Source organism: Salinithrix halophila (assembly GCF_042650125.1).
Classification (GTDB): Bacteria; Bacillota; Bacilli; order Thermoactinomycetales; family DSM-45169; genus Salinithrix; species Salinithrix halophila.
The window spans coordinates 288358-345353 of record NZ_JBHSAP010000007.1 but is presented as its reverse complement, the minus strand read 5'-3'; the positions used below and the strand labels follow the sequence as shown (position 1 = coordinate 345353).

General features: G+C 52.7%; 55 protein-coding genes, 1 tRNA gene and 1 pseudogene (2 of these 57 only partly in view). 36 read left to right on the top strand and 21 right to left on the bottom strand.

Annotated features, from left to right (window positions below; genetic code table 11):
- The 3 genes in view from menD to menB are tightly spaced (at most 30 nt apart) and all read left to right on the top strand, a layout consistent with a single transcriptional unit that may run on beyond the window.
- Window positions 1–1670, top strand: partial view of a 2-succinyl-5-enolpyruvyl-6-hydroxy-3-cyclohexene-1-carboxylic-acid synthase gene (menD, locus tag ACFOUO_RS03775; RefSeq protein WP_380702293.1) — the 3' portion only. Its footprint begins 139 nt before the window's first position; 1670 of the gene's 1809 nt are visible here — the last part of the coding sequence; its start codon lies off the left edge, out of view; its stop codon occupies window positions 1668–1670.
- Window positions 1646–2458, top strand: a complete 813-nt coding sequence (menH, locus tag ACFOUO_RS03770) for a 2-succinyl-6-hydroxy-2,4-cyclohexadiene-1-carboxylate synthase (RefSeq protein ID WP_380702291.1) — start codon at window positions 1646–1648, stop codon at window positions 2456–2458. Before menD ends, menH begins: the two co-directional genes overlap by 25 nt.
- Window positions 2459–2488: 30 nt before the next feature.
- A complete protein-coding gene (menB, locus tag ACFOUO_RS03765; protein ID WP_380702289.1) occupies window positions 2489–3307 on the top strand; it encodes a 1,4-dihydroxy-2-naphthoyl-CoA synthase in 819 nt (272 codons plus the stop codon).
- A 31-nt stretch (window positions 3308–3338) separates the two neighbouring features.
- Here the strand turns inward: menB and ACFOUO_RS03760 are convergent, their stop codons facing one another.
- Window positions 3339–3815: a DUF1259 domain-containing protein gene (locus ACFOUO_RS03760; RefSeq protein ID WP_380702287.1), complete on the bottom strand. Its 477-nt coding sequence runs from the start codon at window positions 3813–3815 to the stop codon at window positions 3339–3341.
- 179 nt (window positions 3816–3994) lie between these two features.
- Between ACFOUO_RS03760 and ACFOUO_RS03755 the strand changes: the two genes are divergently transcribed.
- From ACFOUO_RS03755 to chrA, 6 genes are all read left to right on the top strand, one after another.
- Window positions 3995–5488, top strand: a complete 1494-nt coding sequence (locus ACFOUO_RS03755) for an o-succinylbenzoate--CoA ligase (RefSeq protein WP_380702285.1) — start codon at window positions 3995–3997, stop codon at window positions 5486–5488.
- A gap of 32 nt (window positions 5489–5520) precedes the next feature.
- A complete protein-coding gene (menC, locus tag ACFOUO_RS03750; RefSeq protein ID WP_380703243.1) occupies window positions 5521–6594 on the top strand; it encodes an o-succinylbenzoate synthase in 1074 nt (357 codons plus the stop codon).
- A gap of 124 nt (window positions 6595–6718) precedes the next feature.
- Window positions 6719–7135 (top strand): hypothetical protein, encoded by a 417-nt coding sequence (locus ACFOUO_RS03745; protein ID WP_380702283.1) that lies wholly within the window; start codon window positions 6719–6721, stop codon window positions 7133–7135.
- A 128-nt stretch (window positions 7136–7263) separates the two neighbouring features.
- Window positions 7264–8280, top strand: coding sequence for an NADP-dependent oxidoreductase (locus ACFOUO_RS03740; protein WP_380702281.1), 1017 nt, complete (start codon window positions 7264–7266; stop codon window positions 8278–8280).
- A gap of 103 nt (window positions 8281–8383) precedes the next feature.
- Entirely contained in the window at window positions 8384–8791 is a 408-nt protein-coding gene (locus ACFOUO_RS03735) for a VOC family protein (RefSeq protein WP_380702279.1), read from the top strand.
- Between the two features lie 152 nt (window positions 8792–8943).
- Window positions 8944–10164: a chromate efflux transporter gene (gene chrA / locus ACFOUO_RS03730; RefSeq protein ID WP_380702277.1), complete on the top strand. Its 1221-nt coding sequence runs from the start codon at window positions 8944–8946 to the stop codon at window positions 10162–10164.
- Between the two features lie 455 nt (window positions 10165–10619).
- On the opposite strand, the gene ACFOUO_RS03725 is transcribed toward chrA, so the two are convergent.
- The 4 genes from ACFOUO_RS03725 to ACFOUO_RS03710 form a co-directional block, all read right to left on the bottom strand.
- Complete coding sequence (locus ACFOUO_RS03725; RefSeq protein ID WP_380702275.1) at window positions 10620–11843, bottom strand: MFS transporter; 1224 nt, start codon at window positions 11841–11843, stop codon at window positions 10620–10622.
- A gap of 82 nt (window positions 11844–11925) precedes the next feature.
- On the bottom strand, window positions 11926–12843 hold the full coding sequence (locus ACFOUO_RS03720) for an NAD(P)/FAD-dependent oxidoreductase (protein ID WP_380702273.1): 918 nt from the start codon (window positions 12841–12843) through the stop codon (window positions 11926–11928).
- A gap of 242 nt (window positions 12844–13085) precedes the next feature.
- The gene (typA, locus tag ACFOUO_RS03715; RefSeq protein WP_380702271.1) at window positions 13086–14915 is read right to left on the bottom strand and encodes a translational GTPase TypA; all 1830 of its coding nucleotides are present in this window, start codon (window positions 14913–14915) and stop codon (window positions 13086–13088) included.
- Between the two features lie 179 nt (window positions 14916–15094).
- Window positions 15095–15457 (bottom strand): group I truncated hemoglobin, encoded by a 363-nt coding sequence (locus tag ACFOUO_RS03710; protein WP_380702269.1) that lies wholly within the window; start codon window positions 15455–15457, stop codon window positions 15095–15097.
- Between the two features lie 240 nt (window positions 15458–15697).
- On the opposite strand from ACFOUO_RS03710, the gene ACFOUO_RS03705 reads away from it, so the two are divergent.
- Complete coding sequence (locus tag ACFOUO_RS03705) at window positions 15698–16432, top strand: pyridoxamine 5'-phosphate oxidase family protein (protein ID WP_380702267.1); 735 nt, start codon at window positions 15698–15700, stop codon at window positions 16430–16432.
- 218 nt (window positions 16433–16650) lie between these two features.
- On the opposite strand, the gene ACFOUO_RS03700 is transcribed toward ACFOUO_RS03705, so the two are convergent.
- The 4 genes from ACFOUO_RS03700 to ACFOUO_RS03685 all read right to left on the bottom strand — a co-directional run bounded on the left by ACFOUO_RS03700 (window position 16651) and on the right by ACFOUO_RS03685 (window position 19633).
- Window positions 16651–17091 carry a peptidylprolyl isomerase gene (locus ACFOUO_RS03700; RefSeq protein ID WP_380702265.1) on the bottom strand — a complete coding sequence of 147 codons (441 nt, stop codon included), beginning with the start codon at window positions 17089–17091 and terminating at the stop codon, window positions 16651–16653.
- A 99-nt stretch (window positions 17092–17190) separates the two neighbouring features.
- Complete coding sequence (locus tag ACFOUO_RS03695) at window positions 17191–17739, bottom strand: GNAT family N-acetyltransferase (protein WP_380702263.1); 549 nt, start codon at window positions 17737–17739, stop codon at window positions 17191–17193.
- 266 nt (window positions 17740–18005) lie between these two features.
- On the bottom strand, window positions 18006–19049 hold the full coding sequence (locus tag ACFOUO_RS03690; protein ID WP_380703241.1) for an anthranilate phosphoribosyltransferase: 1044 nt from the start codon (window positions 19047–19049) through the stop codon (window positions 18006–18008).
- 20 nt (window positions 19050–19069) lie between these two features.
- Window positions 19070–19633 (bottom strand): ANTAR domain-containing response regulator, encoded by a 564-nt coding sequence (locus ACFOUO_RS03685; protein WP_380702261.1) that lies wholly within the window; start codon window positions 19631–19633, stop codon window positions 19070–19072.
- Between the two features lie 374 nt (window positions 19634–20007).
- On the opposite strand from ACFOUO_RS03685, the gene ACFOUO_RS03680 reads away from it, so the two are divergent.
- The 8 genes and pseudogenes from ACFOUO_RS03680 (at window position 20008) to ACFOUO_RS03645 (ending at window position 29158) form a co-directional block, all read left to right on the top strand.
- Complete coding sequence (locus ACFOUO_RS03680) at window positions 20008–21225, top strand: nitrate/nitrite transporter (RefSeq protein ID WP_380702259.1); 1218 nt, start codon at window positions 20008–20010, stop codon at window positions 21223–21225.
- Window positions 21182–23350, top strand: a pseudogene (gene nasC, locus ACFOUO_RS03675) (assimilatory nitrate reductase catalytic subunit NasC); the annotation flags it as partial. The gene ACFOUO_RS03680 and the pseudogene nasC, both read left to right, overlap by 44 nt.
- Window positions 23351–23407: 57 nt before the next feature.
- Entirely contained in the window at window positions 23408–25828 is a 2421-nt protein-coding gene (nirB, locus tag ACFOUO_RS03670) for a nitrite reductase large subunit NirB (protein ID WP_380703239.1), read from the top strand.
- Between the two features lie 20 nt (window positions 25829–25848).
- Window positions 25849–26181 carry a nitrite reductase small subunit NirD gene (gene nirD, locus ACFOUO_RS03665; protein ID WP_380702257.1) on the top strand — a complete coding sequence of 111 codons (333 nt, stop codon included), beginning with the start codon at window positions 25849–25851 and terminating at the stop codon, window positions 26179–26181.
- Window positions 26182–26289: 108 nt separating this feature from the next.
- Window positions 26290–27078, top strand: coding sequence for a uroporphyrinogen-III C-methyltransferase (gene cobA / locus ACFOUO_RS03660; RefSeq protein WP_380702255.1), 789 nt, complete (start codon window positions 26290–26292; stop codon window positions 27076–27078).
- 14 nt (window positions 27079–27092) lie between these two features.
- Entirely contained in the window at window positions 27093–27854 is a 762-nt protein-coding gene (locus ACFOUO_RS03655) for a sirohydrochlorin chelatase (protein WP_380702253.1), read from the top strand.
- 169 nt (window positions 27855–28023) lie between these two features.
- Complete coding sequence (locus tag ACFOUO_RS03650; protein WP_380702251.1) at window positions 28024–28965, top strand: hypothetical protein; 942 nt, start codon at window positions 28024–28026, stop codon at window positions 28963–28965.
- Between the two features lie 25 nt (window positions 28966–28990).
- Window positions 28991–29158, top strand: a complete 168-nt coding sequence (locus ACFOUO_RS03645; RefSeq protein WP_380702249.1) for a hypothetical protein — start codon at window positions 28991–28993, stop codon at window positions 29156–29158.
- A gap of 134 nt (window positions 29159–29292) precedes the next feature.
- Here ACFOUO_RS03645 and ACFOUO_RS03640 read toward each other — a convergent pair whose 3' ends face one another.
- The 9 genes from ACFOUO_RS03640 to ACFOUO_RS03600 all read right to left on the bottom strand — a co-directional run bounded on the left by ACFOUO_RS03640 (window position 29293) and on the right by ACFOUO_RS03600 (window position 40104).
- Complete coding sequence (locus ACFOUO_RS03640; protein WP_380702247.1) at window positions 29293–31413, bottom strand: JmjC domain-containing protein; 2121 nt, start codon at window positions 31411–31413, stop codon at window positions 29293–29295.
- Between the two features lie 18 nt (window positions 31414–31431).
- Window positions 31432–32823 (bottom strand): MFS transporter, encoded by a 1392-nt coding sequence (locus tag ACFOUO_RS03635; RefSeq protein ID WP_380702245.1) that lies wholly within the window; start codon window positions 32821–32823, stop codon window positions 31432–31434.
- Window positions 32824–32854: 31 nt separating this feature from the next.
- The gene (locus ACFOUO_RS03630) at window positions 32855–33892 is read right to left on the bottom strand and encodes a M42 family metallopeptidase (RefSeq protein WP_380702243.1); all 1038 of its coding nucleotides are present in this window, start codon (window positions 33890–33892) and stop codon (window positions 32855–32857) included.
- A gap of 21 nt (window positions 33893–33913) precedes the next feature.
- Window positions 33914–35176, bottom strand: coding sequence for a tetratricopeptide repeat protein (locus tag ACFOUO_RS03625; RefSeq protein WP_380702241.1), 1263 nt, complete (start codon window positions 35174–35176; stop codon window positions 33914–33916).
- Window positions 35173–35988: a hypothetical protein gene (locus ACFOUO_RS03620; protein ID WP_380702239.1), complete on the bottom strand. Its 816-nt coding sequence runs from the start codon at window positions 35986–35988 to the stop codon at window positions 35173–35175. The genes ACFOUO_RS03625 and ACFOUO_RS03620 overlap by 4 nt, the downstream gene beginning before the upstream one ends.
- The gene (locus ACFOUO_RS03615) at window positions 35973–36938 is read right to left on the bottom strand and encodes a multinuclear nonheme iron-dependent oxidase (RefSeq protein WP_380702237.1); all 966 of its coding nucleotides are present in this window, start codon (window positions 36936–36938) and stop codon (window positions 35973–35975) included. Before ACFOUO_RS03615 ends, ACFOUO_RS03620 begins: the two co-directional genes overlap by 16 nt.
- Window positions 36935–38875, bottom strand: coding sequence for a B12-binding domain-containing radical SAM protein (locus tag ACFOUO_RS03610; protein ID WP_380702235.1), 1941 nt, complete (start codon window positions 38873–38875; stop codon window positions 36935–36937). The genes ACFOUO_RS03615 and ACFOUO_RS03610 overlap by 4 nt, the downstream gene beginning before the upstream one ends.
- A gap of 336 nt (window positions 38876–39211) precedes the next feature.
- Window positions 39212–39679: a protease complex subunit PrcB family protein gene (locus ACFOUO_RS03605; protein WP_380702233.1), complete on the bottom strand. Its 468-nt coding sequence runs from the start codon at window positions 39677–39679 to the stop codon at window positions 39212–39214.
- A gap of 224 nt (window positions 39680–39903) precedes the next feature.
- A complete protein-coding gene (locus ACFOUO_RS03600) occupies window positions 39904–40104 on the bottom strand; it encodes a hypothetical protein (protein WP_380702231.1) in 201 nt (66 codons plus the stop codon).
- A gap of 204 nt (window positions 40105–40308) precedes the next feature.
- On the opposite strand from ACFOUO_RS03600, the gene ACFOUO_RS03595 reads away from it, so the two are divergent.
- The 12 genes from ACFOUO_RS03595 to ACFOUO_RS03540 all read left to right on the top strand — a co-directional run bounded on the left by ACFOUO_RS03595 (window position 40309) and on the right by ACFOUO_RS03540 (window position 50063).
- Window positions 40309–40920: a TetR/AcrR family transcriptional regulator gene (locus ACFOUO_RS03595; protein ID WP_380702229.1), complete on the top strand. Its 612-nt coding sequence runs from the start codon at window positions 40309–40311 to the stop codon at window positions 40918–40920.
- Window positions 40898–41845, top strand: a complete 948-nt coding sequence (paaA, locus tag ACFOUO_RS03590; protein WP_380702227.1) for a 1,2-phenylacetyl-CoA epoxidase subunit PaaA — start codon at window positions 40898–40900, stop codon at window positions 41843–41845. Before ACFOUO_RS03595 ends, paaA begins: the two co-directional genes overlap by 23 nt.
- Window positions 41846–41865: 20 nt before the next feature.
- The gene (locus ACFOUO_RS03585) at window positions 41866–42231 is read left to right on the top strand and encodes a phenylacetic acid degradation protein (protein ID WP_380702225.1); all 366 of its coding nucleotides are present in this window, start codon (window positions 41866–41868) and stop codon (window positions 42229–42231) included.
- 32 nt (window positions 42232–42263) lie between these two features.
- Entirely contained in the window at window positions 42264–43061 is a 798-nt protein-coding gene (gene paaC, locus ACFOUO_RS03580; protein WP_380702223.1) for a 1,2-phenylacetyl-CoA epoxidase subunit PaaC, read from the top strand.
- A gap of 13 nt (window positions 43062–43074) precedes the next feature.
- Entirely contained in the window at window positions 43075–43554 is a 480-nt protein-coding gene (gene paaD, locus ACFOUO_RS03575; protein WP_380702221.1) for a 1,2-phenylacetyl-CoA epoxidase subunit PaaD, read from the top strand.
- Between the two features lie 51 nt (window positions 43555–43605).
- Complete coding sequence (locus ACFOUO_RS03570) at window positions 43606–44946, top strand: phenylacetate--CoA ligase family protein (RefSeq protein ID WP_380702219.1); 1341 nt, start codon at window positions 43606–43608, stop codon at window positions 44944–44946.
- 37 nt (window positions 44947–44983) lie between these two features.
- Window positions 44984–45295, top strand: a complete 312-nt coding sequence (locus ACFOUO_RS03565; RefSeq protein WP_380702217.1) for an EthD family reductase — start codon at window positions 44984–44986, stop codon at window positions 45293–45295.
- 2 nt (window positions 45296–45297) lie between these two features.
- Window positions 45298–46155, top strand: coding sequence for a 3-hydroxyacyl-CoA dehydrogenase NAD-binding domain-containing protein (locus tag ACFOUO_RS03560; protein ID WP_380702215.1), 858 nt, complete (start codon window positions 45298–45300; stop codon window positions 46153–46155).
- A complete protein-coding gene (locus ACFOUO_RS03555; protein ID WP_380702213.1) occupies window positions 46145–46900 on the top strand; it encodes a 3-hydroxyacyl-CoA dehydrogenase family protein in 756 nt (251 codons plus the stop codon). The genes ACFOUO_RS03560 and ACFOUO_RS03555 overlap by 11 nt, the downstream gene beginning before the upstream one ends.
- Window positions 46893–48101, top strand: a complete 1209-nt coding sequence (locus tag ACFOUO_RS03550) for a thiolase family protein (RefSeq protein WP_380703237.1) — start codon at window positions 46893–46895, stop codon at window positions 48099–48101. Before ACFOUO_RS03555 ends, ACFOUO_RS03550 begins: the two co-directional genes overlap by 8 nt.
- 61 nt (window positions 48102–48162) lie before the next feature.
- The gene (locus ACFOUO_RS03545; RefSeq protein WP_380702211.1) at window positions 48163–49668 is read left to right on the top strand and encodes an aldehyde dehydrogenase family protein; all 1506 of its coding nucleotides are present in this window, start codon (window positions 48163–48165) and stop codon (window positions 49666–49668) included.
- Between the two features lie 2 nt (window positions 49669–49670).
- Window positions 49671–50063: a thioesterase family protein gene (locus ACFOUO_RS03540; RefSeq protein WP_380702209.1), complete on the top strand. Its 393-nt coding sequence runs from the start codon at window positions 49671–49673 to the stop codon at window positions 50061–50063.
- A 71-nt stretch (window positions 50064–50134) separates the two neighbouring features.
- Here the strand turns inward: ACFOUO_RS03540 and ACFOUO_RS03535 are convergent, their stop codons facing one another.
- Window positions 50135–50767 carry an NAD(P)-dependent oxidoreductase gene (locus tag ACFOUO_RS03535; RefSeq protein WP_380702207.1) on the bottom strand — a complete coding sequence of 211 codons (633 nt, stop codon included), beginning with the start codon at window positions 50765–50767 and terminating at the stop codon, window positions 50135–50137.
- Between the two features lie 206 nt (window positions 50768–50973).
- On the opposite strand from ACFOUO_RS03535, the gene ACFOUO_RS03530 reads away from it, so the two are divergent.
- Entirely contained in the window at window positions 50974–51474 is a 501-nt protein-coding gene (locus tag ACFOUO_RS03530; protein WP_380702205.1) for a BsuPI-related putative proteinase inhibitor, read from the top strand.
- 157 nt (window positions 51475–51631) lie between these two features.
- Here the strand turns inward: ACFOUO_RS03530 and ACFOUO_RS03525 are convergent, their stop codons facing one another.
- Window positions 51632–51994 (bottom strand): hydrolase, encoded by a 363-nt coding sequence (locus ACFOUO_RS03525; RefSeq protein WP_380702203.1) that lies wholly within the window; start codon window positions 51992–51994, stop codon window positions 51632–51634.
- 420 nt (window positions 51995–52414) lie between these two features.
- Here ACFOUO_RS03525 and ACFOUO_RS03520 point away from each other — a divergent pair.
- The 5 genes from ACFOUO_RS03520 (at window position 52415) to ACFOUO_RS03500 (ending at window position 55560) form a co-directional block, all read left to right on the top strand.
- Window positions 52415–52499: transfer RNA gene (locus tag ACFOUO_RS03520), tRNA-Leu, on the top strand.
- A gap of 71 nt (window positions 52500–52570) precedes the next feature.
- Complete coding sequence (locus ACFOUO_RS16610; protein WP_449329107.1) at window positions 52571–52753, top strand: putative immunity protein; 183 nt, start codon at window positions 52571–52573, stop codon at window positions 52751–52753.
- Between the two features lie 409 nt (window positions 52754–53162).
- On the top strand, window positions 53163–54602 hold the full coding sequence (locus ACFOUO_RS03510; RefSeq protein WP_380702201.1) for an HNH/ENDO VII family nuclease: 1440 nt from the start codon (window positions 53163–53165) through the stop codon (window positions 54600–54602).
- 18 nt (window positions 54603–54620) lie between these two features.
- Window positions 54621–55058 carry an SMI1/KNR4 family protein gene (locus ACFOUO_RS03505; protein WP_380703235.1) on the top strand — a complete coding sequence of 146 codons (438 nt, stop codon included), beginning with the start codon at window positions 54621–54623 and terminating at the stop codon, window positions 55056–55058.
- Window positions 55059–55374: 316 nt separating this feature from the next.
- Window positions 55375–55560, top strand: coding sequence for an SMI1/KNR4 family protein (locus ACFOUO_RS03500; RefSeq protein ID WP_380703233.1), 186 nt, complete (start codon window positions 55375–55377; stop codon window positions 55558–55560).
- Window positions 55561–56466: 906 nt separating this feature from the next.
- Here the strand turns inward: ACFOUO_RS03500 and ACFOUO_RS03495 are convergent.
- Window positions 56467–56996: the 3' portion of a hypothetical protein gene (locus ACFOUO_RS03495; RefSeq protein WP_380702199.1), read on the bottom strand. The gene runs 373 nt beyond the window's last position; the window shows 530 of its 903 coding nt (coding positions 374–903); the start codon falls outside the window, past its right edge — the gene reads right to left on this strand; its stop codon occupies window positions 56467–56469.

Genomic DNA, 56996 nt, shown 5'->3' with positions numbered 1-56996 from the left:
ACCTTACGGTTCGGATGCATGTGGATGAACGTTCCGCCGGTTTCTTTGCCTTAGGACTTGCCAAAACGACGGGCAAGCCGACAGCGTTGCTGTGTACGTCAGGAACGGCGGCGGCCAATTATGCCCCCGCAGTAGTGGAAGCCCGTCTTGCCCGGGTACCTCTGGTGGTTCTCACCTCGGATCGGCCCCATGAGCTGCGAGATGTCGGAGCGCCCCAAGCGATTGACCAGCTGGGTATGTACGGCTCCCATGCGAAGTGGTTTGCCGAAATGGCCCTTCCGGAGTCCTCGGAGCCGATGCTCCGTTACGTGCGGACAATGGCTGCTCGAGCGGTAGGTACTGCTTCCGTCGGCCCTAAGGGGCCTGTCCACCTCAATTTTCCCTTTCGAGAGCCCTTGGTGCCGGATCTACAAACGCCATCTCTTTTCAAAGGGGGAAGGCGTTCCGGAGAAACGGGTCCTTATGTGACAGTCTCCGAAGGCCGTAGGAAACCCGATGGGGCAGAGGTGGATCGGCTGGCCGCCGCCTTCGCCGGGGTAGAACGGGGGTTGATCGTGTGTGGCCCCCAGGAGGATCCTTCGCTGGGCGGAGCATTGCACCGGTTAGCGGAGTCTTTATCCTGGCCGGTGTTGGCCGATCCCCTTTCTCAACTCCGTAGAGGTCCACACGCCGCAGATTGGATACTGGACAGTTATGATGCCTTTCTAAGACATCCCATTGTAAAGGAAAAGGCGGCTCCGGAAGCGGTGATTCGCTTTGGAGCGATGCCGGTTTCTAAACCCTGGATGCTGTTTATGAAAGAAAGGCCTGATTGCCGTCAGGTGGTGGTGGATCCCGATGGCGGGTGGCGGGAGCCGACGCTGTCGGCTACGGAGATGATCTATGCCGACCCCGCTCTTTTCGCCGAAGAGCTGGCGGGGCGCGTTGAATCCCTTGCACCGATACGAACCGGTCGGTGGGCAAATGCGTGGCGGGAGCTGGATGCCCGGACGCGGAAGGAGATGGACGCGGCCAGCCGGAAGGTCCAAGGGCTCTTCGAAGGGCGGGTGTTTACGGAACTGGCGGAAACCATGCCGGAAGGTAGCCTTCTCTTTGCCGGCAATAGTATGCCTATACGGGATATGGACAGCTTTTTTCTGAAGGGAAGGCAATCCGTGCGCACGATGGCCAATCGCGGGGCCAATGGTATCGATGGGGTGGTGTCCACCGCTTTGGGGGCAGCTGCTCATCATCCTCGCACGGTTCTGGTGCTGGGGGACCTTTCTTTCTATCACGACCTGAATGGATTGCTCGCCGCTAAAATGCACCGACTTGACCTCACGATCATTGTCGTCAACAATGACGGAGGGGGGATCTTTTCTTTCTTACCCCAGGCTGCAGAACTCGACAAGGAGAACTTTGAAACCCTTTTCGGTACGCCTGTCGACTTGGACTACGCCCATGCCGTGCACATGTACGGAGGGGCCTTTACCCGGGTTGCCTCCTGGGAAGCGTTCCGTTCCGCATTCCGCGAAGGCATGGAAGGAGAGGGGCTTCATGTGATCGAAGTACCCACTTCTAGGAATGAAAACGCAGCTCTTCATCGACAGATTTGGTCCGAGGTCCATCGCTCCCTTGATTCGTGGCTGGCGGAGGTGGATTTCGGATGGATTGGAAGGTCGGCGGAGTGAAGTATCGGGTGGAAGAGCAAGGGAGCGGCCCCCCGCTTCTCCTTCTTCACGGTTTTACAGGTGGAGCCGTAAATTGGGAGCCGTTTGTCCCGGCGTGGAGCCTCCGCTTCCGGGTGATTCGAGTCGATCTGATCGGCCATGGGGAGACGGATTCACCGGGAGATCCCGCTCGCTATTCCATGGAAAGCGTTGTGGCTGACCTGGTTGGCATCTTGGATTCCCTCGGGGTGAAAAAAACGGATCTCTTGGGCTATTCCATGGGGGGGCGGCTCGCTCTCTCCTTGGCCACGACCCACCCAGAGCGGGTTCAGCGTCTGATGTTAGAAAGTAGCTCACCGGGCCTGAAAACCCGGGAGGAGAGGGAAGAGCGCATCCGTCGGGATGAAGCTTTAGCTGACCGGATTGAGACGGATGGCATCCGGGCTTTTGTCGATGCCTGGGAACAAATCCCCCTCTTTGCGAGTCAACGCTTCCTCCCGGAGGAGGTGCGCCGGAAGCTCCGGGAACAACGACTCGCTAACCATCCCCGAGGGTTGGCCAACAGCCTGCGCGGGATGGGCACGGGGGCTCAGCCTTCCTGGTGGGCGAGTTTGGACCGCCTCACTCTCCCTGTGCTGTTGATCAAGGGAGAGTGGGATGCCAAGTTTTGCCGGATTGCCGAGGAGATGAAAGACAAGCTAGCCGATGCGCGCATGGAAACGGTTAAAGGTGCAGGACATGCCGTTCATGTGGAACAGCCCCGACGCTTTGAAAGGATTGTGCTGGATTTTTTGACTTCCAAAATCTGAGTAGGCTAAATAGGTAAGGAGGATCAACCAATGGCTGTGGAATGGAAATCGGTTCGTCCATATGAGGATATTCTTTTTGAGACCTACAACCATATCGCGAAGATTACGATTAACCGGCCGGAGGTACATAACGCCTTCCGTCCGCAGACGGTAATGGAACTGATCGATGCCTTTGCCCGTGCCCGGGATGATTCCGACATTGGCGTCATCATCCTGGCCGGTGCTGGAGAGAAGGCATTCTGCTCAGGCGGTGACCAGAAAGTACGGGGCCATGGCGGCTATGTCGGGGAGGATCAAATCCCCCGTCTCAATGTGCTGGATCTGCAGCGGCTGATTCGGGTGATCCCGAAACCCGTCATCGCTATGGTTTCGGGTTATGCTATCGGCGGCGGCCATGTGCTACATGTTGTTTGTGACCTGACCATCGCTGCCGATAACGCGGTTTTCGGTCAGACAGGGCCTAAAGTGGGGAGCTTTGACGCTGGCTATGGTGCTGGTTACCTCGCTCGAATCGTCGGCCACAAAAAGGCGCGTGAGATCTGGTACCTCTGCCGTCAGTACAGCGCACAGGAAGCTTTGGACATGGGACTGGTCAACACGGTGGTTCCGCTGGAGAAGCTGGAAGAAGAGACCCTCCAGTGGTGCGAGGAAATCCTGGAGAAATCCTCGACCGCTCTCCGTTTCTTGAAAGCCTCTTTCAATGCCGACACCGACGGCTTGGCTGGTCTGCAGCAACTGGGCGGAGATGCGACACTTCTCTACTACACCACGGATGAAGCCAAGGAAGGGCGCGATGCCTTCAAGGAGAAACGCAAGCCTGACTTTGGCAAATTCCCCCGGTTTCCGTAAAAAAACATCCCGGCGTTCGCCGGGATGTTTTTTATCGGGAGGAGCGGTACGAGGTAGCCTGGACCGCTTGCCGTACGCCTTTAGCTAAAGCTTCGGGGCTGCCTTCTCCCTGGAAATGAACATATAGAATTCGGGGGCGCTCAAATAACATATGGTTATGGACCGCCGTCACGTCCAATCCGGCTCGGCGCAGACGGTCGATCACCGGGTTGACTTCCCGCTCCAAGAGGGCGAATTCACCCATCACGGCCGTTGTCTTGCCTGTTTTCTCGAAGGTGGCCATCAATTCCAGCTCCATCGTTTCTGGAGAGAGCTTTCTCCCCATATGAGTGGCGTCCAGTCCTTTCCGGATCAGTTCCATCCTGCAAACACCCTTCTCTTTCTCGACAGGATAACCGAGGGCTTTCTCGATGGGTTGGCAGTTTTTACCTTGGGCCTGAGCCGGAGAGAGAAGGGAGAGGAGTACCAGGCAAACCAACAAGCCCATCCAACTTCCTTTTCGTAACATCCGCGATACCTCCTTGGATAGGGGTGCGGATATTTTTTCCGTGAATCACCGATTCCATGCGGAACAGATGGTTTGTCGGGACGTGCTAGCAGGAAATGAGAACCCCTGCATGACCGGATGGACACCACCGGGTTATAATGGAAAGGACGATTGGACTTAACAGGAGGGTTTGGCAAACGATGCGAGATGGAACCGACATCCAGATGCCGCTGTGGCTGACGAAACGGGCGGCGTTGACACCGGAGAGAACAGCACTCGCCTCGGGAGGCGGGAATATGACATGGGAAGATTTAGAGAGTCAGGCGAAGGTAACAGCGCGTCGGCTGGCCAAGTTGGGAATCGGCGAGGGGGACCGGGTCGCCCTCCTGATGCAAAATGGTCCCGACATGGCAGTGGTGATTCATGCCCTTCCCTTTCTCGGGGCCGTCTTTGTTCCGATCAATTCTCGGCTAGTTCCGTCGGAGATCCGATGGCAGCTTGCCGATGCGGGAGCAAAATTACTTCTATACGATCTTCCCCACCGGGAAACGGCGGAAACGGCGGCAGAGACCGAAGTCCTCTCATGGGATCGATTAGCATCTCTGAAACCAGCTGAAGGACCGCTCCGGTCCCACCTCCATCTCGGTGAGCTACATACCATTATGTATACCTCAGGCACTACCGGTCGCCCTAAAGGAGTGATGCTCTCCTATGGCAATCATTGGTGGAGCGCTACTTCCTCCGTTTTCAATCTGGGGTTGGATATGAATGACCGGTGGCTTGTCTGTACTCCGTTTTTTCATATGAGCGGCCTCTCAATCTTGATGCGTTCGGTTTTGTACGGGATCACTGCGGTCATCCATCCTTCTTTCGACCCAGCAGCGGCCAATCGGGCCATTCGGGAGGATGGGGTGACGATCATTTCCGTCGTCAGTACGATGCTGGCGCAGATGGTGGAAGAACAGGGGGGCCGCGGGTACCCGGACCATTTCCGCTGTATGTTGCTGGGCGGGGGGCCGGTACCAAAGCCCCTCTTGGAACGGTGCCGAGATCAGGGCATTCCCGTTTTCCAGACTTACGGTTTGACGGAGACGGCTTCCCAGATCGTGACGCTCGCTCCCGAGGACAGCCTGCGGAAACTGGGTTCTGCTGGAAAACCTCTCTTTCCCTCAGAGCTTCGCATCATGGATGGAGAAGAGGAGGCATCCCCCGGCCAACCGGGGGAGATCGTTGTTAGGGGCCCCAATGTAACCTTGGGATACTGGAAGCGTTCGGACGTAACCCGAGAAGTGCTCCGGGACGGTTGGTTCCGAACGGGGGATATCGGCTGTGTGGACCGGGAAGGATTTTTGTTTGTCCTGGATCGACGGAGCGACCTGATTATCTCCGGCGGTGAAAACGTTTATCCGGCTGAAGTGGAAGCTGCTCTCCTCGCTCACCCGGTGGTAGTGGAAGCCGGGGTGACGGGCGTAGCGGACAAACGGTGGGGAGCGGTACCCGTCGGTTTTGTCCGGGTAAAGCCGGGAGAGGTTGTTACGGAAAAAGAATTGGTCCGATTCTGCGGAGAGCGCCTGGCTCGTTATAAAATTCCCCGTCGAATCCATTTTGTCAGGGAACTTCCGAAAAATGCCTCAAACAAGCTGGTTCGGCGGCGGCTTCCGGAACTGCTCGAGGAAAAGGAGGAGAAACGTTGAAGATCTGCGGCATCCAGTTTCATCAGATCCGCATGGGCTTGAAAACCCCTTTCTCCAACAGCCTAACTACTCTCCGTAGTAGGGATCTGATCCTTGTGGAGGTGTGGGATCAAGACGGTCGGACGGGGTGGGGGGAATGCGTGGCTTTCTCCTCTCCTTGGTATACCGAGGAGACAGTGGGCACAGCTTGGCACGTGATGGAATCCTTTCTGGTTCCCCGCCTCCTCGGGGAGACAATCGATCATCCGGAGGAAATCCGAGAGCGGTTCGCTGCTATCCGCCGGAACCCTATGGCCAAGGCTGCCCTGGAAGGGGCTGTTTGGGACTTGTGGTGCAAGGAAAGCGACCGCTCCCTCTCCCAAAGCCTGGGTGGGACGCGGGAGCGAGTGGAGGCGGGAGTGGCTGTTGGTGTTCAGGGATCCCCGGCGGAGATGATCGATCAAGTTCGGAGACGGGTGGAGGAAGGATATCGCCGTATCAAAGTAAAGATCCGCCCTGGGGCGGATATCGAGGTGATCGCCCCCATTCGGGAAGCCTTCCCGGACTTACCCCTGATGGCTGACGCGAATTCAGCCTATACCCTGGAGGACCTTGACTATCTTCGTAGACTCGATGAATTCCGTCTCCTGATGGTGGAACAACCTCTCGACGCCGATGATCTTGTCGATCATGCCCGTCTGCAGGAACGGATGGAAACGGCCATTTGTTTGGATGAAAGCATCACCTCCTTCGACGATGCTCGGCGGGCGGCTGATTTGGGCAGTTGCCAAGTCATCAATGTCAAACCTGGACGGGTGGGTGGTCTGGCGGAAGCGAAACGAATTCATGATCTCTGTGTAGAACGCGGCATCCGCCTCTGGTGCGGAGGGATGCTGGAATCCGGCATCTCCCGTGCCCACAACCTCGCTTTAGCCTCACTACCGGGGTTCACCCTGCCAGGGGATCTGTCCGCCTCTTCCCGCCATTGGGACCGGGATGTGATCATTCCTGAAGCCACCGTCGACCAGGGGTGGATCCACGTCCCTAGAGATCCTGGAATCGGGGTAAAGGTGGATAGGGAACGGATCGCGGAAGTAAGGGTACAATCCCGGCGATTTCCAGGGTAACACCGAAAAAGAGCGACGACTCGGATAGTCGCTCTTTTTCATGGATAAATTGGAAGCTGAACCCTTCCCCTTCTGGTAAAATAGGAAAAAGGAACTAGGTTCGATGCGGAAAGAGGGTTGTCCCATGATGAAGCGGATCATACCCATCTCCCTTTGGTCTTTTAGTGTGGGTCTCGTGGTTCAATTCTTGTTTTGCTGTCTCTACATTTCTTCGTTGATAAAAGGGTTGGACCTTTCGCTGTTGTTTATTCTCTCCCTGTATCTGATCTCGGAAACCCTATTGATCGGGCTGTTTCTTTTCTTTGCGGTCACGGTCCCCGCCGGAAGTCTCCTCCTTCGCTGGTTGAAGAAGGAGGATCCTCGCTATTATCCATTGTCGGTGCTTTTCCTCTGCCTGTTGCTAACCGGTGTTGTCAGCGGTTGGACCGGTTATTTTGACTGGCTTTTGTCAGCTTTTCTCTTTCCCGCCGCCTTCATATTCGGGGGCCTGTGGTGGAACCGGATCGAGTTGGAAGGCTATATACCAGCTTCGGCGGCCTAACGTCTGGCTTTCTTCTTTTTTCTAGGCACAAGCAATGATGGGGCAGGTTTATTCTGTTGCCTTCCGGGGTAGAAGTTTTGGGTATCGAAATAAAAGCAGGGTACCCTCGCTAAAGGAGAGGTTCATCGATGGCAACGGAAGCTAACCGTCAGATTTATTTCGTGCAACGGCCCAAGGGGATGCCTGATCAACATACCTTTGAATTGAGAAAGTCAGCAGTTCCTAAGCCGGGCCCAGGAGAAGTGCTGGTACGAACCGTCTACCTATCCGTCGACCCCTATATGCGGGGACGGATGAATGATACGAAATCTTATATCGAGCCATTCCCTCTAAATGAAGTCCTGCAGGGCGGAGTGGTTGGGCAGGTGGAAGTTTCCAAGGACGACCGCTTCCAAGAGGGAGATCTGGTGGTCGGGATGCTGGGTTGGCAGGATTATTCCGTGGCAAAAGGAGAGGAATTGAGCCGGGTGGACCCCCAGCTTGCCCCCCCTTCGACAGCTCTCGGTGTTCTCGGGATGCCTGGACTCACCGCCTATTTTGGCTTGATGGATATCGGGCAGCCGAAGAAAAGGGAGACCGTTGTCGTTTCAGGCGCGGCGGGCGCTGTCGGAAGCGTGGTTGGCCAGATTGCTAAGCTTCACGGGGCTCGTGTGGTCGGAATTGCTGGTTCTGAGGAGAAGATCCGTTTCCTGAAAGAAGAGCTTGGTTTTGATGCGGTCGTTAATTATATGGCGGAGAACCTTAAGGATAAGCTGAAACAAGCCTGCCCGGACGGGGTGGATGTCTACTTTGACAATGTAGGCGGCGAAGTATCTGATGCTGTCATCCGTTTGCTCAACAAACATGCCCGTATTCCGCTCTGTGGCCAGATTTCTCTTTATAACCTGGAAAAGCCGGATGATGGGCCCCGGGTTCAGCCTTCCCTCCTCATCAACAGCGCCCTGATGAAAGGATTTATCGTCAGTGATTATCAACCCCGTTTTAAAGAAGGCCTGCAGCGACTTGCCGAGTGGGTGGCCCAAGGGCAAATCGTTTATCAGGAAAACATCATCGATGGGCTGGAAAATGCGCCTCAGGCTTTCCTCGGCCTGTTCAAGGGGGAGAATCTGGGGAAACAACTGGTCAAAGTCTCAGACATTCAATAAGCATCCATTGTTGAAGCCTCCGGTTGGTGACGGGGGCCTTTTTCGTGTACAATAAAGCGGGTTTCAAACAAGACAGGATGGTCACTGAAAGGAGTACCTATCGATGATTAATAAACTGGCACATGTCTGTATCGTCGTTCGGGATTATGACGAAGCGATTGCGTGGTATACAGAAAAGTTGGGGTTGGAACTGAGAAGTGATGCCCCCTTCGGCCCGGGATACCGGTGGGTCACCCTGGGAGCAAAAGGAAACGATACCCGGTTTGACACCGAAATCGTCCTCTATCAACCGGGCCCTGGTGAGAAAGACAGCCGTATGGCCAAACTAGGGCAAGTATCCAAGTGGGTGTTTGGGACGGACGATTGCCGCGGCGATGTAGAAGCTTTGCGAACCCGAGGGGTCAAGATTCTGGACGGCCCCTCGGATATGCCTTGGGGGGTTCAGGCCATTTTCGAAGATTTGTACGGCAACACCTTTGTTATGGTAGAACAAAAGCCTATGCAGCAGTAAGCTGAGACCTTTAGCGCTTCAAGGTGATTGGCCCCCCTCCCTCCTTGCGATATATTTCCCAGGCTGAAGCAAGAGATTAACGGTGCAAGTATATACTCTCTTAATATTATGGGTGTAGGATTTTGGGGAATAAGGAAAGGAGGACGATAACGTTGGAAACGCCTCGAACATCGGAGGGAGCGAAGGGAAGGAAAGGTCCCGCTTCCCCCGGTTCCGCCTGGGAAGTGCTTCGGGTGGCTACAGGCCTGGGGCTGACTTCTTTCGGGGGACCGATAGCCCACCTCGGGTACTTCCGGGAGGAATATGTAAAGAAGCGAAAATGGTTGGATGAGAAAACGTATGCCGATCTAGTTGCCCTTTGCCAGTTCCTCCCTGGCCCAGCCAGCAGCCAGGTGGGGATTGCCATCGGCTTGCTGCGGGCAGGACTGCCTGGGGCGGTTGCCTCCTGGTTCGGGTTTACGATACCTTCCGTTCTGGCGTTACTAGGGTTTGCATGGTGGATCCATGGAGCCGACATTGGGGAGGCGGGGTGGCTTCACGGGCTGATGGTGGTAGCGGTTGCCGTCGTGGCTCAGGCGGTGTGGGGAATGGCTAAAGCCCTTGCCCCTGATCGGCCGAGGGGCACCCTCGCCTTACTGGCTGCCGGGGCCGCTCTTGCCTGGCCGACAGCGGGAACTCAGGTGGCTATCATCATCGCCGCCGGTCTATTCGGGTGGGGATTCCTCCCGAAAAAAGAGTTGGAGGAGCCTGTCTCGATCGCCATCCCGATCCAACGTCGAACAGCCATCGGTTGTTGGGTTCTATTGGTCATTCTTCTTTTGGGGCTACCGTTCGTGGCACAGATCACCCACTCCTATTGGGCCGCACTCGCGGAGGGCTTCTTCCGAACCGGCTCCCTCGTCTTTGGCGGCGGTCACGTCGTTCTACCCCTTCTGGAATCTGTCGTCGTTCCTCCGGGATGGGTAACCAGTGAGACTTTCCTTGCCGGATACGGGGCCGCTCAAGCCATCCCAGGGCCCCTGTTTACCTTTGCGTCTTATTTGGGAGCTATTGCAGCCGGTCTGCCGGGAGCTCTCCTAGCCACTCTGTCTATTTTCCTTCCGTCATTCCTATTGGTGACAGGCACCCTTCCTTTTTGGAGCCAGATCCGCCGTTATCCTGCTTTCCGGGCGGCCTTTGCTGGCGTCAATGCTGCTGTTGTCGGGATTCTGCTCGCCGCCTTGTACGACCCTGTCTTTACTAAGGCCATTCAAGGCCCCCTGGATTTTGCTCTCGCCCTCATCGCCTTTGGTCTCCTGATGATATGGAAACTGCCACCCTGGGTAGTCGTCATCGTGACAGCAGTAGGGGGAGTGTTGTTGAGCGGGATATGATCGAAAAAAACCGACACTCCTTGTTGAGTGTCGGTTTGTTAATTTAACTGGCACTTCTACTGATCATTCTTTTAACGTAGAAGTAGATGTTACCTAAAACAAACGCTAATGCTGCTGTAATCAATACACTCGGGAGAAAGGAAAGTTTCAGATAGGTTGATATAACTCTTTCAATTCCCAAGACAACTATCCCGAATATTAATAACTCGATGGAACCTTTGATATTCAAAATTACCACCACCTATTATCGTATTAAGAGCACTTCCAGGAATAATAGGCAATCTTAGCTGCTAATACGGCAACACTAAGCCTAGCCCCAGCTTTAGCCGCACCTTTTACTATGATTTTAGCGGCTTTTTTATAGGCCCCATCTTGGATCATATCAAATACAGAACCAGTAATAAAAGCCTTGATTACTGTACCAAATGAGTCAAATAACGCTTGAATTTGTCCCCTCAGTTTGTCTCTCGCAAGGGAGTCTTTCCCCCTACTAAAGCGATCAGACATATCAAGCTTCCCGCTGCGAGAAAAGCGACGGTGTTACTGAGATAATCCCCCAAGGCTCCCCATAACCCATAGCCCAAGGGCATAAACGCTCCGCTTACCGTCACAATGCCCATGACACGACTGCGATATGCTCGCTGGGTGAATTCCTGTGTGAAGGTAATGCTTATGGCCCCCGTTAATCCAAAAGCGACCCCCATCATGAACAGCAATCCGCCTAATTGCCAAGCAGCATGAACCAAAGGAAACCATAAAAACATCGTTCCGCCGGTAAACAAGGTGATCAAATACAACAGTCCCCGCCGCCTCTTTAAGGAGTAGAGGGAAAGGAACAAAAAAGCGAGTGCTGTTCCCAGCCCATAGCAGGACACCACCATCCCATAGGCCTGAGGAGTCCAGTGAAGATCCACTTGGATGAATTGAGGCAGATTCACTTGAATGGTGACAGCGGACAGATTGGCGAAAGTAATCAAAATCACGGACCAGAAAACAGCGGGTTCTTGAAGAAAATACCGGATTCCTGATTGGATATGGCGAAGTGGAGATCCTTTTTCCGCTTTTTGTGGAAAAAGATAGGGTAGGAAGAAATTACATCCGTAAGCGAGACCAAACGTCAGGGCATTGACCAGCACAACCATTCCAAACGAGGTATAGGCGATTAACATGCCCCCGAAAACGGGGCCGAGAATATCTGCGCTTCGCATAATGAGCTGGTTGATCCCCACGGCTCGTGAAATCTGGCTTTTTTTAATCAAATCAGGGATCAGGGCGGAGTATGTAGGTTTAAAAAAAGCCTGGGTAACCCCGAAAAAGATCGAAAAGACGGTCAATTCACTGAGGATCGGGTCTCTTCCGAATAGCGTAAAAGCCCAAATCATTGACACGACCCATCGGAGAAAATCGACAAAAATCAGAATCCTTCGTTTAGGGAGACGATCGCCTAACGCCCCACCCCAAAAAGAGAGGAGGATGACGGGGATTGTAGAAGCGATGAGGATGGAACCCATCGCAAGCGTGGAACCCGTAATCTGTACCACTTCCCAAGCCAGCCCTGCTTGATAAATGCCTGTTCCGATGGATGAAAGTCCTTGGCCGGTCCATAAAGCACGTAAGGATCGATTCCTCCCAAGAGTAGGGTGTGGATTATTTGAACCGTTACGGATTGGGATGTTCAAGGAGTTTACACCTCCTTAATTCATCATAACACCATTTTCCAATAGGCAAGCGGTTCCTCTGTACCCTTTGTGAACCCCCCGATCACAGACGTTTCCACTCTTCTTCCACCAGTTCATGGTTGATGACAGTGCCGATCTCATAGCCTTCGCCAGCCGCACAGATTAAGCCGGTAAAATTGTTCTTGGCATCGCCAATAATCGCGAGACCGTCGATGTCGGTCTGCCCGTGTTGATTGGTTTTGTAGCCGCCCTTCTCGTGTTGGGGTACGCCTAGTTTTTCGGGGATGTTGCAGGCTTGTGACTCGTTTAACTCGATGAACCCGCCTCGTCGGTGGATGGACTCCCCGCTATCCAACACGATCGCTTCCAAAAATCCATCGGTCGATTGGAGCTTTGCGATGGGGGATTCAATCAGCGGAATGTTTCGTTGGGCCAACTCCTTTTTTTCGCTTTCGTCGATGGTGGCCGGTCCGTTGGTGAACACCATTAGAGCGCGGCTCCACTGATAAACCAACTTCGTAAAGGGAAATATGCCGTCTCCATTTCCAAACAAGGCCAGAGGCTCGTCTCTCCATTCCCAGCCGTCACAATAGGGACAAAGAAAAACGGATGTGCCATATACCTCCTTGAAGCCGGGGATGGCAGGCAGTTCATCCTTCACCCCTGTAGCAAAGAGGATCTTTTTGCTGTAAAGAAGCTGTCCGCCTCGTGTCGTGGTTTTAAATCGGCCCGCTTCTTTTTCCACATCCTCCACGACATCCGCCATTACCGTGACGTTTTCATATTTCGCCAGTTGTCCTTTGGCGATGCGTCGAAGTTCCATCGGAGGGGTGCCGTCTCTGGTGAGAAAGCCATGGGCCTCCCGTGTAACGATATTTCTCGGCTGGTCGCCATCCACGATGATAACCTTTCTGCGTGAACGGCCTAAAACCAGGCCTGCGCTTAATCCTCCCGGGCCTCCCCCTACGATGACCACATCCCAGGTTTTTTGATCGATCATGCTTCCCTATCCCCTTCCCATGTCCGATCCTTGCTCTTAGGCTCCATCCATAACCCTTCCTTTTAAAGCGGATAATTATGAGGCGAAAATGAAAAAAGGCTGTTGAAAGGCATTCAAGGCAGATGGGGAGGCTTCGGTTCATTGGCGGGGTTCCTGGCGCAGGAGGGAAAGTTTCTCCCTTGTTCGAGATGGTTCCGTCTATAAAAAAACACCCCCTCGCACTTGCGAGGGGGTGTGGATCATTATCCGTTGACTTTGCCGCCGTACTTCTGGTATTTGCGCCGTTCATTCTTGGGCAGGATCCGTTTGCGGATGCGGAAATCCTTTGGTGTCACTTCCAGGAGTTCATCCTCGGAGAGGTACTCCAGGGCATCGTCCAGGGAGAGGTTTTTCGGCGGCTCCAGGCGCAGGGCTTCATCAGAGCCGGAGGCACGGAAGTTGGTGAGTTGTTTCTTTTTGCAGACGTTGACGTCCAGATCACCTTCACGAATGTGCTGGCCGACAACCATGCCTTCGTAGACGTCGATGTTGGCGCCGATGAATAGGGTACCCCGCTCCTGCGCGGCGTGGAGGCCATAGGTGGTGGCGGTGCCCGGTTCCCAGGCGACCAGCGATCCGTGGTCTCGAGTCTGGATGTCTCCCGCGTGGGGCTGGAAGCCGGCGAAGAGGGTGTTGATCAGGCCTTCGCCCCGAGTGGCGGTTAGGAATTGCTGGCGGAAACCGATCAGGCCGCGGGTGGGTACCAAATAGGTGTAGTGGATGCTGCCGTCATCCCGGAGCTGCATATCCGTCATCTGCCCCTTGCGCTGGCCGAGAAGCTCCACGACAGCGCCTTGGTACTCGGATGAAACTTCCACTTCGACGGTCTCAATCGGTTCATGCCACTTGTCATCCACTTTCTTCAGGATGACCTCAGGTTTGGAGACTTCAAACTCATACCCTTCCCGGCGCATGTTTTCGATCAGAATGCCCAGATGGAGCTCCCCTCGTCCGGCGACGAGGAAGGTATCGGGGGAGTCGGTCTCTTCCACTTTGAGGGCGACGTCCTTTTCCGCTTCGATAAAGAGCCGCTCCCGGAGTTTGCGGGAAGTGACGAAGTCGCCCTCACGACCGGCGAAGGGGCTGGTATTGACGCCGAAGGTGATGCGCAGGGTCGGCTCCTCCACTTTGATAGGAGGAAGAGGACGCGGATCTTCCGGGTCGGTGATCGTGTCGCCGATTCCCACATTGCCCAGACCCGTCAGGGCGATGATGTCTCCGGCAGTCGCCCGTTCCACTTCCACACGTCCCAACCCCTGGTGGGTGAAAACCTGGGCCACTTTTAGAGGTTTTTGCGTTCCGTCGGATAGGATGTGAAGGACGTTCTGATTTTTTTCGATGCTGCCACTGTTGAGGCGACCGATGACGATTTTCCCTTTGTAATCGTCATAGCCCATCAAAGTGGCTTGCATCTGGGTGGGCCCTTCGGTTTCGACATCGGGAGAGGGCAGGGTGTCCAGGATCTGTTCGAAGAGAGGTTCCAGATTGTCCGTCATTTCTCCCGGTTCCAGGCCGGATTGACCGGTGAGAGCGTTGGTATAGATGACGGGGAAATCCGCCTGTTCCTCATCGGCACCGAGGTCGACGAACAGGTCGAAGGTGGTATCCACCACGAAGTCGGGGCGAGCGTTGGGGCGGTCGATCTTGTTTACGACCACGATCGCTTTCAGCCCTCGTTCCAAGGCTTGACGCAGCACGAATTTAGTCTGGGGCATCGGCCCCTCGACGGAGTCCACCAACAGCAGTACCCCGTCGACCATGTTCATCACCCGTTCCACTTCGCCGCCGAAGTCGGCGTGGCCTGGGGTGTCGACGATATTGATCTTGACACCTTTATATGTGATAGATGTATTCTTGGATAGGATCGTGATGCCGCGTTCCCGTTCCAGATCGTTAGAGTCCATCACCCGATCAGCGACCTGTTGGTTTTCCCGAAAGATCCGGGCTTGTTTCAACATGGCGTCGACAAGTGTGGTCTTCCCATGGTCGACGTGGGCGATGATGGCGATATTGCGGATATTTTGAGGGTTCATGTGACCGGACGCGAATACGCGTCCCTGGCCTCCTTCATATAATTGATGCCATAAAAAAGCACCCGGCGCACGGTGGGCCGGGGAACTTGTGATTGGCCGAAAAGATGCTTCCAAAAGGGAATTATATCACAGCAGGTACAAGATATCTATGCCCATCCATTTCTGGGGCAGGGGTTCGTTTATTTTTTTATAATATGGGGCTTTATACCGCGAAGAAAGGCTTCCACTTTTACTTGGATATCGGGGGAAACATTGAATTTACGCAATGAGGCATTCATATGCTTGATCGCTACTTCATACGCTTCGTTGGTAATGTTCAGCCCGTTGTGGGCGGTTCGCAGATTAATCCCGTCATATTGACGGGGCCCGCCTAAAACATGGCTGATGAAATATTGGATCTGATGTTCACGGAGCCGGTCCGTATCGGCATGGATAAAATAATGGCTGACCCGCTTGTCCATGATCATTCGATCATAAAATTCATTGACTACGGCTATGATCCCCTCTTCGCCCAACTGATCGTAGAGTGTAGGTTTAGCCAAAGTGATCCCTCCAAACACAACAAATTCCGAATTTCGGTTCATGAATGTATGAAAAAAGCCAAAGGAACTGTGGGAGTAACAGACGTTCATGGGATGGAAACACGCGATCTTTTAACTGAATTTTCAATATGAAGGAGTGCAAGAAAGAATTGTCTGTTGCAGTGGTAGACTGCGCGGGAATAAAGTAATAGGGGCAGGTCCTCCCGCGGTCCAGTTCTGTATCGAAAGGATGACGTAAATGTGATTTGGACGAGTCTCTATCGTCGATTGGTACGCAAGGTAAAACATCGAACAGTCGATTCCACTCAGCCAGAGAAGCCGGACTTTGAAAAAGATCTACCTGGATCCACTGGAGAACACCATCTTCAGGAAAAGTACGGGACACGAAAACGTGCCTTGAGTTTTTATCACAACCAGATGCTGGACCGCCTCAATGAAACGATGATCCACTTTATCGCCCGACAAGAGATGATGTTTATCGCCACGGCAGACGGTCAGGGAGAATGTGACAATTCATTTCGGGCTGGTTTGCCTGGCTTTGTACAGGTATTAGACGAGAAACATCTCCTTTATCCCGAATACCGGGGAAACGGAGTGATGGCCAGCTTGGGGAACATCAGGGAAAACCCGCATATGGGTATCCTATTCATCGATTTTTTTGATACGGCAGTCGGCCTGCATGTTAACGGCAAGGCACATATCGTGGAAAAAGAAGAACTATTGGCCCATTTTTCCCATCTATCTTCCGCTATTCAACAATATATTTTCAGCCAAGGGAAGAAGCTGGAACGCTGGGTGCTGATCGAAGTGGAGGAGGCTTATATCCACTGTTCCAAGCATATTCCCCGATTAAGTAAACTCCCAAAGGAAATGGATTGGGGGACTGACGACCCCGTGAAAAAAGGAGGAGATTATTTCCAGGCAAAGAACGAAAGCCGACCTTGGGTGAGAAAGCGTTCCCAAAACGGCAAGTAAGGTTCAGATATACATACATTTATCGGAGAGAAACGAACCCATACTAGAAGGGTCATCCTATACAGAAAGCTGCTATGGGCAGGCTCCAACAGTAGAGAATTGCCATTATTATCTATTTCCTATAAATAACCATCGCTCAAGGCCCAGAGGCGGGCCTTTTTATCTGCCGAAATGAAAAACACCGGGTGCCTTCCTAAGCGCCCGGTGACGTTTTTCCCTTAGTCCTCTTCCCAGACCCGCACTTGCTGCATTCGGTCGCCGGTACGCATCTTTCGGACTGTTTCCAATCCGTCGGTTACTCGACCGAAGACGGTGTGGACCCCATCGAGATGGGGCTGGGGATCGTGGACGATAAAGAACTGGCTGGAGCCGGTATCTTTGCCGGCATGGGCCATGGAGAGGGTGCCAGGCTCATGTTTATAAGGGTTACCCGTGGTTTCACACTTGATGGTGTAGCCGGCGCCTCCGGTTCCGTTACCGATCGGGCAACCTCCTTGACTGACAAAGCCAGGGATGACACGGTGGAAAGTGAGGCCGTCGTAAAAGCCTTCATCGGCTAGTTTTTTAAAGTTTTCCACGGTGCCGGGAGCGGCTTCAGGGAAGAATTCCAGCAGGATTGTCTCGCCGTTGTCCATTTCGATACTGCCTTTGGTAGCCATCCAGGTCCCTCCTTAGTTCTGAAAATCTTTTTCCATCTTACCACAAAAAAAGAAACCCCGCCGTTGTCATCAGGCAGGGTTTCATCTTCTGTTTTTATGTTAATTCATGGCTGGCTCTTTCAGTTCAAGCACTTCTTCAGGATCGGCTTGAATACGTCCATAGTGGCGCATGGAACGGAAATTGTGTACTTCTTCGCAGGCTTTGGCCATCCGATCCATCACTTCTTGTTGGGTCAGCGGAACGGGGCTCCAGTAGTAAATGTCCAGCTTTAGGGTGCCGCCGTCGTCTGTTTCCCGGACGTATTCGATTTGGTCCGCTATTTGGAAGCCGTTCTTTTCGTAGAAGTGGATTCGCTTCTTCGTATCAGGCTGAGCGGGATCCGGTTCTTCCACTTCCAAGATAATCGCCTTTCCTTTTTTCTTCAGCTTTTCGATGACTTGACTGCCGACACCTTTGCCCCGGGTTTTTCCGCTGACGAGAAGGTAATCGACAAAGATGAAGTTGCGGAATTCCCCGTAGAGGAGAAGGTAATCTTCGGTCTCCTCTTTGTGGTAGATTTCCTGATCATCGAGCAGGTCCCGAAGATGGGCGTATTTTTTCAGCTCTTCTTCAGGGAAATAATCCTTCAAACGGTCATAATAATCCACTGATTGTCCTCCCGATTTGTTTTATCTGCAGGAAAAACGCTTCCGCAGAGGGTGACAACATTATTACTTTAACATAGCTATGGGAAATCGCAGAAAAAAATCCGAAAAACCGGATAATGCTTAGGGGTTTCGGGTCTTGACAGAATTGAGCAGGATGTTGCTGAACCCCGGGCCAGGCAAGGTTTTCCTTTATCATCTGCAAGGAAAAGCCCTCCTATACCTCAAAAAAAACCCGCTGAGAGTTCAGCGGGTTCTGTGTGGGCTCTTCAGGATTGGATGGGACGGTTATGGGATAACAAGATCTTTTGGAAGGTGCGAAAACGCTCCAAGGCCAATCCTTGATCCAGTGCTTCTTGTGCCCGAATGATTCCTTCCTGAGGGGAAGAGGTTAGTCCCGCCGCCCACAGGCGGAGGCCGCTGTTTAAGAGTGCCATATTCCGGCAGGCGGAAGGAGCGTCGCCCTCAAGAACATCATGGAGGGTTTTTGCCTGAAGGCGGGCATCGGTCCAATCTTCCTCAGGTACTTCGTCTTTAAGGCCGAATTCTCCGGGGTCGATGACCCGATCCTCCCAGTGTCCCCCTTGGAAACGGGCCACCCGGGAGCGGCGATGGATAGGGACGTCCTCGGAGCCGTCCACTCCTTGGACAACCAAACCTCGCTCCGCTCCCAAGCGTTCCAGAAGGGCCATCGCTTTATCGAAAGCCGACTTGTGGAAGACGCCGACAGCGATTGTAGCGGCATCGGAGAATCGAATCAGTTTCTCGGCGGTATTGATCACGGTACGAAGCCCCAGCTGTTCACGGATCGGCCGTAGTCGTGCTAGCGGAGGGCACCATCTCTCGGCTGGGACAAAGAGCACCCCTGACTCACGCGCAGCTGCGATGCTGGTTTCCCGGGGCAGATGCCGGGCGGAAATGCCTGCCGCCTCTAGGGTTTCGGAAGGGGTAGCACCCCGTTTGGGTGGGAGAGAGGGACAGGAGTGCAGGGTTACAGGGAGGCCACAGGCACTAAGAATAAATGCGGCGGGAATTGTCGCTAAGAAAGATTTTTTCCGGCCATCGTAGGGGCCTGCACAGTCGATTCCGTTTTTGACAGGGAAAGGGTCGCAACGATCACGGAGGGCTTCGGTAAAGGCGAGGATTTCATCGGTGGATTCAGTCTTGATCCGCTCCGCTAGGAAAAAGGCCCCGATTTGTGCCGGTTCGGCCTCGAAGTCCAGGATTGTTTCAGCCGCATAGCGGGCCTCCTCGTATTGAAGATCCCGAGCGCCCTTTTTTCCCCGGCCTACTTCTTTCAGAATATCAATCATCGGCAAAGTAGGTTTCCTCCTCATTTCTTGTCGTCCAGCAATTGATAAACATTGACAATGGAAGCGGCGACATCGGCGATTCGGCGCCGTTCGTTCATCGCATGTTTGCGTAGCAACTGATAAGCCTCGGGCTCTGAGAGGGATTTGGCTTGACATAGGATTCCCTTGGCCTGGTCAATCCATTTTCGTTCCTCTAGTTTGCGGGTGAGTCGTTCATTTTCCCGTGCAAGTCGCAGCCGTCGCTGGTGCCGTTCAGCACTAAAGCGCAGAGCCCAGTGAATCTGGTTTGCATCCATCCCAGGAAACAGTAAACCGTCAGGAGGAGAAAAGTGTTTGACCGAAAGTTGATGAGGATCCCTTCCGTCACAGCACCAGAGAAGGGGAAGGTCTTTGGAGGGATGATATTCCGTTAGGCGGTCAACAGGGATTGCTAAAACGATGGCGTCTGCCTCGCCCTTTGGCTGGATTTCTTCTGAGGCCAGCTTTTTCAAAACGTGCAACCCGGCTCTGGTGAGCATGTGATGAAAGGTATCTGGAAACTGTCCCGACGGTTTCTCTGATAGTAATATAAGACGTTGAATCATGGAACCCTCTCCCTGAAACCGAGATGAATATTTTTCCTCATTTTATAATACACGGCTCGTTATGTAAACTAACTTGACAACATTTGATTGTTAAGGTGACTTGGCATTTCTTTATGTCAATTTACTTGACATCAAAACGGAAGCCCTCTATAATGACCTTATCCTGAAAGTTGTGATAACCGGAGCAAGGGCACAATGGCGTGTCCAGCAAGGATGAGTGAAACCGGCAATGAAGTCTGACGTTTCCGTCCGAATTATCCGGTGAAGAGGAAATGGTGGCAACGAGGCCGCCTCCGATCCATTGGTTGAATGGTGTGGAGGTGGACTTTTGTGATTGGAAAAACCATGATTATTAGAAACAGGAGGTTTACGGGATGGTTTCTTCATTTGCGGATTTTCGAAAAAGCGGCCACTGGCCCAGCCTGTTGGCCTCCTTCCTCTATTTTGATCTCAGTTTTATGGTGTGGGTGTTGCTGGGATCTGTTTCGGTTTTCGTGTCCAGTGACCTTCAACTTACTCCCGGACAAAAAGGACTGTTGGTAGCCCTACCGATCCTGGGGGGATCCTTTTTCCGTCTGATCTTGGGGGTTCTAACGGATCGGATCGGTGCGAAGAGGACATCGGTACTGGGGATGATTCTCACGCTGTTGCCTCTGTTCCTCCTCTGGGTATCCGGGCGGACCCTCCCGGAAGTGTATGCATACGGATTTTTGCTTGGAATCGCAGGAGCCAGTTTTGCAGCCGCCTTGCCCTTGGCCAGTCGGTGGTACCCTCCCCGATACCAAGGTTTGGCCATGGGAATCGCCGGGGCAGGGAACAGCGGTACCCTCCTTGCAACCCTATTTGCTCCACGGCTGGCTGAACATTTTGGAGATTGGCATGCTGTCTTCGGAATGACCATGATTCCGATGGTGGTGGTATTGGTCACGTTCCTCTTGATCGCCAAAGAGGCTCCTGATCGACCTCCCGCCAAAAAATGGGCGGATTATTTCGATGTTTTAAGGCAGCGGGATGCCTGGCTCTTTTGCTTTTTCTATAGTGTGACGTTTGGTGGGTTTGTTGGCATGGCCAGTTTCCTGCCGATCTTTTTCAGCGACCAGTATGGTCTTGGGCGCGTTGCCACCGGTGATTTTGTAACCTTATGTGTGCTGGCCGGCAGTTTTGTCCGTCCTCTCGGTGGTTGGTTTGCTGATCGAGTGGGTGGAGTTCGGATGTTGCAGGTGTTGTATTTCGTCATCACGAGCCTGTTTTCAGTGGTCTCTTTCCTGATGCCCTTTCCTTTTGAAATGGCGGCGCTCTTTTTGGTAATGGCCGCCCTCGGACTAGGGAACGGGGCGGTCTTCCAGCTGGTGCCCCAGCGTTTTGGGAAGGAAATTGGCGTGATGACCGGGCTCGTTGGAGCAGCCGGCGGACTGGGTGGTTTTTTCCTCCCTTCCCTTCTTGGTGCTCTGAAGGGGGCAACGGGAACTTTCGCTTCGGGATATCTGGTGATTGCGGGTGTATCGGCAGCTGCTTTCCTCACGATATGGATTATCGGGCGACAGTGGCATGGTAAACGGGTTGTCCGACAAGGAGCCGTCCGGCATGGATAAGGGGGATAACCGACCGGAAGGTTTTCTGGACCGATTCCGGGAGAAGGAGCTGAAGGAGACAGCCGAAACGTCGGTAAAGACACGATGCCCTTATTGCAGTATGCAGTGCAGTATGTTTCTCCACGAGGAACGATCCCCCTATATCCGGCGGATCGAGTCCAAACCCAACCCGGATGATCCCGTTGTTCAGGGGCGGATGTGCATGAAAGGGTTGGAAGCCCATGTCCACGCTCTGGACCGGGGGCGTCTACAGAGGCCGCTCCTTCGGAAGAAAGGGACGTTGACACCTGTCTCCTGGGAAGAAGCGATGGCGTGGTTTCGGGAGCGGGTGCTGGAAACTCAGGAGCGGTGGGGAAAAGATGCCGTCGGCGTTTTCGGGGGCGGTTCCCTCACCAATGAAGAGGCATACCTCCTCGGTAAGTTTGCCCGGGTGGCCCTCGGCACCCGTCACATTGACTATAATGGCCGCTTTTGTATGTCGTCGGCGGCTACAGCGGCGAATCAGGCCTTTGGTCTGGATCGAGGATTGACGAATCCTTTATCCGATCTTCCCTCCAGTGACTGCATCATCCTAGCAGGGGCTAACATCGCTGAATGTCAGCCCACGATGGTGCCGTACCTGAGACAGGCCAAGGCGAGGGGGGCGTCCCTCATTGTCATCGATCCCAGAGAGACACCCACTGCCCGACTGGCGGATGTTCACCTTGCTGTTCGTCCGGGTTCCGACGCAGCCCTGGTAAATGGGATGTTGAAGGTGATCCTGGAGGAAGGGCTGATCGATGAAGCTTTTATTGCGGCTCACACGGTGGGATTCGAAGATCTCCGGGAGCATCTGGAGGGCATCTCCCTTAGGGAAATCACCCGGCAGACGGGGGTCGCCGTCGATCAGATCCGGCACGCCGCCCGACTTTACGGGAAAGCCGCCGAAGGTTTCGTGCTCACCGCGAGAGGGGTCGAACAACACGCTCACGGGGTCATGAATGTTCGTAACTTCCTCAATCTGGTGCTGGTTACCGGAAAAATCGGCCGACCGGGTTCCGGATACGGCGCGGTGACAGGTCAAGGAAACGGGCAAGGGGGAAGGGAGCACGGCCAAAAGGCTGACCAGCTTCCCGGATATCGGCAGATCGATAATCCGGCACATCGACAGGCCGTCGCCGCCGTCTGGGGGATTGAGGAAAGTCGGCTACCGGGGCCGGGGATATCTGCCTACGAGATGTTTGAGGCGATGGACCGGCAAGAGATTCGGGGGTTGGTGGTCCTTTCCTCCAACCCGGTAGTTTCCTCCCCCAACGCCCATCTGGCCCGACGGGCCCTGGAGAAACTGGATTTCCTCGTCTCCATCGACCTCTTCCTTTCCGAGACGGCTCAAATGGCGGACCTGGTTCTCCCCGGCTCTTCCTATACGGAGGATGAGGGGACGATGACCAATCTGGAGGGACGTGTCGTGCTTCGGCGGGCGGTTCGCCCCCTGCCGGAGGAAGCCCGGCTCGATTGGCAGATACTTGGGGAGATGGCCCGGGTTTTAGGGGAAGGGAAGTATTTTTCCTATCCCTCGGCAGAAGAGATTTTTGAAGAGCTCCGGCGGGCGAGCCGAGGGGGGAGCGCTGATTATTCCGGGATCTCCTACGAACGGATCGAACAAGAGGGCGGGGTGTTCTGGCCATGCCCGGAGGAGGATGAACCTGGGAAGGACCGCCTATTTACCGATGGACGCTTCTATCACCCTGACGGTCGAGCCCGGATCATTCCCGTTCCTGCTCCCGAACTTCCGGAAAAAACGGATTCCGACTATCCACTGGTGCTGACCACAGGCCGATTGTTGCCTCATTACCTGACTGGCGTTCAAACCCGCCGGACCCCGGCCCTGGTAGAAAAGGAGCCGGAACCGTTCCTGGCGGTTCACCCGGACACGGCCGCCTCCAGGGGGTTAGAAAACGGGGAAAAGGCCCGGATTCGATCCCGTCGGGGAGAAGTGACGCTGAAAGTGAAAGTGACCGACAAAATCCGAAAAGATACGGTTTTTTGCCCCATGCACTGGGGAGGCGAGGAAAACGTCAATCGGTTGACGCTTCCTGAGTTGGATCCGTACAGCCGGATGCCCTCATTTAAAGCCTGCGCCGTCCATGTCGAACCGGCAAAGGTCCGAAAACAAGCGAGGACAAGGAAAGGAGCAGGATCAATGCCCAAACGAAAACTGGTGTTGGTTGGAAACGGGATGGCCGGAGTGAACGTCGTCGAGCATGTACTGAAATTAGATCGGGACGCCTACGATATCACGATTTTTGGGAAGGAGCCCCATCCGAACTACAATCGGATTCTGCTTTCTTCGGTGTTAGCTGGTGATACCGGATTGGAGGATATCATCCTCAACAGTTGGGAGTGGTATCGGCAAAACGGCATCCACCTCCACACCGGTCGTGCCGTCACCCACATCGATACCGAAAAGAAAATCGTTCACGCCGAAGGGGGAATCTCCGCTCCCTATGACGAGTTGGTGCTGGCGACAGGATCGGAGCCCTTCATGCTGCCGCTTCCGGGCGCGGATAAGGAAGGAGTCATCGCCTTCCGTGATATTAAGGACTGCGAAACGATGATGGAAACCGCCAAAAAGTATAAAAAGGCCGCAGTAATCGGCGGCGGTCTGTTGGGTCTGGAGGCTGCACGGGGGTTATTAAACTTAGGGATGGACGTCCAGGTGATCCACATCTTCGACACCCTGATGGAACGGCAGCTGGACCGGGAAGCCGCCCGCATGTTGAAGACGGAGCTGGAAAGTCAGGGAATGAAATTCCTGCTGGAAAAGCAGACCGAGCGTATTCTCGGTCGCAAACGGGTGACGGGGCTCCGTTTCAAAGACGGGTCTTCGATTGATGCCGACTTGGTAGTCATGGCGGTCGGAATTCGTCCCAATGTGGCTTTGGCGAAGGAGAGTGGGATTGAAATCAATCGGGGGATCGTGGTGGACGACTGGATGAGGACCAACATTCCTGGCATCCATGCCGTTGGTGAATGTGCGGAACACCGGGGGACGGTCTACGGACTGGTCGCCCCTCACAAAGAACAAGGGGCGGTGTTGGCCAAGCGTCTTTGCCACCTGGCGACGGATCCCTATGAAGGCTCGGTAACTGCAACGAAACTGAAGGTTTCTGGTGTGGACGTCTTCTCTGCCGGCGAGTTTAACGACGGAGAAGACACCCGCTCCCTCCGCAGCCAGGACGAATGGAAAGGGACCTACAAAAAAGTGCTTCTGCGCGATAAACAGATTATTGGCGGTGTCCTCTTCGGAGATACGACAGATTCTGCTTCCCTCTTAGGGTGGATCCGCGACGGGCGGGAGATGACGGATGAGATCCACGCCGCTTTGATGGGCGGGGGAGATAAGGCCGGAGGCGGGGTTTCCGCAGCCCGAAATTTGGCCGACGATGATCAGGTATGCGATTGTAACGGGGTTTCCAAAGGAGAGATCTTGGGTGCCATCCGAGATAAGGGTCTTACCGATGTGGAAGGGGTAAAAAGCTGTACCAAGGCGGGAGCTTCCTGTGGCGGGTGTAAACCGCTGGTTGCTTCCATCTTAGAGGAGGAACTGGGGGAAACCTTTGATTCAGCTGCTTCGGCGAAGTCCCCGGTCTGTTCCTGTACGGATCTGACTCGGGACGACGTCGTGGAAGCCATCCGTGAAAAAGGTCTTACGATGGTGCGGGAAACGATGAACGTCCTTGGCTGGAAAAACCCCGAAGGTTGCCCAACATGCCGTCCGGCACTCAACTACTACTTGGGGATGGTAAGACCGGGGGAAGCCGTGGATGACCGGACTTCCCGGATCGTCAACGAACAGCGGCATGCCAACATCCAGAACGACGGCACTTATTCGGTGGTGCCCCGGATGTACGGTGGTGTGACGTCCCCTGATGAACTGCGCAGGATCGCATCTGCGGCGGAAAAGTACAACGTACGGATGATCAAGGTTACAGGCGGACAGCGGATTGATCTTTTGGGTGTAAAAAAGGAGGATCTTCCGGGAATCTGGGAAGATATCGGGATGCCCTCCGGTCACGCCTACGCGAAGGGTTTGCGTACTGTCAAAACCTGTGTCGGAGCGGATTTTTGTCGCTTCGGTACCCAGAATTCCATCGGGATGGGCATTCAAATGGAGAAGAAGTTCGAAGGGCTGGACACCCCGCACAAGGTGAAAATGGCGGTTTCCGCCTGTCCCCGTAACTGTGCGGAGTCTGGGATCAAGGACCTAGGGGTGGTCGGCGTCGACGGCGGTTGGGAGATTTATGTTGGCGGAAACGGCGGTGTCAACCTGCGTGGGGGGGATTTCCTCTGTAAAGTGAAGACGGAAGAAGAGGTATTGGAGATCACCGGAGCGTTTCTGCAATTCTACCGAGAGGATGCTGAATACTGGGAGCGTACATCGACTTGGTTGGAACGGATTGGCCTCGATCGCGTGAAAAAGGCGGTCGTGGAGGATAAAGACAATCGAAGGAAACTTCTGGAGCGAGTGGAAAAAGCCCTCGCCAACTATCGGGAGCCGTGGCAGACCGACGCGTCTGACAGAAAAACCCGGCGTATGTTCTACGAAGAAGCACAGGTGTGACGGGGAAATCGAGAGGAGGATTGAAAGTGAAAAAAGTATCCATCGGCCATATGAAGGATTTTCCTGTCCAAGCGGGGAAGAAGGTGCACGTCAATGGGGTGGAAATCGCTGTCTTCCGTCTTCTCAATGGGGATATCCGGGCGGTGGAAAACCGTTGTCCCCATCGCGGCGGTCCGCTCTCTGAAGGAATGGTCAGCGGAGATTTCGTCTTTTGCCCCCTTCATGAATATAAGGTGGATCTGTGTGACGGGCAGGTACAGGAACCGGATGCCGGTTGTGTCCGCACCTACCCCGTTGAAGTGGAAGGGGATGAAGTGAAGATCTGCTTGGTGGAGGAAAAAGTAGGAGTTTGATCGAATAATGCGTTGTGTAAGGGATGCTCGCACGTCAACAATAAGATGGCTTGTCATATTTGGGGACGGCAGGTGCCGTCCCGCTTTCTATAGACGGAGGGGATGGAGATGAGAAGCAGAGGAACGGTTTATCTGGCAGGCGCTGGACCCGGTGATCCCAAATTGGTTACCCTGCGTACCTGGGAACTGCTGGCTGAGGCGGATGTGATCCTTTACGACCGTTTGGTCAATCCGGAGTTGCTCAACCGTGCCAAACCCTCCGCCCGGTTAGTCGACTGCGGCAAACGGTCTGGGAAACACACACGATCCCAAGAGGAGATCAACCGAATGCTGGTGGAGGAAGCGGAGAAAGGTAACCAAGTTCTGCGCCTAAAGGGAGGCGATCCTGGGATTTTTGGCCGGGTAGGGGAGGAAGCCGCCTGGTGCGCCGAACACGGTGTTCCTTTTGAAATCATACCGGGGGTGACGTCCGGCGTGGCGGCTCCGATCTATGCCGGGATTCCGCCTACCCACCGGGGAATCAGTGCTTCTGTCGCCTTTGTCACCGGTCACCAGGGGACGGAGGGATCCCCAGAGCCGGATTGGAAGAGCCTAGCGGCAGGCGTGGATACCTTGGTGATCTATATGGGGGTCGGCAACCTCCCGTCCATCCGGGATGTCCTGTTGGAGGGGGGACTGTCACCGGAAACCCCTGTTGCTCTGGTCCGCTGGGGAACGATGTACGGTCGGCAGAAGGCACTGACGGGTACTCTGGGGGATATCGTCAAACAGGTTCAAGAGACTGGTTTCCGGTCGCCGGCTGTGATCATCGTTGGAGAAGTGGTACGCCTCCGGGAAAAGCTGGTTTGGTTTACAGGCGAGGAGAGTGGTACAGTGAAAGAAACGGTCCCATTGTAGAGAGGTGAAAGAACATGGTCAGTCCCTTAAAGACAGGGGTGCTGCTAATCGCCCACGGTTCCGGGGCCGAAGAGTGGAACTGGCTCGTTGAGGAGGCCGCATTAGCGGTGGAGACGGAGTTTCCCCTGAAAGTCGGCTACCTGGAATTGGTAGAGGGGCAGCTGATTCCAGATGGAGTAAGGGAGCTGGAGGCCATGGGTGTGGAACGAATCCTGGCAGTGCCTCTCTTCGTTTCTTCGGGTAGTACCCACCTGGAGGAAATCCGGTATGCCCTGGGCGTAGAGCATCGACCCCGTATCAAGACGGCTCTTCCCCAGATCTGGCCCCGGGCAGAAATCCTCTGGTGTCCAGCTATGGATGCTCACCCCTGTGTAAGGGGGATTATGGCAGACCGGGTCCGTGCTCTAGCCGACTCTTCCCTAGAAGAGACCCTTCTTTTGGCCGCCCACGGAAGCGAAAAATCGGGATTTCGGGAGGAGTGGGAGAAGGGGCTTGCTTCATTGGCGGAGGAGATGGGGCAGCGCTTCGGGTTTGCTGCCGTTGACTATGCGATGTTACGGACCGGTGACCTCCGACTGAAGGCGGAAGCATTGGCACGTCGCGGTCGTCTTCTCGTGATGCCGACTTTCTTGAGCCGGGGGTATTTCACTGAAACCGTCTTGCCCCGGGAACTGGAAGGGATCCCCCATCGTTACCGGGGGGAGACCTACCTTCCCCACCCTGGGGTCAGCCGATGGGTGGAGGATACGATCAAACGGGCGTTGTCCACCCGGTAGCAGGAGTGATTTCCTCAGATTTGAGTCTTTCCCCGGCTTACGCCGGGGTTTTTGGTTTCCGGTATGATAAGATAGGAATGGTCTCTATATTCCATTGCAAGGGATTTCTTATAAAAGGAGGGCAGGGATCGACTGCGTGCTAAGAAATAAGTACAAAGAGAAGATATCCTTGTCGTTTAAGCTGACGGCTGCTGCTGTGTTTGTATTTTTTCTGGAAGTCTGGATGGAGAACGACTCCGCCTCATACTACACAGAGTATTTGCAGCCGTTTTTTCAGGTGAAGGTAAGCCTAATCCTGGTTGTATTGCTGGGGACGGTGCTGGCCATCTATCATTCGGAATTGGTCAAAGCCTACAAAGAAGATCTCGCCGACAACGCCCGGCTGTTATTGAGTGCATATGACGACTTGAAGGACTATAAATGGAGGGCCCGGATCTTAAAGGCTCTGGAAAAGTTCACGAAGAATGAGTCCTTCGTTCTGGCTGCCCAGCTTTACACGTATTCGGTTAAACAAGCGGAAGGCCAGTTGCAAATTAAAATCAATCATTTGGACGGGTACGTATGGGAGAAGACGGATTTAAATGCTATGGTTCAAACCTATTATTCTTTGGATCTTTCTCTGTACCGGGACTTTGAAAGAGCCCGAAAAAAGTTTGTACGGGGTGAGTTTGAAGAATTGCTGCGGTTCATCCAGAAGAATAACCATGAAATATCCACATCCGTAGAGATTAATGACCGTACGGCGATCCAGTATGCGTTGGTTAGGTTGGCGCTGGATTTGTTGGAAGACGTGATGGACTTTGAATTTTTCCTGGATCCCGCCAAAGTGAAGAAAATTACCAACCATAAACGGACGGGAATTTTAAGGGGATTGCTTTTGAAGGGGGAATTTTACAAATTCCTGCATGAGGGTAACAGTGAAAAAAAGGGGCGGGTCTACCTCACCAAAACGATTACCATCAAAAATACGGATCATGTCTTCTTGTTAACCCTTAGCCCAGAAATCCTTGACGTGGAAGATACGGAAGCGCAAATGGAAAATCTGGTCGAAACCTTGATTGAAGGCATGCACAAAGCAGAGCAGATCACGTATAATGAAGATAGTACATAATCGACGACAGGGGGAATTCAAAAGAATGTCAACTGCGATGCATCGGACTTCAAGCGCCAAGGATCAACTGGATATTGTCGAGAAACTTCAGAGGATGGGCATTACCGTGAAGCCCAAAAGCCAGTCACAGGCAGGTAATGATCAATATTCAGGGATTGTGGGTAAGCATCGAAAACAGTTGATAATCAAGTGAGTCGAGTCATCCCCTTACAAACCGTCCGCCGTGAAGGTGGACGGTTTATTTGTGTGTTCCCAGAAAAAAACGGTCCGCCTGTCGCGGGCCGAAGGGTACTGTTATCTATGGGCCAATCTGATTCCATGGTGTTTTTATAACCGGGTGGCCAGCTTTGTTTCCAATGCTGTACACCCTTCTAAAAAACGCTGGCCATTTTCCGTTAATTCTCCGCAGGTACTTAGCAGAGAGATGATTTCGGAGACTCTGTATGGCTCTGCTCCCCATTCCAAGCTCAGTTCACCGCCCGATCGGGTGGCCAACTGCCGAAGTTGAAGGGTTATAACCAGTTTCTCCAGCCAACCCTGTGCTTGATGTTCCTTTCCATTTGAAGCAGGAATCGAGCGTGCAGGGTTATGAAAAAGTTGAAACACATCCATGATCGCGTGTAGTCGGTTTCTAGCTGTCTCTATCAAAAGCATAGGAAGGATGGGACGCTGGGCCGATGGAGAGAAATAGGCGAGTCCTCTATACATGCGAAGGTCGTCGCTGTCTTTCGAAGGAAGATCAGAATCATAGGGGAGTATGGTATAGACGGACTGTCGAAACTCTTTATAGGCTTCGGGCCACGTTTCTTTTAGCTGATGGATCGCTTTCACAACTTGTTGGCTAAAGGATTGAAACGCTGGATCCTCCAAAAATGCTTCCTTTCGATGGGACAAAAGGGGTTTATACCAGTCGTGTTTCTGGATGATGGCCACTTTTTCGGCGGGGAGGAACGGCAAGGGCTCCCATCGCAAGCTGTCGGATATCTGTACCTTCCGGGCTCCTTGTACAAAAAATGACGCTGGTAAACGATAACAGGAATCCCCCAGTTTGATAAGGATGTCCGCCTGTTGTTTTTCGATAGGAAATACTTCCGGCAGCTCATGATCCGATACGAGTTCCATGCCTAAAGACGGCAGTTGCCAGGTGTGCGAAGTGGATCGGGAGACCCAATACTCTTTTTGTTCCAGAAGAATATCCTTCTGCAAAAAATAAGCGATCCAAAAACCTCCCATTTGATAGAGAAGTTGTTCCAGCCTGGGAGGATATCCGAACTGGATCGCTTCTGCAAAGCGTTTGATCCAGGAAGTAAACTCGGGACAATGAAAAGCCTCCGTCAACGAGGCCGCGTCCATCCGTTGCATGGTGGATAAAAGCGTCTGGAGGTATTCCTTTGGCCTATAATCATTCAACATTCCGAAGCCTTTGCTCATGGATAACAAAAAGCGTTTCAGATAAATGCGAAAGGTATAGCGTTGCAAAGTTTGAAGCGTAGCGGGATAAATCGAAACGAGGTTCTTCACGTTGATGGCTTCCAAAGGCGGGCCCGATATTTTTCGCACCCAATCTTTATCGATAGCCAAATGCTGTGCCCCGGACGTCGGTGTCTCTTTTTGTTGGTGCGATCCCCAAATCCGTTCGGCACGACGTTCCCACCAAGATTGGATCACCTTCTGGCGGAAAGAGGCCTGTTGGAAAACATCCAATAGATTGTCCATGACGGATTCGAGGGGTTTGGCGTCTCCCTTGGCTAGATCCATACCTTTTTCATAGTTGGGGACCGGAAACATAGGAAGAGGTTCCCACCATAACGGCTCATGGGATAACACCTCTCTGATCACCGGGATCAGCTCCCGTACAGCATTACTGGTGTTACAGACAAAAGATACACTAAGAGAAGGCCCTTCTGAGACTCCCCAATGAGGCCAAAATATCGGAATATAAAGGAGATCCCCCGGTTCCAAAACAAACTGAATGGCATTCTCCGGCATAAAGATATTCCCGACCTCGGGGTTTTTCAGCATCCGTTGACGCAACTCTTCCTGGGGAATAATCGTCGGAGGATGCAGTTTCCAGATTTTTGTTCCTTCCTGCTGAAGGACAAAATTATCACTATCATCATAGTGGCAACCGATACTATGTCCATCGGAGGCAAGTACACCGTCAAACCAAACATCTGGCCAGGACATCGTCTGGGCAATACGCGTCGAAATCTTTTTAAACCGCTGGTTAGCGGAATCCCACCGCTGAGCAAAAACCAATCGGTCGCCATCCCGTTTGACCATCTGAGGATTGCTCGTCTCGATGGTGTTAGCGGTGCGAGCAAATTCTTCAGCTGAGATCGAGGTTTGTAATAGCTTTTTGGCTCCCCCTTTCAGAAAGAAGGGCTTTTTCCTCCAATAGTCCGCTATGAATGTTTCCCGACTGATCTCTCCTGCGATAAAATCCATCTTAGCCAGCCCCTTTCATCAGGGTAATGGTTGAATCGAAGATCTTTTCTCCTCCGCTTGCTTTTTTGTAAGATGACGATCAAACCATACGGTGCAAAGTGCTCCAATTAGCAAACCAACACTGATGAGGATCGTCAGGGAGAATCCCGAGGAACTGATTTGCCCTGTCTTTTCTCCCTCGACAAAAGAACCAAAAGCACCTGCTGCGAAAGCTCCCGTGATAAACTGGATCATCTGAAAAAGCCCCATATAGTTTCCGGTCTGCTCCTTCGGGACACTGGTCATGGCGATTTTGTTCTGGGATGGCATCGTAAGGGTACTGCCGAGACCGCTTAATAAATAAATGAGCAGAAAGATCCATAGATAACTGTGCCCGAAGACGGTCCATAAAAATAGGGCGGTGCCGATGATACTGATCCCAATTCCTGTTCCCATGGTCAAGAGGGGGTTTCGATCAGCGGCCTTACCAGCTAAGCTTGCAATCGATACACCGATGACGGAATCAATCAAGATCACCCAACCCACCTTATCCGGCGGCCAATGGTGAACGTCTCGGAGATAGCTCGGCCCATAGAGGGCGATCGTATTGACGACCATGAACAGAAGAAAGACACGAATGCAAGCATTTAGAAAACGGACGTTCCGATAAAAACGCTTTGGAAGCAGAGGGGCATGATGCTTTTCACTGTAGAGGAACAGTCCGATGGCAAGAAGCGCAATACCCAACCACATAATTTTCCTGGCGGGCTCCAACATAAAGAACTGGAACAAGATCATCCCCGCTCCCAAGGATAACCCGCTGAACCAGGGGATCACGGTTTTTTCGCCGCGATTGGTTTCCGATTCATTGTGGGGGATGCGGATCCAAGCGAATAGAAAACTGATCAAGGAGCAGAAAGCCAGCACATAAAAGAGCATGGTCCATTCATAGGTTTTGAGGATCAGTCCTCCCAAAGCCGGACCAATGATCGTTGCCAGTGCCAAGGTGGCCGAAAACCAACCAAAGGCCCACCCCATCTTTGTTTCAGGAAATTGATGCCGAATCAACGTCACCGTTGCAGGAACAATCATGGCATCTGCAAGGGCTTGGGTCGATTGAAAAAACAAAAATCCTCCCCATTGGGTCATGGTTGCACTCATGACGCAGGAAAGAATAAAAAGAGCCAACCCGGTTAAAAAAATGACGCGGGGGCCTACCCGATCCGTAATTTTCCCGAAAAAAGGAAGCCCAACCGCGAAAAAAGTAAAGAACAGAATATTTCTAACTTGCAGCGTTTCATAATCGATCGTAAAGGCTCGGACGAGATCGGGGAAAGCAATGGATAACATGGACGTGCTCATGACACTGGCGAACACGCCTGAAGCGATGGTTATAATCAGGATTCTTTGTTGGATTGAGATCATGGTCATCCCCCGGAACTCTTTTTTTGTTCAAAAGAAGTCAATGAGCATCCCCGATAAAAGCTTGCAATAGATCGACCGTTGCTTTGATATCTCGTTGATCCACCATTTCAAATGCCGTATGGGTATAACGCGTGGGGATGCCGATCAACGCGGCAGGAATCCCCCGGTCATAAAAAGCGATTCCATCCGAACCGTAGTTTTGGTAGACCCCTTTTTGGTAGGGAATCGTATATTTTTGGGCCGCTTTCTCCAGCTTCCAGAGCAGATCTTCGTGGTAATGGATGGCTCCGTCTTTGTAAACAAGGGTGGGCCCTGCCCCCAATCGGGTGGGGTAATTCTGTTCGTTGACGGTGGGGATATCCCCAACCAGACCGATATCCAAAGGAATCGCCAAATCGAACTCCATAGACTGGCCCAAGGCATAGGCACCGTGTGCTTTATTCTCTTCCTGGACCGTGGCTCCAAACCACACCTCATAATTCAAGGAGTTTCGATGGAGTTGATCCAGCAACAGATCCATTACAAGGAGGCCAACCCGGTCGTCCAGTGCTTTCCCTACATAGCGCGTCCCCATTTTCGTGACGGGACGGTGCCAAATCACTCCCGCGCCGATGTCCACCCCTTTCTCTTCGGCTTCTTCCCTGCTATCGACGCCGAGATCGACAAAAAAACCGTTATAATCCAAGGGTCTTTCCACATGGGCGGAGGTGAGGACATGCCCACTGGGGGCAGCAAAGACACCCGTAGCCACCACGCCTTTTCGGCCGATAACCTGGGCGGTTTGCCCCATCATATACAAATGGAGCGGAGAGGACCGGTGGGCTTCTTGTACAGGGTCAAGGAATAGAAAGCCCGAAGAGGAGATGTGGCGTACAATAAACCCGATTTCATCCATATGGGCTTGGATCAGAAGTTTGGGTCCTTGTCCCCCGACCTTGCATATCAAATTGCCGACGCGGTCTTCCCGGCATTCTTGAACTTGTCCTTCCCAGCGTTCCCGCAGCCACTGTCGTACTGCTTGTTCCCGCCCGGCTGGGCCCGGTAAGTCGACCAACGCTTTTAATGCATGATCCATTCGTTGTTGCAGGCCTCCCACTCAGACCACCCTTTCTTTCTCTCCAAATAAAAACCCCAACCGTTTTAGATCGGCGACGTATTCCCGGATTTGCTCCAAGTCTTCCTTTGCCCCAAGCTGGGTCGCCGAGAATAATCCCACGGTATAGGGTTCCCGACGCATGGGTACCAGGGAGATACACTGTTTTGCAAGGAAAAGGCTCTTCTCGTAATGGCCTAGACGGCTCTCACAGAGGGATCGAAGGCATAAGCTGTGTACCTGGATGGTGTCCACCCTTTTGCCTTCGGATCGTTCAAACCAATCGGCAGCGGTCTGGTAATCCCCCTGTTTTAAATAAGTTAACCCTAGGGTATAGGCCGGCCAGGAAGCCTGATCCTTGTTTTCTCTAGCCTTCTGATAACACCGTTGGGCCTCTTGGAGGTCGTTTGCCTGTACCGCCAAAAGAGACCGAAGGGACCATCCGGGCCCGCCCAGAACACGTAGCTCCTCCTGAAATAGCTTGTCCAGCAGGATTTGATCGATTTTCCCGTGTGAGAACAACTGGTGCAACGAATTTTTCGCCGGAGGATTTTCCGTGCGGTGGCTTCGGCTTTTCAACGAACACCCCATTTCTTCCGCCACCGCATTTCCCAGCCATCGGTAAGAGGAGGGTAAGAAACCGCTTGCGATGGAGTAAGTCAGCGTCGGATCGATTTCCCGCCATCCACGGGAAGAGAGGGTATCCACCACTTCCTCCACGCGATGGGTCAAGCGATCGCCCTCCTGATAGAAATAGTCCAAATCTAAGTCTAAACAAGGGAAATCCGGCAAATCGAGAAACGGCAACCTTCTCAAAGTGGTCACTTCCAAGGTCATCCCCGCGATGACGGTCCGGACGGAGTGCGCCCCAAGGGTAAATGACTGGATTACCTCTTGTCCGTGACCGGGTATCAGGGATAAGAGCGACCACATCATCCGGGCTAAAGCGGTTAACTCCACAGGTTTGGGCTCTGGATACACCCAGATCACCCGGTAAAACATGGATAGATGGGCTGCTGCGTACAAAAAACTATCCAGTCCGTAAACAAAGCGGTCATCGTCACGAAAGGGAAGGTCGCGATTGAGCTGAGCCAATCGCTCAGGGTCGTGGGCATTCTCTTCCAGCTGTTTTAAGCCCTCTTCCGAGATTTTCTTGAGGTCCAGGTGCCGGTCAAAATAGATCAAGGTCTGCTCTTTCACCTTTTGACTGAACCAATGAGCGAGAACTTCGCCATGCTCTTCGAAAATGGCGGCTTCCCGGTTCATGGGGCAATCAAACCCGCTTCCCGGAGTCGGCGCAGGGACGATTGCAACTCGTCGGCATGAAAACGGGGGTGGTCGTTCCACTCACGTTTGGCCTCAGATTCAGAACCTGACTGGAGCATTTCAACGATCACAGGGGTCACAGGGCCGGTAAGGAGCCGGTTTGAGGCAGCCGCATACAACCAACAAACCTCCGCACCCTCAAATTCTTCTAGAGGACGTTTGGCCAAAGCTTTGGCGATTTCTTTGGGATAGGTTTGCACGGCGTAGAAGACACACCCGTTGTGTTGAATTTTATCGGTATCGATTCGAAAAGCAGGATCTTTGTTAATGACCAGGATGGATAGCAGGGCTGTCAAAAATTCATGAGTCAGGAGCAAGGCGTTGTTGGGTGATGCTTCGATAAAAAAGCGTTCTCCGATCAAGTAAGAATAAAAAGCTTCCTCAATACAGATCCCCCGGCCTGCAAAGGGAACTTCTGCATAGTGATTGAAAGGGGGTGACTCCATGAAGGAATACATCAGCTCTGTCAGATCGACCTTTAACCGCTGGAGTTCCTGAAAAACACCTGGATAGGAAACACGAAGCCCACCGCTGTGTTCCAAATTCCCCGCCAGGAGATTTCGAGCAATCGTCTTGGAGGTGGCGATCAACTCTTCTTTGTCCACGGTCCGCAGGTGCTTTAGATCCTCGATGGACAGTTGCAATTCCTCATGGCGCGCATCCAAAAAGGCCTGCCTGTATGTACGATGGTACAACAAACGGTATAAGGCTTGGTTCAATGAAAGGGAAGAGCGGGTTACATGGATGCCCATTCGTTCACCATCTCCTTCATCCGGACATAGTTTTTTTGTGATTTGGGAATCAAAATCCCTTCTTCCGTATATTTAGGATCTTCATAGGTGACCGCCTTTAAGTTGGGACAGCGGGGTAACAGAAATTCCAATAGATCGATTTGTTCATCGAGCAGGATTCCGTGATGAAGATCCCGGAACTTTCCTCGTATAATCTGACATCCGGATAGATGCATTTCAAAGCAATGATCCAATGGCAGGCGTTCCAGGCCTTTGTACATATGTTCACCGGTGTTGCCCATCAACCACTGGTAGCTCAGAATATGACCGATATCGATGGTTACTGGAGAGTTTGTCTCCTTCGCCAGAGTTGTGAAGTAGTCGAAGGCATCCATCTCACCGATGTAGAAATTTGTTCCCTCGGTAAAACCAGGGAACTCAACACACAAAGGAGCGTTCAACCGATCTTGATATTCCCGGATATTTTGGATACAAGCTTCCAACCCTTCCTGGGTCATATAGGGGGGAAGAGGGAATGGGACGGTTTTTCCGCCGATAGACCATAAGCCCAAATCTTCCACGATCCATTTAAATTCGTATCGATCGATCAATTGGTTCGTGAAGCGAATGATTTCGTCCTTCTCATAAGTTTCCATACTGCCCATGTTTAAAATCGTCTGGTGAAAAGCCCGGCACTTGAGATGGGGTACCTCTTTGAAGAGCGAGTCATAAGCCTGGAAATATTCCTCCGCTCGTAGGACATTCCGGTTTTTTGGTTGAAAAGCTAAAAAGAGATAGGTGAATTCCTCTCTGTATTTGGAGAAGAAGCTGTGCATTTTAGGGGTGATGGTATCTCCCCGTGAGCCGTCACGCATAAATCCGATATCCCCGCCCCAGGGAAGGTCCATTCCCATCCCGAGGCCCAATTTTTCTTTTACATCCGGAAACCGGATCACCGATACCACACTCATACTCCAACCTCCTTTTTGGGACGTTTTCCGAACCCTTTCTCCGCCAATTGAACAAGCAATTGGCTTACCCTTCCATCCTGGGAATCAGCCACTTTTAAAACTGATCCTTCCACCTCCATGAACGGGGCTAAGCGGACTACGTTCTGCCATAGGAGATCAGCCAGGTAGCGATGGTTGCCCTCTTGGTTTTTCACCGGAGCCTCTAATACCCGCACCCATGGATAGAGATGTAATTCCAGGGGTGGTTCCAGCTCGTCATTCCTTTCTTTTTTTCGTCTCTTTTCTGGAGGGAGCTCATCGTTTTTAAGAGGTTTTACTCGGTCATAAATGTGGATGAAGCGTTGTAGACGCGGGTCGAAGGTATCTCCGTCGCTATAAGTGAAATCGAAGCCCATTCGCCCCATCCCGTAATTCAATAACTTGTTCCCTCGGAGTCCGTCTCCCTCTTTTAGCTGGATCCGGTATTTTTCCGGGTGTTGGGATAGATAGGTTTTCGGTTCTGCAACGAGCATTTGCATGACATCAATGCCGATCTTGTCCGCGTTTCGAAGGAGAAACTCCTCGGATTCTTTCACTTCTTCAAAGGTTTCGTCCGCGATTCCCCCCATAATGGAGAGACGGAGGGGAAGGTTCACCTCATGAAGGTTATCAATGATTTTTTGGTAGTGTTTTGCCTGAACGCCCTTGTCCAGTAAATCGAGCAGTCGCTGGGATATCGTTTCATATCCGACCGACATCAGCACACACCCGCGTTGACGCAATTCACGACAGAAATCTTTATCCAGCAAGATCTCCTCAAACCGGTTTCGGGTGCTGAAAGATATCTGATATCCCCTTTCGTTGAGGATCCGCATGGCACGTAAGACGACGCGCAGGTTGGTATTTTCATCGACGAAGTTGATCCGTTTTTCCCCATAGGTATCAACAAGCCATTGGCATTCATCCGCAATCTGTACGGGGGTTTTTTGCTGATAATTCTTTTCTTGGCGGGAACGGTTGCCGTAGGAACAAAAAGCACACCTTCCCCAGTAGCAGCCGACGCAAGTAATGATCGATAGATTGACTTCTTCCATCAGATAGTTTTGGTAGGGCAAATCGGAAAAATCAGGTGGAGGGGCATCCATGAGGTGGAATCGGGAGCGCGGTCCCCGGCAATCTCCATCCTTGTCCAACCAAAGCGCATCGGGTACTTCTTCCTTCGTCACTTTACCTTTTAAGTAGTGGGATAGTTTCAACATGGTTTCTTCCCCCGCAGCGATCCCGAGACCATCGACATATTTTCGGAAGCCGGGGATTTCAACCAGGGATTCATAACGCAGCATGATTTGCTGTCCTCCCATGAAAACCTGACAATCCGGAAGGAGGTTCTTTACCCACTTTGCGAGGAGTAATGACGGCATCAGTTGACTGTAATAGGCGACTGAAAGCGCAAAAACTTTGGGTCGCTCCACCTCGATTGCGTCACGGAGGAGGGTATACTGCAAGTTTGCCGCGATATCCGAAGGATCTAATTGGTCGAATTGCTCCACGAATTCCCCGATTTGCTCCAAGGAAAGGAAATCCCTTTTTAACAGGGAGCCCTCCAAAAGGAGTTCAATGCCCTGCCGGACAAAACGGACATCCCTGTGAGCCTCCTTCTTACTACCACACTCCTTTTCAAATACATGCCGAGAAAGGCGGCTTTGGTGGCTGAGTAAGAAGCGTGCCATTTCACACCGGTATTGCTCCTGAAGGGTTTGAGGGGAGGGAAAAAGCTCAAGGTATCGTAAGAGGGCTTCTTTTGTGAAAAGACGGTGGCACAACTCGATATTAAAATCCCTTTGTCGGATATCCACACCGTGTGTTCGTAAATAAGCCGTAATCATCGGAAGGCTTAAATAAGGAAAGAGGCGCGCTTCGGTAATCGGTGGGAACACGAGCAAAAATTCTTTTCTCATGGAAAGCACCTCTGTACGAAAGGTAAAAGAAGCACTGCTTGGCCTACAAAAGCATAGGATGTGCAGTACTTCTTTTAAAAAGGTTCAAATGCTATCTTTTTTTTACTCGGCATCTTCTTCAGAGACGGCTCCAGTGAAACGGAAGGCGTGGAAGGCATTGCCCACTTTCAACTCTTCCGCTTCTACCACTTCTAATTCCTTGATGATATCTTCCATATTTAACACCCCCTCTCTTTTTCTTCCTCTCCATCTTACAATACAAAATAGTTGGAAAGCAATAAAAATAATTCCTGCATTTCCAAACAAAAAAAGCCGCATCGGCGGCAAAGGGCAGGATTACTCTGACCAAACCCAATAGAAATCCGATTGGCCTTGTCCCTTGAAAGAGATGACTTTCACAGGGGTCGTCAGAACAGGGGCGACGAATTCATCCTCAGAAGGCCTAATCTCCCGGGTCCAGATCAAGATCGAAGAACCGTGCCGGATGGCTTGAAGCAACTCGAGGTCGTAACCGCTTGTGGGCCGAAGGCCGAGAGAGAGGATGACATAGGTTTTTCCGCCGATTTTGACTGGAGTAAATCCGCTGATTTGTTTCTGTTTGAATCGATTGACTTCACTTTTGACCTCAGAAGGGAGATTATCCAGGGATTCGATTTGATAGGGAACGACCTGCCCATCCACTGGATTAACCTTTGGAGGAACGGGGGCGGCTTCTTTGCCGGAAGTCGCGAAGGCTTCCGTTTGAAGTCCCGTAGCCATCACTGCAGCGACCAAAAATGACAGGGTCCATCGAAGGGCTTTCATTTACATCACTCCAATTGTTGGATTCAAAGGTAATTATATTCAAATAAGCAGAATAAGTCCATGCAAATGGAATAAGAAGTAAAATTTACATACAACTGAATAGTTAAAATAGATGAAATAAATGAAAATATTTACATAAAATCAACAATCCACACAAAAACATCCGGCCTCAGCGCCTATAAGCAAGAGACCGGATGTTTTTCTTTTTTCGGGGCTTATTTTATTCAGGAAACTGGTTGACGAGCAGTCCGTCGTCTGGATGTAAGCGATTTCTTTTTGGTGGTACGTATCTGCCATCGGACTGTTTCTTCTCGGGCGACTTGATCACGGTGTTCGGTAAGAACGGCACGTCCTAGGACGATGATCATGAAGGTCATAAATAGAAGGTAGATGATAACACCAAAGAGAATTAGCGATCCGGGCATGGATGACACCCTTTCCTCTAAGTATGTGAACATTTCGTGACAAGTTCTCTGTACCTTTACGATATCAGATGGGGCAGGCGATTGACAACGCTTTCTTTTCTGTAATCGATTAATAATCTGATCATTGACAACGTTACGGGATTTTTATATCCTAAACCCAAGCAAGCGCTTGTTTTGAGGGGCGCGCGGTAAAGGGTGAGGGAAATGCCCAGGATCGGACGGAAAGAACAGATTCTCGAAAAAGCCAGTCAACTCTTTCGCAGCAAGGGATATCACGGGACGACGATCCGGGACATCTCGGAGGCCAGCGGCATTTTGTCCGGTAGCCTTTACGCCCACATCGATTCCAAGGAAGATCTTTTGTTTGAGATTACCGACAGGGGAGCCGATTTGTTTCTGAAGTCTCTTCGCCCGATTGTAGACGGGGATGAGGATCCAGTCACCAAGTTGCGTCAGGCGATGGTAGCTCATGTGCGGGTGATCGCCGATAATCTGGAGGCGGCGACGGTCTTTTTTCACGAATGGAAAGCGCTTACAAGAGAGCGGCGGGCCTGCATCCAGGTGAAACGCGACGAATACGAAGACCTGTGGGGACGCCTATTGGACGAGGGAGAGCAGAAGGGGAGTTTCCATCTAGAAGACGAAAAATTTGCCCGCCTGCTGATCCTCTCTGCCATGAATGGGTTGTACCAGTGGTATAACCCGCAGGGTGCCCAATCACCGGAAGAAGTGGCCGAGCGGTTTGCAGCGATTCTGCTTGCTGGACTGGATAGTGGGAAAGGGGGAGACAGTGGTGACGGAGGAAGAACGCCATAGGAGGTTTATAGAACGGATCCAGCGGGGGGAAAAGATCGAGGCGACGGATTGGATGCCCGACGAGTACCGAAAGCTCGTCCTGAAACTGATTCACATGCACGGAGTGAGTGAAATCATGGGGGCGCTGCCAGAGAAAGAATGGGTGCCCAGGGCTCCCACCCTGAAACGAAAACTTGCCATCATGGCTAAGGTGCAGGATGAGATGGGGCACGGTCAACTCCTGCTTCGGGTGGCGGAAGACCTGGCGGCGCCTCTCGGCAAGACGCGGGAAGATCTGGTGACCGATGTAATCCAGGGCCGTGTTAAGTTCCACAATGTGTTCCACATGGAAGCCCCCACCTGGGCAGATGCCGGTGTGATCGGATGGCTGGTAGACGGAGCGGCGATCATCAACCAGGCGGCACTTCTTCATACCTCTTACGGACCTTATGCCCGGGTGTTGAAGCGCATCTGTGCCGAGGAAAGTTTTCACATGCAGCACGGGGAGAACATCATCCTCGCCTTGGCCGGGGGGACAGAGGAACAACGCCGTATGCTGCAAGAATCTCTGGACCGTTGGTGGGAATCCCTGCTCTTCTTCTTCGGCCCGGTGGAGGTGACGCCCTCCGCACAGCGCATGATCGATTACGGGATCCGGTCTAAGACCAATGAAGAGCTGCGCCAGCAATTTTTTCATAAGTATATTCCCCGCATCCGATCCTTGGGCCTGACCATCCCGGATCCACACCTGCGCTATGAAGAAAAGGAAGGATGCTGGATCTGGACGCAACCCGACTGGGAGAGATTCGGTGACATCGTCAAGGAAAACAAAGGGCCCAAATCCATGGAACGCATCGGTCTGCGCCGGTTTGCCCACGAGGAGCAGCGCTGGGTGCGGGAAGCGATGGTGTGTTCTCGATCCGAGGAACCCTCCCCGGCGGTCTGAGAGGAAAGGAGGGGAGAAAGATGGACAAGCGGATCCAGGAGGAGTATGACGTATTTGAGGTATTCGTTCAGAAAACCCAGGCGGACTATCATGTTCACGTGGGAAGTGTAGTCGCTCCTTCTCCCGACGTGGCGTTGCAGACGGCACGGGAAAATTTTCTGCGCCGGGACCAGGGAGTCAACATTTGGGTTGTCCCGCGGGGGCATGTATACGCAACGCCTTATGACGATCCAGACTGGTTCGCTCGAGAGATGGATCGGAAATATCGGGAGCCAAGCGGTTACCCGGAAAACGGGCGGTTGTGGCGAATGTACCGGGAGCGGGCTCTGAAATTGGAAGAGATCGTCGAAGACCTGCACGGAACATCCGCGGGGGCGAAGAAATGAAAGCGATTACACTAAAGTTGGAGTGACCGCCGATGAAAGTGCATGATACAGCCGATTCTACGATTTCCCCGGCATACCGGAAAGCACTGGCTGACCTTCTGTATCAGCTGGCAGATGATGAGCTTTGTATCGGCCACAGGGATTCGGAATGGCTCGGCCTGGCGCCGGACATCGAAGAAGATGTTGCCTTTAGTTCGATTGCCCAGGATGAGGTGGGGCATTCTGCTTTTTTCTATGAACGCTTGGCTGAGCTGGAAGGGGGAGACAGCGCTGATGCCCTAGCCTTCTGTCGGAAGGCTAGAGAGCGAAAGAACGCTCTTCTGACGGAAGAGGACAACGGAGACTGGGCCCGGACCATCGCCCGCCATTTCTTCTATGATACCTTCGACGGTGTGCGCTTGGAAGCATTGGCAGAGTCCAGCTATCAACCGCTGGCTCGTGGAGTGGCCAAAATCCGCCGGGAAGAGCATTATCACCACCTTCATCTCCATCTTTGGTTCACACGGCTGGGGACGGCGGGAGGGGAGGCGAGAGAAAGGCTAAACCGGGCGGCTCAAGAGTTATGGCCCCGTTTAGGGGATCTATTTTCCCTGGGATTGCGAGAAGAGACTCTCCTTAGGGAAGGGATTATCGCTTGCGGTTCCGCCGAGCTCCAGCGTCGATGGGAGGAACGGGTGCGCCCAGCCTTTACGACGGCGGGGCTGGTGTGGCCTGGAGAGATCCCAGCCCCTGCCCAGGATGGGCGTTTGGGAGAGCACACCCCGCAGCTGGAGGAGCTGTTAGCCACTCTGTCAGAGGTTTATGCCACAGATCCGGCGGCCCGGTGGTAAGGGGGGACTCCCGATGGTGGATGCCGTAGACCCGCGATTGCGGGAAGTGCTCCAAGAGGTGAAGGATCCGGAGATTCCTACGGTCAGCATCTTGGAGCTGGGGATCGTGACACGAGCGCAGCAGAAGAAGGGGACGGTGCACGTCGAGTTAACCCCGACGTTTGTTGGCTGTCCCGCCCTGGATATGATCCGGGGAGGAGTGGAAAAACGGCTGGGACAGTTGGATGGGGTGGAGCGGGTGGTGGTTGATTTTGTCATGGATCCGCCCTGGACCAGTGACCGGATTACACCGGAAGGAAGGCGCAAATTGGAAGGATTCGGGATCGCACCGCCGAAGGAGCGGGTTACCGGTCCCTTCGACATCATTCCGGACTGTCCATACTGCGGAGCGGGAGAGGGCGCCATTCACAACCTGTTCGGTCCCACGGCTTGCCGGTCCATCTTCTACTGCCGACAGTGCAACCAACCCTTCGAGGGGATGAAGCCGGTTTAAGGGGCCGACATGCTGAAGGAGAGATCCGGCTGACAAAGGGAGGGAGCTCTTTTGTTTCAACGGGATGTGGAAACGTGCCCACGAGAGAAGCTGGAGGAGTTGCAGCTGGAGCGCCTGAGAGAGACGGTGGAACGGGTCTGGCACCGGGTTCCTTTCTACCGTGAAAAACTAGACGGCCTCAACCTGCGGCCGGACTCGATCCGAAGCCTGGCGGACCTCGAAAAACTGCCCTTTACCCGCAAATCGGACCTGCGGGACCAGTACCCTTTTGGATTTTTTGCCGTCAATCGGGAAGAAGTGGCCCGCATTCACGGATCCTCGGGGACCCGGGGAAAACCGACGGTAGTCGGCTACACAAAGGGGGACATCGACCGGTGGGCGGAGGTCTGTGCACGGGCGATCGTGATCGCAGGAGGCCGACCGGGAGATGTTTTCCACAATGCATACGGGTACGGATTATTCACCGGCGGGCTGGGTATGCATTACGGAGCTGAACGTCTGGGAGCGACAACGGTTCCCGTGTCCGGGGGTAACCGTTCCCGCCAGGTTATGCTCATTCAGGATTTCCAGCCCCGGGGGATCGCCGGAACACCCTCGTTCATTCTCAGTTTGGCCGAAGCCATGGAGGAGAAGGGAGTGGATCCGAAGAGGAGCTCGGTCGAATACGGCATTTTTGGCGCGGAGCCTTGGTCGGAAGCGATGCGGAGGACCCTGGAGGAAACATGGGGGATCAAAGCCCTCGATATCTATGGATTGTCGGAAGTGGTCGGTCCAGGTGTGTCGATGGAGTGTTGGGAGGGAAAGGACGGTCTCCACATCGCCGAAGATCATTTCTTGCCTCAGGTGATTGATCCCGAGACAGGGAAGATGTTACCCGAAGGGAAATACGGGGAACTGGTCTTTACCACCCTCACCAAAGAGGCTTTCCCCGTTCTCCGCTACCGAACCGGCGACATCGCGTCCCTGTCCCGGGAACCTTGTTGTTGTGGGCGTACCCATGCCCGGATGTCCCGTATTAAAGGGCGGCTTGACGACATGTTGATCATCCGAGGGGTGAATGTTTTTCCGTCGGAAATGGAAGCAGTCGTGCTGGGGTTGATGGAGCTTTCTCCCCACTACCGGCTGGTCGTCACCCGGGAAGGTTCCCTGGACTGTTTGACCCTAGAGGTGGAAGTGTCCCAGGCGTTTGCCGCGACCGTCGGCGGCACCTTTGACCCGGGCACCGAGCATTACGGCCGGCTGAACAGCCACCTGCAGAGCCTGTTGAAGGATGCCCTGGGGGTGACAACAGAGGTACGCTTCTTGGAACCCCGCAGCCTCCCCCGCAGTGAAGGCAAAGCGGCTCGCGTCCTAGATCGGCGGGGTGGCATGTCGACAGGTGTGAACCGGTAGACCGATTACTAAATCAACGGAAAAGGGGTCATTGACCATGGTAAAACTGATTGCGCTTTATAAGCATCCGGAAAACAAAGAATCCTTCGACCGCCATTATGAAGGAGTTCATACACCTTTAACGGAGAAGATGCCGGGGTTGAAGAAGCTGGAAGTGACTCGGATGGAAGGAGCGCCGATGGGGGGAGAAGCGAAGTATTACCTAGAGGCCGCCATGTATTTCGAAGACCGTGCCGCTCTGGATGCTGCCATGGGATCTCCGGAAGGGCGTGCCTCCGCCAAGGACCTGATGGGATTCGCTGGGCCCCTGGTCACGATGATGATTGGAGAAGTGATCCGGGAGGGCTGAATATGGTTGGGAAGCAACCCTGTGCCGTGCTGGGGGCGGGAACCATGGGCGGGGGAATCGCCCAGTTTCTAGCCGCCGCCGGTTGCGAGGTATTCCTGTATGACCTGGGAGAGGAGCTTCTTTCTAGGGGCATGGAGTCGATCCGTGCCCGTCTCGGACGCCGGGTGGAAAAAGGGAAGCTTACGCCAGAGGCGCAGGAAGAGATATTAGCGCGCATCCGGCCCGTTACCGATCTTCGTGATCTCGCTTCTGCTTGCTGGGTCATCGAGGCGGTGGTGGAACGCCTGGACGTAAAAAAAGAGTTGTTTGCAAAGGTGGAGGAAAGGGTGGACGCAGAGGCTGTGCTAGCCACCAATACCTCCTCTCTGTCGGTGACATCGGTCGCCGCCAACCTGCGGCGTCCGGAGCGCCTTCTGGGTCTTCATTTCTTCAATCCGGCTCCAGTGATGCCCCTGGTGGAAGTGGTGTTGGGAGCCCGTACCGATCTCCAGGTGGCGGAAACGGCGGCGGAGTGGATCTGCTCTCTCGGAAAGGACCCGGTTCTTGTGAAAGATACGCCGGGATTTCTCGTCAACCGGGTAGCCCGCCATTTTCACAGCGAAGCCTATCGCATCGTTGGAGAAGGGTTAGCGGACAAGGAGCAGGTGGACCGGATCCTTCGTGGAGCCGGCTACAAGATGGGTCCTTTTGAATTGCAGGATCTGATCGGGGTGGACATCAACTATGCCGCCTCTGTCTCCGTATACGAGGGGTTTTTCCACGATCCTCGCTTTCGCCCCCATCCGGATCAGCGATTGCTGGTGGAAAGCGGCGACCTGGGGCGCAAGACGGGAAGGGGGCATTATGCTTATGACGGATAAGGTGTTACTGGTCGGCCGAGGCCCCCTGATGGTGGAGGCGGTTCGTTTCTTCGAAGGAAAAGGAGTGCACGTCCTTCCTCTGGAAACGGCGACGTATCGGGAATCGGCAGAGGTGACGGCCGTTGTCGATGTGATGAGTGGCCCCCTGGAGGAAAAGATGAAAGACCTTCGGGAAGCGGAGGCCCTCGTCGCTAAAAACGTGCCGATCTTTTCCTCTGTACTCCGTTACATGGCCACTCGGATTGCTGCGGGGCTGAAGGGACCAGAACGGCTGGTGGGCTTCTCACCGTTGCTTTTGGAGGAAGGGGAGGTGCTGGAAGCGAGTCGACCCCTTCAGGCGGAAGAAGATGCTAGCTGGGACCGCCACCTTCGCCTATGGGAGCGGTGGGGAAAGCGGGTGGAAATCCTCGGCGACGAGCCGGGTCTCGTCTTCCCCCGGACCCTCGCCCTGATGGTGAACGAGGCGGCCTGGATCTTGACGGAAGGGGGTGCCGACCGGCGGGATATCGATACCGCGATGAAAAAAGGAACCAACCATCCCTTCGGTCCCCTAGAGTGGGCGGATCAGATCGGGGTGGACCAAGTGCTCGCGATCCTGGAAGGCCTTCAGGAGGAACTGGGGGATGACCGATACCGTCCTGCCCCCTTCTTACGCCGGATGGTGTATGCCGGGCGGCTGGGAGAATCGACCGGGCAGGGATTCCATCGGTACGAGACGGTTAAAGCAGGTGATGGCCATGCGTGAGGCAGTGATCGTGGATGCTCTGCGTACGCCGATCGGACGGTACCGGGGCGCGCTTTCCGGTGTGCGGCCTGACGATCTGGCAGCGGTCGCGATCCGAGGACTCCTCGACCGGAATTCACAACTAGACCCTAACCATATCGAAGACGTGTTGCTCGGCTGTGCCAATCAGGCTGGCGAAGACAACCGGAATGTCGCCCGTATGGCGGGACTGCTTGCCGGATTGCCTCTCGGGACGGCGGGTGTTACAGTCAACCGCCTCTGCGGTTCCGGACTGGAGGCGGTTAACCAAGCCGCGGCTGCCCTCTTGATGGGGAGCGGGGATCTGTTTATCGCTGGGGGGGTGGAAAGTATGTCCCGAGCCCCCTTAGTGATGATGAAGCCAGAGGATCGCTTGGTCAGAGGCGATCAAACACTGGTCGACACGACGCTCGGGTGGCGGTTTGTCAACCCGAAGCTGGCAGCGATGCACCCTCCCTACAGCATGGGGGAGACAGCGGAAAACGTAGCCGAACGAATGGGCATCACCCGGGAGGAGCAGGACGCCTTTGCCTATGAGAGCCAGCGTCGGGCGGGAAAGGCCCTGGAGGAAGGCCGTTTCGCGGATGAAACAGTTCCTGTTGAAGTGCCCCGGCGGAGAACGGAGCCCCTGGTGGTAGACCGGGATGAGCATCCTCGACCCGATACCTCTTTAGAGAAACTGCGTTCCCTCCCTCCCGCCTTCCGGGAAGGGGGAACAGTCACCCCCGGAAATTCCTCGGGGATCAACGATGGAGCTGCGGCTTTGTTGCTTGGAGACAAAGACCGGGTGGAACCGATGGGGCTGAAGCCGCTGGCCCGCATTCACGCCTTCGCTGTGGCAGGCTGCGATCCGGCCCTGATGGGTCTCGGACCCGTCTTTGCTGTCCGTAAGCTGCTAGCTAGAACCGGATGGACGGCAGCGGACTTGGATCTGGTGGAGCTGAATGAGGCCTTTGCTGCCCAGGCGATTCCCTGTATCCGGGAGTTAGGGCTGAACCCGGAACAAGTCAACGTCAATGGTGGAGCGATCGCCCTTGGCCATCCTCTCGGGGCGAGTGGTGCACGGATCCTGACTACGCTGGTTCATGAATTGAAACGACGCGGCGGTCGTTACGGGGTAGCGGCCATGTGTATCGGTGTCGGTCAGGGGATCGCCACCCTGGTGGAAAATCTGCAGCGGTGAACCGGCAAGTCTGTCTCTCGATCCATATCAAAGGCAAGACCCAGCCAAAGGAGGATTATCCATGCTAAAAGAAGACGTCAAGGTTGCTCTGTTGAAAGAAAAGGTCCCACTCCTGATCAATGGTGAATACGTGGAATCGGGTTCCGGAGAGTGGTTTGACACCTTCAACCCCGCCACCGGGGAAACCATCTCCCGCGTCGCCAAAGGGAACCGGGAAGATGTGGATAAAGCGGTGGCCGCCGCTCGCAGCGCGTTGGAGAAGAGTAAGTGGGCGAAATGGCCAGCCTCCCGCCGCGGTCAGATTCTTAATCGGGTCGCCGCCATTATGCGGGAGCGGTTTAACGATCTGGTCCGTCTGGAGGTGCTCAACAGCGGGAAAGCCCTCTCCGCCGCTCAAGGGCAGGTCCATCAGGCGATTGAGGATTTCGAGATGTATGCGGGTGCCGTCCATACCCTATCCGGGGATTCGAAACCGGTGCCGAATGGTTTCCTTAACTATACGTGTAAGGAGCCTGTCGGTGTCTGTGCCCAGATCGTCCCCTGGAACTATCCGCTAATGATGGCCGCCTGGAAAATCGCCCCCGCTCTCGCTGCGGGCTGTACTATCGTCTTGAAGCCCGCCAGCCTCACCCCTCTAACTGCCTACGCTTTGGCGGATATCTGCATGGAGGCGGGGGTGCCGGCAGGTGTCGTCAACGTGGTTACCGGAAGCGGAGCCGATATCGGGGCCTATCTGGTAGAACACCCGGGAGTGGATAAAGTCGCTTTCACCGGGGAGACGGGTACCGGGAAAGACATCATGAAGAGTGCCTCCGAGACCCTGAAACGAGTCACCCTGGAACTGGGGGGCAAGTCTCCGGGCATCGTCTTTGACGATGCGGACTTAGACGCCGCGGTAGACGGTTCGATCTTCGGCATTTATTACAATACGGGGATGTCCTGTGAGGCTCGCTCCCGACTCTTCGTCCATGAAGCGATCTATGACACCTTTGTCGAGCGGTTTGTGGACAAGGCGAAAAAGCTGAAGCTTGGCGATACCTTCAGTAAGGAAACTCACCTCGGTGCCGTTATCTCCGCGAACCAATGGGATGTGATCGACTCCTATGTGAAGCTGGGGGAGGAAGAAGGAGCCAAGCTCCTTTACGGTGGTGGCCGTCCAGAAGGCGAGGAATTCCAAAACGGGCACTGGTACCTGCCGACGGTGCTGGTCGACGTCACCAACGACATGCGTGTCGCCCAGGAGGAAATTTTCGGTCCGGTGGTAGTCATTATCAAGTTTTGTGATGAAAAAGACGTGATCCGTCAGGCCAACGATTCCATCTATGGGTTGGCTGCCGCCGTCTGGACGAAGGACTTTGGACGGGCTCACCGTGTTGCCGCCGGGTTGAAAGCAGGGACCGTTATGGTGAATAACCCCTTCTCCGCCATGCCGGGCTTACCTTTCGGAGGATACAAACAGTCCGGGTTCGGTCGGGAACTGGCTTTGGAGACCCTCAATCTCTACACAGAGACGAAGAGCGTTAACGCCTATGTGGGAGCGAAACCGCTCAATCCCTTCGGGATCTAACCATGAAAGCGAGACTCCAAGTGGGCCACCGGGAGCGGTTGGAGGTGACGGTCACCCGGGAGATGACGGCCTCCTTCGGTGGTGTGGAGGTTCATCCGGTGCTCTCTACAGTCTCCATGGTATACCATATGGAATGGGCAGGCCGCAAGGTAATCCTCCCCTTTCTGGAACCGGGAGAAGAAGGGGTAGGAGGGGCCATCTCCGTAGAGCACCGGGCACCTGCTCCAGTGGGAAAAGTCGTCACATTCACGGCTGAAGCGATTGAAGTAACCTCCCGCAAAGTTCTTTGCCGGGTTTGGTGTGAACACGACAAGGCCCTTGTCGGGGAGGGAACCTTCCTTCAGGCGATTCTCCCTTCGGGTGCCATCCGAAGGCGGATTGAAGCGATGAGCTGATAAGAGAGACGAAAGAGGCGAAAACCCTCCATAATGGGGCTTCTCGCCTCTTTGCTTTGTAAGCGGTGGTTTTAGTAGGCAACGGTGAACCGTTGGCGGATAAAGCGGGGATTTTCCAGTTCATCCAGGAGGGCTACAGCAAAGTCCTCGGCGGAAATCCGGCTGTCTCCGTTTTTGTCGGTGATGAGCTGGTCCGTCCCAGTCCGGAATTGACCCGTTCGTTCACCGGGTTCAATCAACGCTGCGGGGCTGAGGTAGGTCCAATCGAGTTCGGTTTCCTGCCGGTAGAGTTCCAAAGCATCTCGATGGGCTAAAGCAATCGGTTTCCAAGCATCGGGGAATTCCGGCGTATCAACCAGATGTACGCCGGGGGCTACCTCTAGACTGCCAGCTCCCCCCACGGTCAGGAATCGGCGGACGCCTGACTGCTTAACCCCTTCAATCAGGGACTCGGTAGCCGTCAACAAAGACGATTCCTCACCGTGCTTCGGTCCATAGGCGCTAATAACGGCATCATGTCCGGCGGCAGCACGGGCGATGCTTTCCGGCTTAAATACATCCCCGATGGCAACCTGGACATTTTTCGCTTCTTGTACGCGGGCTGGGTCGCGGGCGATAACGGTAACCTGATGACCTCGACTTAATGCCTCCAGTAAAATTCGTTGGCCAATCGTTCCGGTAGCTCCAATCAAGGCAATTTTCATGGATTCTTCATCCCTTTCCATCACGTGTTTTTGTTATAACCATGATTGTTACAACTAGTTCAAAAAAATGAGGTCTGAATGATCCGGATCATTTTCAAACAACCTCGCGTTGTAATCATTGTAGTTACATCGGAAGGGAAAAGTCAACCGTTTTTTTCATAATGACCGAACCCTTCAGCATCCAATGGAAGTAGGGGGGTATCCATATGATCCGACGCAGATCGATCGTTTGGACAGGCGGGTTTTTACTCCTAATGTGGATACTGACGGGGTGTTTTCAGGGAAGGGAAGCCCCTTCACAGGAGTCGGGACCGGCTCGTCTTCATCTCGGAATCCATGTGGAAGAGGGGAAGGAAAAAACCCGATTTCGCTGGGAACTGGTTAATGTGGGGACCGAGTCTGCCCATCTGGTCTTTGGATCCGATAGGCGGTCGGAGCTCACGGTAGTCGATCGCCTACAACAGATGGTATTTCGATACCCAGAAGAAAAAGGGAGTGACGGCGCCCAGCATAACACCGAACTGGAACCCGGGGAAAAATTGACGTGGGAAGCTGAGTGGGACCGGCGTCTGAAGGACGGAACTCGAGTGAAAGGGGAACATGTTGTCAGGGTGGAGATTTTGCTTACGGAAGCCAATGGTCAAAAACTTCCCTCTGCAACCTTACAAACAGAACGCACCTGGAAACCGCCCGTTCCCTTCAATTAATCCCCTATAACAGGAAACCAAGCCTTTCATCAGATCTGTGTCGAAAACGACGACCCCGCAGTGGTACAAGAATACTGGACTTTTATGAAAAGCGATCGAAAGGACGTTCAAGGATTCATGAGCGGTCAGGCCGTTGGAACCATTCCATTCAAACTCTTTAAACTGGCCTCTCCCCCTTTTCCCGGGGTTGATGCCGCTGGTTGACGAGGAGGCCCATTTCCTCCATCTGTTGCTTTGTCTCCGGTGTGCCCAACTCATAGATACGCTGGTAGACCTGTTCCAGCGTCTGGTCATAACCGTCGTTTTCCCGGCGTTCGTTATATGCCTGGAAAGGAATATGGGAGTCCCAGAAAGTTTCCGCATCTTCACCTGCAAAATTTCCAAGAAGGATATTTAGTGAGCGGACTTCTTCATCCGTCGCCTCGATTTCAAAGTCATAAGGGGAAGCGCCCTTCTCTTGAAGAATCTCACCGAAGGTTTCCCCAGAGTGGATGGCCACATAATAGGTCTTTTTCTTCATAACGATCCCCCCGAACCCTGAGAATGGATGTCTGTCGGGGTTATGGTGGCCGACTGATCAGGTTTTTATGTGAAAAATATAGAGGGACTGACAGCTCAGATGAACTGGAATAAACTTCTCGTCGCTTTTGTTAGCATGGTTTGTATTGGCGTTTTTATCATCGATCCATCGAATCCAGCCTCCGCTATCCAAGTAGATGATTCAACTACCAGCAGACCCGGACATGGGTAAACATGAAAGAGTAGTATGAACTGCTCTTCTCTCCCGGATCGCCCCCTTTTTGCAGTCACCCTTTTGATTTGGGTGACCACAAAAAGGGAGCATTTTTCTTATTGACTTTTTACGTGGAGCGTGTTATATTAATTTCTGTCGCTAGATGAGTGCTATTGCGATACAAACTCATAACCATATTGTTTTCGAGCCGAAGTGGCGGAACTGGCAGACGCGCACGACTCAAAATCGTGTTCCTTCGGGAGTGTGGGTTCGAGTCCCACCTTCGGTACCAAACTAGGCAAAACGTCGGGAGCTTCCCGGCGTTTTGTCGTTTTAGATTATTTATAAGAGGCATGGATCTGGATGGAAAAATTTATCGATTCACAAATAAGCCAGTCAATTGCTAAGCTTTTGGATAAACAGGATCACAAAACCTCGGTGCTCTGGGCGGCTGACTGTGCCGAGCATGTACTCCCATATTTCGAGAAGAAGGTTCCGAACGACAAGCGATCGAAGCGGGACGTGACTGGGTGTGCGGTGAAATAGCCATGAGTGAGGCCCGTACAGCCGCCTTTGCCGCTCATGCCGCCGCCCGGGATGCCGATCATCCTGCGGCTTGCTATGCGGCCTGAGCCACCGGTCACGCCGCGGCAACTGCCCACGTTGCGGGCCATGCCGTTCATGCCGCTACCTACGCTGCCAAAACTGCCGATGCCGTCGACTTCACCGACAGCGCTATCAACACTGTCGAGGAGCGTCAATGGCAATACCGTCGATTGCTTGATATGGAGGACGATCATCACAGACGAAAGTGATGTTAAATATGAACCGGCCATCAAGCTTTCCCGAAACATTTTTTGAACACTAGTGTAAAATATACGACTTTTTGTCTATTTCTCTATTTTTTCAGCCCGAGATATAATGCCACTACTAAGAGGTAGGGGTGGTATTTTTCTTGGGCTTTTTACGACGTCTTTGTAATAAGCTGCGAATGAGTGCAAAGGTTTTGCAGGATAAGAAAGGCGCTTCGACTATCGAGTACATTATCACGATGGCTGTGGCGGCTTTGTTCGGCTCGATTCTACTCAATATCTTCTTTACATACGCTATCGAAAAACCGATGAAGTACGTCATTGAAATGCAGATTCATTGCATTAACAAGGACCCTGAATGTAAAGCCACTGCCGAAGATGGAGGGGACACTCGGGGAGGTAACTCGTCAAAGGGATCAGCATCCAACCACGGTAAACCTTCTGAGGATGAAGGCTTTTGGGACAAATTGATGCGAGAAGCAGGAGAGAAATGGGAGGGCTTTAAAGAGTCCACTTCCCAAATGGCTTCCGATGTGAAAAAGGACGCTCAAGAGTTTGGGGATCATCCGTGGGAGAGCGTAAAGGATTTTGCCTCCGATACTTGGGAAGGCATGAAGTACGCCGGGGAAGTTACTTGGGAATGGACGAAGGAACATAAAGAAGAAATTGCTGTGGGAGCCACCATCGCGGCAGGGGTAGGATTGCTATTTGTTCCTGGTGGTCAGGCGTTTGGTGCGGGGATTCTGATCGGGGCCGGCATCGGTGGGGGTATCTCCGCTGCCCAGGGAAATGACCTAAAAACCATCATGGCGGATACCGCCATCGGTGGACTGGCTGGAGCCGTTGGCGGTGGAGTCTCCGGCGGAGTTGCCCGTGGGGTGGGGCGTTATGTAACCACAAAGGTTGCCCAGATTATGGGGAACTCAGCTGGTGGGGCTGCTGGTAGTATTACTGACAACCTATTCCGAGGGCATAAGATTAACTGGAAGAATGCCCTTGCATCCGCTATTTTGGCGGGAGGGATCACGCACGGTGCGTATTTAGCTCAAGAAGCTTCTCCTGTGTTGGGGATTACTCCGAAGGCACAGCAGGCGGCGAGTCAAGCGGCAAAACAGAGTAGCAAATTCGAGTACACCATTGATAAAGAAGAGGCTGAAAAAGCAATACAGGGGTACAGTCGGTTGATTCAAAAGCCGAATCGCGCTTATTATGGGAATGAGATGCTGCAACGCAAGAATCCCCTTGAATTTGCCGTCCAGCAACGTACCATCCAGCACATGTCAGATAAGCAATTGATCTACCACTTCAAGAAGCGCATTGCACCACGAAACCCTAAATACGGAAAAGGGAAAAAAGGGTTGTACACCCTCCACCACTGGAAACAACTAGAGCAAGGGCCGCTGATTGAAATGCCGCAAAGTATTCACCAAGGAAAATCCAGTCGGTTGCATCCTCTAGGGAATAAAGGCGGTATAGGTAAAGAAAGACCTGGATGGGATGACTATAGAAAAGATTATTGGAGAGCGCGATACATTGAAGAGCTTCAAAGAAGAGGATACGAATTTCCTCTAAAGCTTGAATAGGAGCTGGTTAGGTTGATCATGAAAGATGAAATCCATCAACATATTCTTCAGGATAATCCCCCAGAGGCAATAGGCGGACCTGTTCCTAAGGGGGAAATTGAATCGGCTGAAAAAGAACTGGGGGTCAAGCTGCCTAATGACTATAAAGAGTATCTGCACAACTATGGGTCAGGGGGAGTGCCACAATATCAAATATTAGGCTTGAGAGTGGCTGAATTCCTGTCGGATACCGAAGAATCATTTGTTGAGGTGACAAAGGAATTTAGAGAAAAACTACCTGAACCCTATAATAAAATGGTGGTTGTATGTGTAGACTATGATGGTGATCCTGTAGGCTTTCTACCCGGTGAACCTAGTATATTCGTAATTGATCATGAGTCAGGAAAAAGGTTAGAGATGGCTGATAGCTTCGAACATTTGCTTGAGAAGCTTATAAACGATGAGTCTTTTTTCTAAAAAATTTGGTACCAATGAAAAAGAGTACATCGAGGTTCAGGACATACCGTGAGAGCGTTATGGGTGATTATCTGGGAAAGAGTCAATGGGAAAACGGAAACCAAATAGGCAACGAAAAGATTTCCGAGGTCGAGAAAAAATTAGGCATAAAATTTCCTGCTGATTTTGTGGAATGCGTCTAACAGCATGACGGCGCTCAACCATAGCCTTATGTTTTTGATTTCGGCTCGTACAAAGGAAAAGTTTTCGGTTCATTGGTGAGTTTAAGCGAAGAAGACGATAACATTCTTGTTGTATACGAGGATTTGCGAGATGAATACGACTTACCGAAAGAAATTGTCCCATTTGCAGAAGACCCTGCGGGGAATTTTATCTTTTTGATTATCGAGATGGAGAAAATCCGACCATTGTTTTTTGGTTTCATGATTGGGGAGACAAGATAGAGTACGTTTGTGATACCTTTACAGAATTACTGGATAAACTGTACGCATTAAATGACTAGATTTTACGCACCCTGCGGGGTGCTTTTAAGTTGGTGCTTATGACTAAAGAAGCTTTCAGCATAGAGAAATGCCCCATGATGCTGTTTTAATTGCCTGAGGGAAGCACGGAGGCGTATTTTATGGCGGGAAAATAGTGTCGGAAACTCAATTAGCGACTTTGAAAGTCGCCTGTGATAGGAGGTTTAGTCTTCGTCTGGTACATAGCACAGCATATCGTCAACTTTATCGAGGTCACGTGCCTTCATGAGCTTCGCTGTATGCGCTAGATTAATTGTTTTCCTGGTCTTGTACAAAGATATAATGAATTACCACACCGGAGTACTTGGCAAGTTCCTTCCCGTTTAGTCCTCGTTTCTTCATGTCATCTTGCATCCGGACCTCTATACGCAGCACAACAGAGGCTTTACGGATACGGGGCGTACTGTTGCTATAGCAGGCGTAGCTATAGCGATTGGTATCGGCCATGCGGCAAAGACCGGTATAGTGTTCGAGGCGCAATTTTCGAGAGTTGGCACGATATCTGGCGCTACAGCTTAAACAGACGGCGATGGATCTCGGTGCATCTCCGAGTGAAAGCGCAGTGAAGTCACTATCGGTATGGAGCAGATGGTGGCGGTAGGCTTTACGTTAACGAAATTATATCCGAAATACCCGTATTATCGCGGCAGCAGGAGCTAGTGGTCAGAATATGGCGCGAGTTAGAGGTTGTGACTTCTGAGCTCAACGGTTTCGGGTTAGAGGAGTCAGAGGCGACCAGTATGGCAGATATTTATGGTTGAAGCTGCGAATAGAAGTGAGCTAGTGTGGATGATCTTAGGTATAGTAACTAATACTCGGGTTGTGGAGCAATCCGTAGCATAAACTACTACCCGACGAGGTTCTACCACAAATAATTAACTTACATCCTACTCTTCTTTTAACAAGTTCAATATTGGATACGCATAATTTGTTGCAACATAATATAACAAGCCTGTGGAAAGTATCAAAGCAAAAATCCCTGTATAAATCATAAAAGATATCTTGTCGACATATTTACTTGTGTTGTTTGTCATGCCTCTCCAAAACCAGCTTCTAAGCTTAGTAATAATTCTTTCATCCTCATCTAACAAAAGTAATTTTGTCGATGCGAAATGAAACAAAATCCATCCAATTAAGTCTTTAAAAATAAATACTGTAAACATGAATCCAATAACTTGCATAACAACAAGGAAAAATCCAGAAGGCATATCAAATCCTATTATATTAAAGTTATCAAATCCTCTTTGAACATCTACGAACACTGAACTAAAATTATTTGGGGTTATATAGAGGAAATACAAATTAATGCTAATGAGAAACGAAACGGTTATTAATGTTGCAACCAAAATATTATTAGTATGTAGCAGACGAAATGTTCTATACATAGGAAACGCAAACAATAGAGCAATTAAAGCGT

Excerpts from the sequence above, each read along its gene's own strand:
- menH (WP_380702291.1), top strand. The coding sequence starts at position 1,646 with ATGGATTGGAAGGTCGGCGGAGTGAAGTATCGGGTGGAAGAGCAAGGG.
- menB (WP_380702289.1), top strand. The coding sequence starts at position 2,489 with ATGGCTGTGGAATGGAAATCGGTTCGTCCATATGAGGATATTCTTTTT.
- ACFOUO_RS03760 (WP_380702287.1), bottom strand. The coding sequence starts at position 3,815 with ATGTTACGAAAAGGAAGTTGGATGGGCTTGTTGGTTTGCCTGGTACTC.
- ACFOUO_RS03755 (WP_380702285.1), top strand. The coding sequence starts at position 3,995 with ATGCGAGATGGAACCGACATCCAGATGCCGCTGTGGCTGACGAAACGG.
- menC (WP_380703243.1), top strand. The coding sequence starts at position 5,521 with ATGGGCTTGAAAACCCCTTTCTCCAACAGCCTAACTACTCTCCGTAGT.
- ACFOUO_RS03745 (WP_380702283.1), top strand. The coding sequence starts at position 6,719 with ATGATGAAGCGGATCATACCCATCTCCCTTTGGTCTTTTAGTGTGGGT.
- ACFOUO_RS03740 (WP_380702281.1), top strand. The coding sequence starts at position 7,264 with ATGGCAACGGAAGCTAACCGTCAGATTTATTTCGTGCAACGGCCCAAG.
- ACFOUO_RS03735 (WP_380702279.1), top strand. The coding sequence starts at position 8,384 with ATGATTAATAAACTGGCACATGTCTGTATCGTCGTTCGGGATTATGAC.
- ACFOUO_RS03720 (WP_380702273.1), bottom strand. The coding sequence starts at position 12,843 with ATGATCGATCAAAAAACCTGGGATGTGGTCATCGTAGGGGGAGGCCCG.
- typA (WP_380702271.1), bottom strand. The coding sequence starts at position 14,915 with ATGAACCCTCAAAATATCCGCAATATCGCCATCATCGCCCACGTCGAC.
- ACFOUO_RS03700 (WP_380702265.1), bottom strand. The coding sequence starts at position 17,091 with ATGGCTACCAAAGGCAGTATCGAAATGGACAACGGCGAGACAATCCTG.
- ACFOUO_RS03690 (WP_380703241.1), bottom strand. The coding sequence starts at position 19,049 with ATGATTGATATTCTGAAAGAAGTAGGCCGGGGAAAAAAGGGCGCTCGG.
- ACFOUO_RS03685 (WP_380702261.1), bottom strand. The coding sequence starts at position 19,633 with ATGATTCAACGTCTTATATTACTATCAGAGAAACCGTCGGGACAGTTT.
- ACFOUO_RS03680 (WP_380702259.1), top strand. The coding sequence starts at position 20,008 with ATGGTTTCTTCATTTGCGGATTTTCGAAAAAGCGGCCACTGGCCCAGC.
- nirB (WP_380703239.1), top strand. The coding sequence starts at position 23,408 with ATGCCCAAACGAAAACTGGTGTTGGTTGGAAACGGGATGGCCGGAGTG.
- cobA (WP_380702255.1), top strand. The coding sequence starts at position 26,290 with ATGAGAAGCAGAGGAACGGTTTATCTGGCAGGCGCTGGACCCGGTGAT.
- ACFOUO_RS03655 (WP_380702253.1), top strand. The coding sequence starts at position 27,093 with ATGGTCAGTCCCTTAAAGACAGGGGTGCTGCTAATCGCCCACGGTTCC.
- ACFOUO_RS03645 (WP_380702249.1), top strand. The coding sequence starts at position 28,991 with ATGTCAACTGCGATGCATCGGACTTCAAGCGCCAAGGATCAACTGGAT.
- ACFOUO_RS03640 (WP_380702247.1), bottom strand. The coding sequence starts at position 31,413 with ATGGATTTTATCGCAGGAGAGATCAGTCGGGAAACATTCATAGCGGAC.
- ACFOUO_RS03635 (WP_380702245.1), bottom strand. The coding sequence starts at position 32,823 with ATGACCATGATCTCAATCCAACAAAGAATCCTGATTATAACCATCGCT.
- ACFOUO_RS03630 (WP_380702243.1), bottom strand. The coding sequence starts at position 33,892 with ATGGATCATGCATTAAAAGCGTTGGTCGACTTACCGGGCCCAGCCGGG.
- ACFOUO_RS03625 (WP_380702241.1), bottom strand. The coding sequence starts at position 35,176 with ATGAACCGGGAAGCCGCCATTTTCGAAGAGCATGGCGAAGTTCTCGCT.
- ACFOUO_RS03620 (WP_380702239.1), bottom strand. The coding sequence starts at position 35,988 with ATGGGCATCCATGTAACCCGCTCTTCCCTTTCATTGAACCAAGCCTTA.
- ACFOUO_RS03615 (WP_380702237.1), bottom strand. The coding sequence starts at position 36,938 with ATGAGTGTGGTATCGGTGATCCGGTTTCCGGATGTAAAAGAAAAATTG.
- ACFOUO_RS03610 (WP_380702235.1), bottom strand. The coding sequence starts at position 38,875 with ATGAGAAAAGAATTTTTGCTCGTGTTCCCACCGATTACCGAAGCGCGC.
- ACFOUO_RS03605 (WP_380702233.1), bottom strand. The coding sequence starts at position 39,679 with ATGAAAGCCCTTCGATGGACCCTGTCATTTTTGGTCGCTGCAGTGATG.
- ACFOUO_RS03600 (WP_380702231.1), bottom strand. The coding sequence starts at position 40,104 with ATGCCCGGATCGCTAATTCTCTTTGGTGTTATCATCTACCTTCTATTT.
- ACFOUO_RS03595 (WP_380702229.1), top strand. The coding sequence starts at position 40,309 with ATGCCCAGGATCGGACGGAAAGAACAGATTCTCGAAAAAGCCAGTCAA.
- ACFOUO_RS03585 (WP_380702225.1), top strand. The coding sequence starts at position 41,866 with ATGGACAAGCGGATCCAGGAGGAGTATGACGTATTTGAGGTATTCGTT.
- paaC (WP_380702223.1), top strand. The coding sequence starts at position 42,264 with ATGAAAGTGCATGATACAGCCGATTCTACGATTTCCCCGGCATACCGG.
- paaD (WP_380702221.1), top strand. The coding sequence starts at position 43,075 with ATGGTGGATGCCGTAGACCCGCGATTGCGGGAAGTGCTCCAAGAGGTG.
- ACFOUO_RS03565 (WP_380702217.1), top strand. The coding sequence starts at position 44,984 with ATGGTAAAACTGATTGCGCTTTATAAGCATCCGGAAAACAAAGAATCC.
- ACFOUO_RS03560 (WP_380702215.1), top strand. The coding sequence starts at position 45,298 with ATGGTTGGGAAGCAACCCTGTGCCGTGCTGGGGGCGGGAACCATGGGC.
- ACFOUO_RS03555 (WP_380702213.1), top strand. The coding sequence starts at position 46,145 with ATGACGGATAAGGTGTTACTGGTCGGCCGAGGCCCCCTGATGGTGGAG.
- ACFOUO_RS03550 (WP_380703237.1), top strand. The coding sequence starts at position 46,893 with ATGCGTGAGGCAGTGATCGTGGATGCTCTGCGTACGCCGATCGGACGG.
- ACFOUO_RS03545 (WP_380702211.1), top strand. The coding sequence starts at position 48,163 with ATGCTAAAAGAAGACGTCAAGGTTGCTCTGTTGAAAGAAAAGGTCCCA.
- ACFOUO_RS03540 (WP_380702209.1), top strand. The coding sequence starts at position 49,671 with ATGAAAGCGAGACTCCAAGTGGGCCACCGGGAGCGGTTGGAGGTGACG.
- ACFOUO_RS03535 (WP_380702207.1), bottom strand. The coding sequence starts at position 50,767 with ATGAAAATTGCCTTGATTGGAGCTACCGGAACGATTGGCCAACGAATT.
- ACFOUO_RS03530 (WP_380702205.1), top strand. The coding sequence starts at position 50,974 with ATGATCCGACGCAGATCGATCGTTTGGACAGGCGGGTTTTTACTCCTA.
- ACFOUO_RS03525 (WP_380702203.1), bottom strand. The coding sequence starts at position 51,994 with ATGAAGAAAAAGACCTATTATGTGGCCATCCACTCTGGGGAAACCTTC.
- ACFOUO_RS16610 (WP_449329107.1), top strand. The coding sequence starts at position 52,571 with ATGGAAAAATTTATCGATTCACAAATAAGCCAGTCAATTGCTAAGCTT.
- ACFOUO_RS03505 (WP_380703235.1), top strand. The coding sequence starts at position 54,621 with ATGAAAGATGAAATCCATCAACATATTCTTCAGGATAATCCCCCAGAG.